Below are 57671 nucleotides of genomic sequence, written 5' to 3'. Positions count from 1 at the left end.
GATGGCCACGGCGGGTATCCATTTCGGACTGATCTATGCCACGGTGACGGGCAAGCGCAGCAATATTTTTCGTTCGGAAGTGACGCGCTGGTACCTCGGCATGCTGTTCGCGGGCGGGCTGCTGATCGCCGTCAGCCTCCGTGTCGCGGATATCTACCCCGCTTTCACGTCGGCTTTCCGCCACGGGCTTTTCCAGTTCGTGTCGGTGGTGACGACGACCGGGTTTGCGACGGCCGATTCCAACCAGTGGACTTCGTTCGCGGTCATCCTGCTGATTTTCGGTTCGATCGTGTGTGCCTGCGCCGGGTCTACCGCGGGCGGTATCAAGACCAACCGGCTGGTGCTGGCCATGAAGATGATGCGCGCCCGCCTGCGGCAGCAGCAGCATCCCAATGCGATCATCCGCCTCCGTCTCGACGGCGTTATTCAGGAAACGGAGGCGCTTCATTCGGTCATGATATTCATCGTGGCGTACCTGATGCTGATACTTGCCGGCACGGTCTTCGGGACGATGTTCGGCGTCGACCTGATGACGAGTTTCTCGGGGGCCGTGGCGTCGATCGGCAACGTCGGCCCGGGCTTCGGCGAGGTCGGCTCAATGGACAATTTTTCGGCGCTGCCCGGGGTGTTCAAGCTCTCCAATTCGCTGCTGATGCTGTTGGGACGTCTGGAAATATTCGGATTCATACAACTCTTTTTCATTAAATGGTGGAGGTAACCGAGATGGTATTTCGTAAGGTTTATATAGTGTTATGTGCGGCGCTGCTGGCGGCGGGAGACCTCTGTGCGCAGCAGGTTCGCGTGGAACCCCGTATCGCGGGGCTCGAGGGCAACCGGGAGTACATGTCGCTTCTGGAACAGGATGCGCAGTTGCAGATCCGCGAGGACTCGATCGTCAATGCCGTGGAACGCGCCCGGCAACAGTTGCGCGAAGACCCCGCGAACAGGCAGCGCTATTCGCAGGAGATCCTGCAGCTCGAAAGCCGGATATTCGAGGTGCGCAATGCTAAGGGGCGCCTGATCGACAAGATCAACACCATCGAGCAGGAGTGGGTGCTCGCCAACCTGAACGGGGCGGCGCAGCAGCCAGCGGAGCCTGTCGCGGAAAGTCCCGCAGGGGCGATCCCCGACTCGCTCAAGGTGCGCAACCTGGTTTTCAACCCCTATTTCCGCGAGCAGCTGCCCGAGGCCGATTATGCGGCCCTGCGCAGGGCGCAGGGGATGGAGCTGGACGCCGTGGACTATGTGAACCGCTATTTCGCCAACTACGGGACGATCCGCGAACTGGCCGAGGCCTATGCCGCGGCGCAGACCGAGGCCGAGGCGGGCGAGATTTACGACCGCTACAATACGTTGCAGGGTTTCAACCGCGTGCTGGCCGATTCGCTCGCCGAGGCGTGGAATTATATCGCCGACAACAAGGGGTATGCCTATGGCTATCTGATGGACAAGCTGGGGCAGGATGCCATTCTGGCGCGTGAGGAAGAGCGGCTTTCCGGGGCTGCCCGGGAACTTTCCGCACTGCGCGGCGAGGTCGCTTCGGATGCTGTGGCCGATTATTTCCTGCGCAAGAAAGTCCTCGTGGGCTACGAAACGGCCGTAGCCGGCCTGCTGGGGCTTACTTCCGCCCGCGACTCGCTGCGCGGCGTGGCTGCGCAATTGGATGGCATCGACTTCCGCCTGCCCCGTATCGACGTGGCGCAGCGCTATTTCCTCGACTACGACAGCATCGCGTTCTCCGCGACGCCAAAATACAGCTACCAGCACCCGATCCCCGAGTGCAGGGTCTACGAGCACGGGACGATCTACCGTATCCTGCTGGGCACGTTCAATACCAAGCGTGCCGTCTCCACGTTCCGGGGGGCGTATCCGCTCTCCTATCTGGTCGGCGAGGATAAGAAATGGTGCTACTATGCCGGGGGCTTCGCAACCCGGGAGGAGGCCGAGGTCGCGCAAAAACTGTTGAAATCCAAAGGCTTCGTCCGCCCCGAAATCGTGGTGTGGACGGACGGCGCCTACCGCAACCTTTCGCGTGACCCCGAGGCGCAGCAGATTGCCTACCGGGTCGAAATCACCGGTACGGAGGCATTGCCCGACGTTGTCAAGACCGTTATCACCGAGGCGGCCGAGGGGTGCGAACTCTCGCGCGTGGGACAGCAGTTGTTCGTGGTGGGGATGTTCGACGACAAGGCCGTGGCCGACCGCGTGGCCGCCGCAATAATACAGGCAGACCCGTCTTTGGAAATAAAAGTCGCCGAAATTGCGGAATAATTGAATTTATTGCCTATCTTTAGTGCAATATTCAACAACTCCTTATGACGATGTTCTATATTGTACTCCTGATCGTATTGGGACTGCTTTTCCTGGTGGCGGAATTGGTGCTGCTGCCCGGCGTGTCGATCGGCGCCATCCTGGCGCTGGTTTGCTACGGCAGTTCCATCTACCTCGCTTTCCGCGATTACGGCACCGTAGCCGGGGTCGTAGTCATCCTGGCTATCCTCCTGCTTTCGCTCGTCGCCACGATTATTTCCCTGCGCGCCAAGACCTGGCAGCGCTTTTCGCTCAAACAGAGGGTCGACTCGTCGAGTATGCCCTCGACCCCCGACCAGGAATTGCAGGTGGGCGACCGCGGCATGACCCTTTCGCGCCTTTCTCCGATGGGTACGGTCGAGGTCGGCGGCAAGGTCTACGAGGCCAAGTCGCTGACGGCCTATGTCGACCCGCGCCGGGAGGTCGAAGTCGTGGGCTTCGAGAATTTCAGCGTCATCGTAAAGACCGTGAAGGATCGGCACGCTTAGCCGGATAATCGGACGGGGATGGGATATCTCAGATTCTTTGCATTGCTGGCCGTCGTGGGGATGGCTTGCGATTCCCGGGCACAGGGAATGAAGGAGGTCTGGCTGGACGAGCTGGATCTCTCGTTCTGCATTCAGGACTGGGGCTTGCCGCAGGCCGACCGCTCGGTGCTGGATACTCCCCTCACGGTGGGCGGCGTCGTTTACGGCCGCGGCGTGGGAACCCATTCGATCAGCCGTATGCTGTTCGGGCTCGGCGGCGATGCCGTCTCCATGACCGGGGCGGTGGGCGCGGACGATAAAAACCTGTTCGCCGGGAAACACCGGTTCAAAATCCTCGGTGACCGGAAGGTGCTGTGGGACAGCGGCGTGATGCGCAAGGGCGATGCTGCCCGTGCGTTCGACGTCGACCTGTCCGGCCTGGACAAAGTCCTGCTGCTGGTCGAGGAGGCCGGCGACGGGATCATGTACGACCATGCCGACTGGCTGGAGGTGAAGATCACCACGCGCGGGGAGGTGGAGCCCCTGCCCGTCTGGGCCAGGCCGATCTCCAAGGGTAAATATATCCTGACCCCCGCGAGCCCCGAAACGCCGCAGATCAACAATCCGCTCGTATACGGCGCCCGCCCGGGCAATCCCTTCCTGATGCCTGTCATGGTCAGCGGCAAACGCCCGATGGCGTACGGGGCGCAGGGGCTTCCCGAAGGGCTGGAGCTCGATCCCCGTACGGGCCTGATAACGGGCCGTGTGCCCGCCGAAGGGGATTTCAGGGTGCTGCTGACAGCGGAGAATGCCCTCGGGAAAGCCGAACGGGAGGTGTTGCTGAAAATAGGGCCGCAAATCGCCCTGACTCCGCCCATGGGCTGGAACAGCTGGAATTGCTGGGGGTTCTCGGTCGACGACGCGAAGGTGCGCGATGCCGCCCGCGCCATGCACGAAAAACTCCTGGCCTACGGATGGACGTATGTCAATATCGACGACGGATGGCCGGCGGATACGCGTTCGGCCGACGGCAGGCTCCTCCCGAACGAAAAATTCCCGGATTTCAAAGGCCTCAGCGACTACGTCCACTCCCTGGGACTCAAATTCGGCATCTACTCCTCGCCCGGGCCCACGACCTGCGGAAATTATCCGGGGAGCTACCGGCATGAACTCACCGACGCCCGGACTTGGGCCGAATGGGGCGTGGATTACCTCAAACACGACTATTGCGGCTACCTGCAAATCGAAAGGGACTCTGAGGAAAAGACGATCCAGGAACCCTACGTGGTCATGCGCAAGGCGCTGGATCAGGTCGACCGGGATATCGTCTACTGCGTGGGCTACGGGGCTCCCAACGTGTGGAACTGGGGCGCCGAAGCCGGCGGCAACCTGTGGCGTACGACCCGCGACATCACCGATGAATGGAACGTGGTGACGGCGATCGGCTGTTTCCAGGACGTTTGTGCGCAGGCCACGGCCCCGGGCAGGTACAACGACCCCGATATGCTGGTGGTCGGCCGGCTGGGACACGGCTGGGGTGCCGATGCCCACGAATCCGAGCTGACCCCCGACGAACAATATGCCCATATTTCGCTGTGGGCCATCCTCTCCGCCCCGCTGCTGATCGGTTGCGACATGCGGGCGATAGACGACTTCACGCTCGGGCTGCTGACCAATTCCGAAGTGATTGCCGTGAACCAGGATCCGCTGGTCGCCCCCGCCGTCAAACGGGTCGTCCCCAACGGGCAGGTGTGGTACAAAAAACTCTGCGACGGTTCGTATGCGCTGGGATTTTTCCAGTTGGATCCCTATTTCGTGCTGTGGGATCAGGACGAGGCGGAAGCCATCCAGGAGCAGAACTACGAATTCGAATTCGACCTGCGGGAACTCGGGATCGGCGGAAAAGCCGAAGTCCGGGACTTGTGGCGGCAACGGGACTTGGGTACATGCACGGGCACGCTCCGGGCGCTGGTACCCTACCACGGGGTTTCGCTGGTCAGGATAACGCCCGTGGAATGAGCTCGGGCCGAAAGGTGTAATTCAAAGATAATTTTCTAACTTAATAGCATTCGATTATGGATTTTCAAGCAGGATTGATCGTATTGATCGTATTCGTGAGCCTTTTTGCGATCTGGCTCATCTTCTATTTCATCCCGGTGGGACTGTGGTTCTCGGCATTGGTGTCGGGCGTAAGGATCAGCCTGCTGCAACTCATTCTGATGCGCTGGCGCAAGGTGCCGCCCTCGACGATCGTTTCGTCGATGATCGAGAGCACGAAGGCCGGGCTGGAACTCAACCCCAACGAACTCGAGGCGCATTACCTTGCGGGCGGCAACGTCACCAGCGTGGTGCATGCCCTGGTATCGGCACAGAAAGCCAATATCATGCTCGATTTCAAGATGGCTACGGCCATCGACCTGGCGGGCCGCGACGTGTTCGAGGCCGTGCAGATGTCGGTGAACCCCAAGGTCATCAACACGCCTCCCGTGGCTGCCGTGGCCAAGGACGGCATCCAGCTGATCGCCAAGGCGCGCGTCACGGTGCGTGCCAATATCAAGCAGCTGGTCGGCGGTGCCGGTGAGGAGACCGTGCTGGCGCGTGTCGGCGAAGGCATCGTCTCGTCGATCGGTTCGGCCGCATCGCACAAGATCGTGCTCGAGAATCCCGATTCCATTTCGCGCGTCGTGCTCGAAAAGGGCCTCGATGCCGGTACGGCGTTCGAAATCCTCTCGATCGACATCGCGGACATCGACGTGGGCAAGAATATCGGCGCCCAGTTGCAGATGGATCAGGCGCAGGCCGACAAGAATATCGCCCAGGCCAAGGCCGAGGAGCGCCGCGCCATGGCCGTCGCACTCGAGCAGGAGAACAAGGCCAAGGCACAGGACGCCCGCGCAAAGGTGATCCTGGCCGAAGCCGAGGTGCCGCTGGCTATGGCCGAAGCGTTCCGCAACGGCAACCTGGGGATCATGGACTACTATAAGATGAAGAACATCATGGCCGACACGTCGATGCGCGAGACGATCGCCCGGCCGGAGAAAAAATAACCAGTTCGGGGGATTTTCCGGGGGTACGGTCGAAACCGTACCCCTTTTTTCGTATATTAGATGCCGAATAGAGTTATATCATTGCAACATCCCGGAACCGGAAGCCCGTTCCCCGGGGTGTGGATTGAAAAGCAGATTGCCATGAAGAGATTTTTCCTATTGCTGTTTCTCGGTGCGTGCCCGGCCGTGTCGGCGCAGGTGCGCTTCTCGGACTATTTCCTCGAAGAGACGATGCGCTTCGACTATTACCACAGCGGCGACAGCCGCTCGGAAGAGTATTTCTTCGACGCCCTGAAGGCCGAACCCTACTGGGCGGGCTCGCACGTGTCGCTCCTCGATACGACGGGCTACGGGAACCAGTTTTTCCGCATCGTCGACCGCGCTTCTGAACGGGAGATTTATTCGCGCGGCTTCTGTACGCTCTTCAACGAGTGGCAGAGCACGGCCGAGGCCGACAGCGTGCGCCGTTCCTATCCCGAATCGGTCGTATTCCCCTATCCCAGGCGCCCGTGCCGCATCGAGATCTTCGGCCGCAATGCCCGGGGGCGCTTCGAAAAGCGGTTCAGCCAGAATATCGACCCCGCATCCTGCTTCGTCGCGCAGTTCTCACCCCGCTACGAGGCTTTCGAGGTGGCATATAACGGCAACCCCGCACATCGTGTCGACATCGTGCTGCTGCCCGAGGGGTATGGCGCCGGGGAGCGGGCGAAATTCGAATCGGCCTGCCGTGAATTCGCACGCGAATTTTTCAGCTATTCGCCTTTCAGGGAGTACGCTTCGCGGTTCAATATCCGCGCCGTGTGGGCGCCGTCCGCCGATTCGGGCGTGACGATTCCCGGCGAGCGCGTGTGGCGCAACACGGCCTGCGGGGCCTCTTTCTATACGTTCGGCTCGGAGCGTTACCAGATGGTCGACGACTTCCAGCGCCTGCGCGACATCGCGGCGCATGTCCCTTACGACTATATCTATGTGTTGTCCAACACCCAGAAATACGGGGGCGGCGGTATCTTCAACTTCTATGGCATCAGCGCCGCACACCACCCTACGCGCACCGGGAAGATTTACGTCCACGAATTCGGGCACCTGCTGCTGGGGCTGGGCGACGAGTATGTCGGCACGACCTCCTACGACGACATGTATGCCCGGGATGTCGAGCCGTGGGAGGCGAACCTGACGACGCTCGTCGGCTTCAAGGACAAGTTCTGGAAAGCGATGGTGCCGGCCGGGACGCCCGTTCCGACGCCCGACACCCCCGAGTACGAGGGGGTCGTAGGGGTTTTCGAGGGCGGCGGCTATGCTGCGAAGGGGGTCTACCGCCCGTGGCGGAACTGCCTGATGAACAACCTGCACCGGACGGACGAATTTTGTCCCGTATGTACGAAAGCCATCTGCGATTACATCGAGTTTTTGTGTAGGTGAGCTTTGCAATATGTTGTAATACAAGAGGGACGCATATGCGTCCCTCTTTCCGTGTGCAGCAGGCCCGTTACCCCGGCCGGCACAGCCCTGCCGTCGTTCCGGTTGCGCGGTGCCGTGCCTGCCTGTCGCAGTGTGGTGCGGCGAGCTGCTCAGTATACCTCTTCGGGCAGGGTTTCGCCGACGGGTTCGCCTGCCAGGCCGTCCTTCCACTTGATCGAGGCGTGGGTGCCGTCGCAATAGGGTTTGTTGGCCGACTGCCCGCAGCGGCACGCCACGACGCGGTTCCGGATTTCGTAGGTGTGCCCGCCCTCGCGCCGCATGGGGATCCCGCCCCGTATCCACAGCCCTCCGCTGGCACCGATCGTGATGTCCTCGATCAGCCCCAGACTCGGTTCGAAACGGAACTCGAAGGGTTTCATCGTCTCCTTGTCCCACGCCGTCAGACGGCCGCTGGGGCACATCGAAGCTTCGCGGATGGCCAGCTTGCGGGCTTCGGGGTCGTCGGATGCCTCGGTCAGCGTCCACGCATCGCCGTGCGGGTGGCAAAAACGTGCGAAGACGCAGTATTTCTCGTTGTCCGTCATCTGGAGCGTGCCCCCGTCGATCACCTCGGCATCGTCGAGCAGGGCGTCCGGACGTGCCGTGAGGCGGGGATCCCAGTCTGCCTTCTCGTGCGAACCGTCGCAGTAGGGCTTGCGGTGCGATGCGCCGCAGCGGCAGATCGCCGTGGGTTCCGCCTCGGTCGAAAAAAGCCTGCCCTGCTGGAAATACCAGCTTTCGTTGGACTCGTTGGGCATGATGAACTGTTCGGCCAGCGGCGGCCTCCCGTAGACCAGGTAGGGGCCCTCCTCGGTCACCGTGATGCTGAAACGCCCTCTGGCGGGTGAACTTCCCGTTTCAATTTTCAATTTGGACATACTATTTGCATTTATAATTCGTTAAGGAGTAGGCGGCAATAATTATTCCCAAATGAATAATTTAGGATGTCCTTGTAGGATTTATCCCGCTTTTTGGTATCTTTGCAAAGATTTTTTAAATTGAAATTCGGTAAATTTGAGTAATATGAAAGGATTCGTAAGGCTGATGGCTGTGGTCGTGACTGCGGCGGCTTTTGCCGTGGCATGCAGCAAGGATAAGGATTCGGGCAAGATCACGCTCGATTCCCCGGCGGTGTTCTTTGCGCAGGCCGGAGGGTCGGCTACGGTCGGTTTCACGGCACAGAACATCAAGACGCTGTCCGCGACGAGCAAACCCACCGGTTGGGACGAGGCGGTCGTCGACCTTGCAGGCGCGACGATCTCCGTCAAGGCCCCTTCGGCCGAGGACATCGAGAGCGGGGATGCCGTCAAGACCGGCTCGTTCTCCTTTACGGGTTACACCCCGGGCGGTACGCTCGTTTCGGCGACGCTCTTCGCCGGTATCGTGACGACGAAGGACATCAGCGCCGAGGTGGCCAACAGTTATATCGTCTCGGAGCCCGAAACCAATTACCTGATCGACGCTACGCGCAAGAGCGACGGCTCTCTGCTGGCTACTTCCTATGTGGACGTCGTATGGCAGACCGCATCGGGATTCGTGCAGTATGCGGACTTCGAGGACGGCAAGGCGTCGTTCTACATCGGTGCCGACAGCGACGACGCCACCAAGATCAAGCAGGGCAACGCCGTGATCGGCGCCTACAATGCCGACGACGAACTTATCTGGAGCTGGCATATCTGGGCGACGGATTACGACCCCGATGCGGAGGGCGGTACGGTCGTTTTCAACGACTATACGCTGATGAACCGCAACCTCGGAGCCCAGGCCAACGACAATTCGACGACGGACAAGATACTCGCTTCCTACGGGTTATATTACCAGTGGGGACGCAAAGACCCGTTCATCGGGCCGAATACCTATCAGGGTTCGGAGGGCTCGGGTGCCCCGATGTACAGCGGAAGCGGCAGCCGCGTCTACCTGAAAATGACCGAGTCGAGCGCCGAGACCGGTACGATGGAATATGCCATCCGGAACCCGCTCGTCTTTATTACGGGTGTGGCAGACACGGACAACGACTGGCTCTGGAGCGGCCGTTCCGATGGATTGTGGTCGGCGGACGACAATGTGGCCGACAAGAGCGTCAACGACCCCTGCCCCTACGGCTGGCGCGTAGCTCCCTCGGGCGCGTTCGCTGACCTGAGGATCGTCGGTACCCCGGCCGTGGGCGACGAGGCGAAATACGGCTGGACGCTGACCGACGGAAGCGCCGAATCGTTCTTCCTTGGCGCCGGACGCCGCCGCTACGACAACGGCAAGATCCTGAATATCTACAATCCGCTGCCCAAGGTGCGTTCCGACGCCATGGAGGCACAACCCTGGGAGGGCCTTTACTGGACGACCGCCGTGTCCGGCACGCAGGCTGCGGCGCTCCATTTCTGGTTCGAGAAACTCGACACCTCGGCCGGCATTGATGATTCGGCGCCCTATGCCCGTGCCAACGGCCTTCAGGTGCGTTGTGTGAAGCAGCAGGGCAAGTAAATACCATCCGATACGACAAGGCGGGCCGGCATGTGCCGGCCCGCCTTGTTTTGGTATAACACTTGCTGTGTGGGCGTGTAAATCCACTGGCAATGAAAATCAAGACAGGAAAAGGTACGGTTACGCTGGCGGTGCTGCTGGCGATATGGTCGGTGTCGGCAATCGCCTCGCTGCCGGGGCTGGCGATCTCGCCGATCCTCGGCGACCTGAATAAAATCTTCCCGAAGGCCACCGACCTCGAAATACAGATGCTCACGTCGCTGCCCTCGCTGCTGATCATCCCCTTCGTCCTGCTTGCCGGCAAGCTCTCCGTCGGCAGGGACAAGCTCAAGATCCTTGCCGTCGGGCTGTCGATCTTCTTCCTGAGCGGCGTGGCATGCCTCTTCGCCCGGAGCATGATGTGGCTCATCGTTATCAGCTGCATCCTCGGCATCGGCGCCGGCATGGTGATCCCCTTCTCCACGGGGCTCGTGGTCGACTACTTTACGGGCGATTACCGTGTCCGGCAGCTGGGGTACAGCTCGTCGATCAACAACCTGACGCTCGTGCTGGCGACCGTCGTGACGGGCTACCTGGCCAATGTGGACTGGCATCTGCCCTTTCTGGTCTATACCCTGCCGGGTATTTCGCTCGCGCTGTCGTTCCTGCTCAAGCGGCAGCGCTCCCTCCCCGAACCGGAACAGAGCATCCAATTGCGCCACAAGATGATCGACCGCCGTAAGCTCGCCGGGCTGATGGCGTTCTATTTCTTCGTCACCTACGCCGTGCTGGTCGTGACGTTCTATGCCTCGTTCCTGATCGACGACTACAAGATCGACAGCTCGTTTTCCGGGGTGCTGATCTCGCTGTTTTTCCTTGCGATCATGCTGCCGGGGCTGTTCATCGCCAACATCATCCGCTCTTTGAAGCGGAACGTCAACCTCGTGGCGCTCGTGCTGGTCTGTGTGGGGCTGCTGTGTGTCGGGGTTTTCCACGGCAAGGCGATGCTGGCCTTCGGGGCGCTTTGCACCGGGCTGGGATACGGGATCATGCAGCCTGTCATTTACGACAAGGCGGCGACCATCGCCCCGCCGCGTTCCGCTACGCTGGCCCTCTCGTTCGTCATGTCGGTGAATTACCTGGCCGTGATGGTCTGCCCTTTTATCGTAGACCTCTTCCGTCACGTTTTCGGGACGCACAGCGACCGCTTCCCCTTCTTTTTCAATGCCGTGCTGGTGCTGGCCGTGGCTGTCGTCACACTCCTGCGCCGGGATAGCTTTACGCTCGGACTCGACGAATCCTATTACCGGAATTGATCGTAAAAACTGTTCGAAAGTGTTGTGAATGACGTAAAAAGGTTTAAATTTGTGCTGAAAAGTCACACCCTATTACGATTATCGCGAGATGAAAACAACACTTCTGACGGCTTTGGCCGCCGCTGCCCTTGCGGCAGGCTGCTCAAAGTCCGACACAGGTACGCCTTGTGTGAAAATCGCACCGACGATCCAGACCCGTGTTACGGGATTGCATTTCGATACCGGCGACCGCATCGGGCTGAGCATTGCCAAAGGTTCGGAAACCTACGTGCAGAATGTCCTGATGACCTACGACGGTACGGCCTTTACGGCCCCGGATTTGCTGTGGTATAACGATTCGAATGAAAAATCGACGCTCACGGCCTACCATCCTTACTCCGGGCAGGGAATGCCCGCGGAGTTTTCCGTTGCGTTGGATCAAACCTCGGGAGCCGCATCGTCCGACCTGCTGGTCGCGGTGAAGAAGGACGTTACACCAACCTCGGCGCCTGTCGGAATGCTCTTTTATCATGTGATGTCGCAGCTGACGATCGTCATTACCAATAATTCCGACGCCTCGGTTACGGGGGTTACGGTCGGCGGGCTCGTCCCGACGGCCGTCGTCGATTACACGGTGCCCTCCGCCGCGGCCAAGGGCGGGGTGGCCGCATCCGACGTCGAGGCGTTCGAAGTGACGGCCGGTGCCGCCTACCGCGTCATCCTCGTGCCGCAGCAGGCTGCCCTGACGGTCACGGTGGCTACCGACGACGGGAAGAGCCGCAGCAAGACCCTCTCTTCGGCACAGCTCGAAAGCGGGAAACGCTACGACATGTCGGTCGTCGTGACCAATATCGACATCGACGTGGAACTGAGCGGCGAAGTCGTCGACTGGGGCGACGGAGGTTCGCTCGATGGCGGCGGCGAGGGCGGTGATGAGGGCGGCGGCGAGGGCGGTGATCCCGGGACGCTTTCCTACGGGGGTGTGGACTACCCCACCGCGACGATCGGCGGACGGGTATGGATGACCCGGAACCTGCGTTATTTGCCCGACGGTGCCCAGATCGGAACCGGTATCTGGTATCCTTGCCGCGGTTCGGAAGGATCGAACGACGCCGAATATGTCGCGGAACGGGGACTGCTTTACAGCTTCACGACGGCTCTGGGTAGTACGGCCGCCGCATCCGGCACCCCGGTGCGGGGGATTTGTCCGCCGGGCTGGCATGTCCCCACGGGCGCCGAGATCGAACAGATGATCGCCAGCCCCGAATACGATGCGTCCCTGCTCCGTAGCGCCGGGATGTGGAATTCGGAGACGGGGCGTTACCTTCCTGAAACCAAAGGCTATTTGATGAGCTGTACCCCGCAAGACGGCGGTTCGGGCTACCAGGCATTGAGTTATTCGTCGGGCGGTATCGTAGCCGGGCTCGCTCCGTTTCCCGCCGGGAACGGTGTCTCGCTGCGCTGCGTGAAAGATTCATAGCCGGCGGCGGATGCCGCGGAAAAGGAACGATCCCCGGTCTCGGATGAGCCGGGGATCGTCTTTTTACTGTGGGTTTACCCTCCTGAGGCAGGCCGCCGTGCAACCTTCCCTCGAAGATGCGGTGGGAGCGGATCGCCGTGCCGCCCCTCCCCGCAGGAGCCCTGTGCCCGCGTCGTCTCAGTTGTCGCGGTTCAGGAAGAAGACCGGGATGTTGGCCAGGAACACGTCCTTTCCCCGGAGCCGGTCGCGTTTGGCGAGCAGCTCGCTCAGCAGGATGTCGCCGATGACGTAATTGCTCTCTTCGCTGATGTACTGTTCGTGGACTTTCGAGAAGTTCAGGATGCCGTGTACGTCGGTCTCCTTGTACCGCGCATAGATTTTCAGGGTTATGTCCGTCGTATAGTCGGGCTTCTGCATGTAGCTCTGTTTCTTGTACTCGTAGCGGTAGTTGTTCAGGCGGGCCATGATGTCGCTCAGGATCGACGAGGCCGTGGGCAGGCTCCCGGCCCCCTTGCCGAACATGAACTGCCGGTCGTAGCACTCGCCGCGGATCACTACGCCGTTGTACTCGTCGTCCACGCTGTAAATATATTTCGAGGGCGTCACGAACTCCGGCATGACGAACATCGTGAAGTGTTCGTCGCTCACCTTGACGACCTGCGCCACGAGTTTGATCTTCACGTTTTTTTCGCGGGCATACCGGATGTCCGAATCGTGGATGGTCGAGATGCCGTAGGTGAAAATCTTTTCCGGGGCGACGTAGGTGCCCAGCGCATGTACGGTGATGATCACCAGCTTGAAGAGCGAATCGTAGCCTTCGATGTCGAACGACGGGTCGCTTTCGGCGAAGCCGAGCGCCTGCGCCTGCGCCAGGGCGCTGTCGTAACTCTCGGCGTGGTCGAAGACGCGCGAGAGGATGTAGTTCGACGAGCCGTTCAGGATGCCCTTCACCTCTAACAGCAGGTCGTTGTCGTAATACTCCTCGAGGTTGCGGATGACGGGGATCGAACCGCACGACGAGGCATCGTACAGCAGCGCCACGTTGTGCGTCTTCTGGATCTCGATCAGTTCCGGAAGGTGGTGCGCCAGCATGGTCTTGTTGCCCGAGACGACCGGGATGCCGCGCAGCAGGGCCCGCTTGACGATGCTGTATGCGGCATCGGCCTGGTCGATCACCTCCACGATCAGGTTGATGTCCCGGTTGTCGAGTATCTCGTCGACCGACGTCGTGAAGAGGGATTTGTCGACCTCGATCTTGCGCGGTTTTTCCGGGTCGCGGACGCAGATCTTCACGATCTCGGCGTGGGCGTTCTTCGATTTCTGCACTACCTGGTAGATTCCCTGTCCGACGACGCCGAACCCGAACAGGCCGATTTTGATTTTGCTCATATGCTGCTTGTTTATTGATTGTTCATGAACGGACAGAGGAGGTCGTTCAACTGCCCGTGTTCGACCAGGAAGCCGTCGTGCCCGAACGGGGAGTCTATTTCGTGGTACGTGCTTCCGGCGATCATGCCGTGCAGTTCGCGCATCTCGGCCGGGGTGAAGACGATGTCGGTCGTGATGCCGACCACCGTCGTGCGGGCCCCGATGCGTGCGAGGGCGGCCGCGACCCCGCCGCGCCCGCGCCCCGTGTCGTGGGTGTCGAAGGCGTTGAGTATGGCATAGTACGAGTAGGCGTTGTAGCGCCGGCAGAGTTTTTCGCCCTGATATTGCTGGTAGGTCGATGCGCGGTGTACTGCGGGGAGTTCCTCCCTGTCCTGCTGCGTGAGGTTGTATCCCAGCGAACCCCGGTACGTGAGCAGCCCCAGGGCGCGGGCGGCCGCCAACCCGGCCATCCCGGCGGCGTCGCGCGGCTCGCCGAACGTCGTGTCGGCCTCGATGGCCATGCGCTGGGTCTGGTCGATGGCGATCGTCCAGGGCGAAGCCTTGGCCGCCGTGGCGATTAGGATCAGCTTGCCGATGCGCTCCGGCTCCATGACCGCCCACTCGATAGCCTGAAACCCCCCGACCGAACTGCCTACGAGCGTGTCGATGCGGCCGATGCCGAGTGCGCCGGCCAACAGCCGGTGTGCACGGACGATGTCGCGGATCGTGAACGGCGGGAAATCCTTGTAATAGGGGCTTCCCGTTTCCGGGTTCACGTGCAGCGGCCCCGTGGTGCCGTAGTGCGACCCGAGGATGTTGGCGCAGACCACGAAGTGGCGTGCCGGGTCGAGGAAACACCCCGCCTCCACCGTGTGCGGCCACCAGTCCGCCACGTCCGAATTGGCAGTCAGGGCATGGCATACCCACACGACGTTGTCGTACGCCGCATTGGGCTTGCCGTAGGTGTGGTAAGCGATCCTCAGCTCGGGCAGCGTATGCCCCGTTTCGAGCACGAACGGCCCGGGTGCTTTGTAAATGCTGGGTTCCATTATCCGATGTGTGCGAAAGCCTGTTCGAAGTCGTCGATGAGGTCGTCGGTATTCTCCAGCCCGACGGAGATGCGCAGCATGGTCGGCGTAACGCCTGCTGCGGCGAGGTCTGCGTCGCCGAGCTGTTTGTGCGTGGTCGATGCCGGGTGCGTAACGACCGTGACCGAGTCGCCGATCATGACCATGTGTGCCGCCAGGTTGAGCGATTCGACGAAACGTACGGTGCTGTCGAGCGTGCCTTTGAGTTCGATGGTGAAGACGGCCGACGAACCGAACCGGAAATACTTCTTCGCGTTTGCGTAGCTCGGGTGCGACTCGAAGCCCACGAAGCTGACACGCTCCACTTTGGGATGGTTGCGGCAGTATTCGGCCAGCCTGCGGGCCGACTCGACTTCGTGCCGCACGCGCAGCGAAAGCGTTTCCAGCCCGAGCGTCATCAGGTAGGAGTCGAACGGCGAGGGGCAGCAGCCCAGGTCGCGGACACCGTCCACGCGGCATTTCACGATGAAGGCAGCCGCGCCGAATGCCTCGTGGAAATTCAGTCCGTGATACCCTTCCGACGGGCCGTCGATCTGCGGGAACTTGCCGTTGGTCCAGTCGTAGTTGCCCCCGTCGACGATCACCCCGCCCATGGCCGTGCCGTGGCCGTTGATCCACTTGGTCGCCGAGTCGACGACGATGTTCGCACCCCACTCGAAGGGGTTGCACAGGTAGCCCGCGGCACCGAACGTATTGTCCACGATGAAGGGCACGTCGTAGCGTTTGGCCAGCTTGCCCAATGCTTCCATGTCCGATACGGTGCAGGAGGGGTTGCCCATGCTCTCGGCGTAAATCGCCTTCGTGCGTCCGTCGATCAGCGCCTCGAAGTCCTCGGGGCGTTCGCTTCGGGCGATGCGGCAGTCGATGCCGAGCCTGCGCAGCGAAATGCGGAACTGGGTGAAGGTGCCGCCGTAGAGGAACGGCGAGGCGACGATGTTGTCGCCCTCGGCCGCCAGCGAGAGCACGGCGATGAGTATGGCCGACATGCCCGACGAGACGGCCAGCGCCCCCACGGCCCCGTACAGGGCGGCGATGCGTTGCTCGTATACGGTCGTGGTCGGGTTTTGCAGCCGGGTGTAAATGTTGCCCCCTTCGCTCAGGTCGAAGAGTTTGGCGGCGTGTTCGCAGCTCTTGAAGCGGTATGCCGCCGTGGGATATATTGCCACACCGCGGGCACCCGTTGGGTCGTCGGGTTGCAGCCCTCCGTGGATCTGCAATGTCTCGAAACGTAATTTTTTCTCAGCCATGCTATCTGTTTTTTAGTCGTTACAAAAAAAATCCGACCTCTCTGAAGCCGGATTGTGTCGTTCGTATACACGGAAAATCTACACCCGGCGGAATCGGTTGCGCATGTACATCATATCCATGGTCATACTGCGGAGCGAGCCGCCGTATGTGTCGTGGTATGTCGTCGTGGCAATCATTTTCTGCTTTCGGATGTTTTCCTGTGTGCAAATATAGGAATTTTTCGGCTCATGCTTGCGGTCGGCCCGATTTTTTTGCAAAAAGATGGATAACTTTTCGTTCGCAGGCGTTACCGGCATGTCGAGCCGAGCCGCTTTTACCATATCATTCTTGCCGTGGTTACCAAATGTTTTGGTGGATCCTCTCCTCCGTACGAATCTCTTTCTGCCTGCTGAGATGGGCGTTTGGGGCTGCATGGCCAATGGCAAGAAAACAGGTGAATTCGTATCCTTCGGGAGCGTTGACCAGTCGTTTGACGTGTTCCGGTTCATTGCCGATGGGGATACGGAACGCACAGGCCAGCCCCTCCGCCGTTGCCGCCAGCAGGATGTTCTCGACTGCCGCCCATGCCGAAGCAAAATAATTGAGCGAACTTTGATCGGCGGGTTCGCATAGCGGACAATCCTTTTGCCGGAAGAACGGCAGGACGAGGCATCCGCTCTGCATGAGCATCTTTTGCTGCTTGGGCAGTGCGTCGGTAAACATGGCGTGCTCGTCCCTGTCCATCACACCGGCGGCAGCTTCCAATCCCGCCTGCTGAATATTTTCGGTGTTTTCGGCAACGGGCGAGATCATGCGGGAGATGTTCTCCTGCCCCCGCACGACTACAAACTCCAACTGGCGCAGGTGATCGTTTGTCGGGGCCTTGAACGCCGCCGCCAAGATCCTTCCCAATACTTCGTCCGGCACTTCCCTGTCGGAAAAGTCGCGGATGGTTCTCCTTTTCTCCAATACTTGATAGAAATCCATAACAATACGTTTTTAGGTTACACTTGTCGTTTACAGTTGCAAAGTTACGCCTCTTTATTGTTGTGTATTTGTGGTATTGTTTCATACATTTGTCGTAGATTTGCAGGAACGTTAATTTACATGCCATGATGGAAGATACCGCTATCCCTTATGAATTGCCCGAAGTGAAGGATCATTCGTTCTTCTTCATAGACCAATGTGTAAAAACAAATGTCGAAGCCAAGCTGCACCGGCACGATGCGTGGGAACTGTATTATGTCGTTCACGGGTGCGGCAGGCGGATGGCGGGCGATACGTTGCAGCCCTTTGCGGCTGGTGATGTGGCGTTGATACCGCCGTCCATGCTCCATCGCTGGGAGTATGCGTCGGATTCGGCGGACAAACGGGGATACGTCCGGTATCTGATGGTGGCCTTCAGCCACTCGTTGGTGGAGCGGTGTGTGGACGTGTTTCCTGAACTGCGCAACCGACTGGCTGGAATCACGTTTCCGACCGATGCACGGAAGTTCGGTTCCGAAAGCTCCCGCATCATTCGCAAAACATTGTCACGGATGAACGACCAGGATGAATTGGGCCGTTTGTGCGAAATGTTCCGCCTGCTGCCTGTCATTTTCACCTCGTCCGACCATACGTTTGCGGGGAAGCCGATGCGCATCGAGCGGGATGTGCGGCGTATGCAGCAAATCAGCGCTTATTTGATGGCACATTACGTCCATACCATCTCTCTGGATGAGATTGCGGCCGAGGTCGGCATGAACCGCTCTGCGTTCTGCTCTTATTTCAAGCGGTGCAAGGGAATGACTTTTTCCGAGTTCGTTACCCGGTATCGTTTGAATACGGCTTGCGAGCTGCTGGTACATTCGCAGAAGCAGGTGTCGGAAATATGCTATGCCGTAGGATTCAACGATGTCCCGCATTTCAACCGTATCTTCAGGAAGATGAAGCATATGTCACCAAGGGAGTATAGAAACAACCATTCATGTCATTGAGCCGGCATCCGCGATAATTGCCCGGTCTCGGAGTGCCCGCCCATTGCGGCAAGGTTTCCGCCGGTTTTCCCTGCCCGGTATTTAGGTTAAGTTCCTGTTCCGCAATTCTGTGCCCCTGTCCTGCACTTTTAATTAGCCCCAAGGCATTTCGCCACTCCCCTGAAAAGGCGGTTTTGCGGCCGGGATTTTGCATGCCATATTTGCGAAGCTGGCCTTTTTTGTCGAATAAAAGGGCGAAAAAGTTTTAAATTGGAAATTAATGTTTATATTTGTGTCGAAGAAAGTGCGCAACGCACGATGGGATGGATTAAAAATATCAATTTATGAAACGACTTTACGCTGTTGCAGCTATTGCAACGACGCTTTTGGCCTTTTCGTGCCAGAAACACATGGGCACCGGCAGCGGCGAACCGCAGGAGCCCTCGTCTGCAGTTCCCGCTGATTTCAAATGGGAAACGACCCGTGACCTGGATATTTCGGTCGGCATGCCGAGTGTTACGGGCAGTGCGCCCCAATATGCCGTTATCCGTGTTTATTCCTCTCCGATCCTCTCGGACGGCAATATCGTGGCGATGGGTGTGGTGACGCCATCCCGCCCCGTGTTCGAGACCGCGGTGACGATCCCGGCCGGGATCGGGAACATTTATGTCCAGACCACCCTGCCCGACGGTACGGTGGCCGTCTCCATGGAACCGGTCGCAGCGTCGGTGAACGTCGCCGGTGCGCAGATGAAGGCCGCAGCCGGGACGCCCTCACTCCGGATGGCCGGCATGACGCGCGCCGCGGCCGACAGTTCGATGCCCGACTACCCGCGGCTCGCAGCGAAGGCCGAGGGTGATTTCGCCGAGGGGGCCATCATCCGGAATACGCCTGCCGGCAAGATCGACCTGGGTGCGAGCTGGGCTCCTTTTGCCGCTGCGGAGTATTATATCCCGGCAGGAGCTGAGGTTACGGGCAATATCAGCCTGAACGGAACCTTTAGCCCCAACCCCTCGCCGATCCTCTACGTGGCGGGTAAACTGACGCTCGATGCCTCCGTTACGATTGGCCAGGCGACGCTCGCAGTGCTTCCGGGCGGCGAGGTATACATCCGTGAAGCAAGTGCGAACATGCAGCAGAACGCACCCAACCCCGCGATTTTCGTTTTCGAAGGCGGTAAGTTCACCACCGGGAAAACCAACTTTTCCTGCAAGGCCGTGGTCAACGAAGGTACGTTCGTTGTCAACGGACTGTTCGACGTCAACAACTCCTGTGAGTTCTATAATGGCGCCACGGGCGTGTTGCAGGCCGGCGAGGTCGAAGTCACCAACTATGCGAAACTCTACAACGACGGCCAGGCGGAGAGCGCGGACTTCCGGCTCAACAGCCATGCGGAGTTGTATAACTGCGAGAACGGTTCGGTCGTTATCGACGGGACTTTCTACGTGACCAACCAGTCGGTTACGTTCCAGAAGGGCGTGGCCACGATGGATAAGCTCGAAGCCCGCGGGGGTGGCACGCTCTATGTGAATTGCCATACCGTAGCCGAGGAAATTGCCGCTGAAGGTGCCCGATTCTATATTGCATCCGGTGCGGGGCTCGATGCCGGGACGGTCTATTTCAACAGCAATACGGAGTTGTACGCCGCTGCCGGAGCGATCTTCACCATGGACGAATATAATGCCCATAAGTCGGGCGGCAATGTGCGTATCGTGAGTCAGGCCGCATCCGACCAGCTCATGGCCGTGGTCATGATCCGCGAAAAGGGCGTAAGTTCGCGCTATTACGGGACGAAGTTCGACGGGCTGATGGAGGTCGTATACGACAATGCGGCCGATGCGAAATATGTCATCGACGAGAGCAGCCTCACCGGCGGCGCCGTGATGCGCGCCAAGCAAACGGTCGTGATCCCCGAGGCCATCTGCAACGGCGGCAGGCAGCCCGTTACTCCCGATCCGGAACCCGAACCCGAATATATCGAGGTCAAGGGTGCCCCTTATACCTACTGCTTTGAGGATGGCTGGCCGTGGATCGGCGACTACGACATGAACGATGTCGTGGTGGTCGTAAGCGTCGACCGCCGCAGCGACAAGGAGACCGGGAAGGTCGACCTGATCCGCATCAACTGGGAACTGAAGGCTGCAGGTGCCGCGCACCTGAATGCCTTTGCCGTCCAGCTGGATAAGGTACGTGCGTCGGAGGTCGCCGGCGTGGAAACCACGAATACGACCTTCGGCCGCGGTGCATTTGCGGGCCCCGGCCCCGAATCGGGCAGCGAGCTGGCCGTAATCCCGCTTTTCAACACTTCGCAGGAGATACTGGGCGAAGGGACTTACATCAATACGACCAAGGGCGTGGCCGTACCGACCGTGAAACACACGACGACCGTGACCTTCGCGCAGCCGGTCGATCCCGCGGCTGTCCGCGAATCGGCACTCAATGCGTTCATCGTCGTGAACCAGAAGAGTTCGGGTATGTTCACCCGCGAGAAGGAGATCCACATGCCGGGGCGCATGCCGACGCAATTCGCGGTCGTATCGGGCAACACCTTCCTGGAGTCGGATCCCTACCGTTATTTCGTCACCAAGGGCGACGGTGTGAAGAACAACTACATGATGTGGGCGCTGTGTATCCCGGGTGAGTTCCGCTATCCGCTCGAACGCAGCGATATCCGGGACGTCTATACTTATTTCAACGCATGGGCGGCATCGGGCGGCCGGGAGCATGTGGACTGGTATCAGGACGATGCCGACGAGGCCCTGCTCTATTAGTCAGCGTTAAATGATCTAAAAGAGGTTGTCTAACAACTCTTTGAAAATGAAAATCACCCCCGTCGGAACTGACTCTGACGGGGGTGAAATCGTTATAATTGGACTTGTTAGACCGCCTCCCCCTTTCCCGGGTACCTGGCAGTGCCTTCCCCCTCCTTCCTTCCCCGTATTCTGATTCTGCTCCCGACACCGCGGCCTTTGGGCTTTGCCTGCCGGCAGCCCTCCTGCGCGGAAATAAAATCCCCGCAGGAGGGAGCCCTGCGGGGATTTCCGTTGTGTTACAGAATAATTATCGGTGGCTGTCGATCCGCTCGACCCCTTCGCGGGTTGCCGCACCGCGCAGGATCGTCCTGCAAAAGAGGTAGGACTCCTCGCGCGTCGCGTTGTTTATCCGCATTTCGAAGATCGTTTCCAGAATCCGGTCTGCGAAACTCTCGGCATCGATTTCGGGCAACAGGAGCTTTTCTTCCCGGCTTCCGCGCAGGTGGGCGGCCAGTTCGTTGCGCCAGAATTCCCGGTGTTCGTCGAAATGTTCCGCGTAGGCCACCTTGTGGCGCAGGTCGGACAGAAAACTGCTTTCGACCGTATACAGGTGTTCGATGTATTCGTATACCAGCTTGAAGGCCCGTTGCAGCGAACTCCTGCTGCGGCGTTTCCTGTAAGCCGTGATGCGCTCCTGCTGTTGATGGCACATGAAATCGAGGCAGGCGCTCACCAGGTCTTCCTTGTCAGCGAACATTTCATAGAGGGTGCGTTTCGAGATCCCCAGCGTTTGCGCGATCTCATCCACCCGGACGGCACGGATGCCGTTCCGGGTGATGAGTTCCTGCGTGATGCGGATGATCTCCTCTTTGGTCGCTCCCCTTTTCATTATTTCGCCTCCGCTGCAATGTCGCGGCCGCCACCCAAAGCCTGGTAGAGGTTCACGATACCCTGGATCTCGTCAAAGCGGTCTGCTATCTGGTTCAACTGTGCCGAAAGCAGCGACTGCTGGGCGGTCAGCACTTCGAGGTAGGTCGTGCTGCCGTGTTTCATAAGCAGTTCGGTGCTCTCCACGGCGCGCTCCAATGCCTCGATCTGCTGTGTCCGCAGGTCGGTTTTCGCGCGGGCCGACTGGCACTGCGTGAGGGCGTTGTTGACCTCGGCACCCGCGTTGAGCAGAGCCTGCTGGAATGCCAGCTTGGTTTCTTCCTGCTGGGCCTTGGCGATTTTCACGCGGGCGCGGTTGGCGTTGGCATTGAAGATGGGTTGCAGGAGCGATGCTGCGGCCGACCAGAGGAATTTCCCGGGATCGACGATCCGGGCCCCGCTGTTGTTCGTCCATCCCAACGTCCCGCTCAGCGTGATCGACGGATAGAGGGCCGAGCGTGCCTCGCTGGTGGCATAATAGGATTGCATCAGCGAGTATTCGGCGCTGCGGATGTCGGGGCGGTTCGAAAGCATCTGCACCGGTATGCCGACAGTCAGGTCGTCGGGCAACTGCTGGCTTTCGAGGCGGCCGCGCTCGATGGGGTGCGGGCCTTCGGCCAGCATCGAACAAAGGCTGTTCTCGGCCTGGCGGATCTGGTATTCCAAGTCGTGCAGCGAAGCCTCGATGGCGAGGCAGTTGCCTTCGTACTGCGCTACGGCGGCTTCGTTGGCCATGCCGGCCTCTTTCAGCGCGCGCATCGTGCGGACACTCTCGCGCCATTTCCCGGCAGTTTGCTCGGTAACCTCATATTGCCCGTCGAGCATCAGCAACGTGTAATAGAGGTTTGCGATGCCCGAGATCAACTGCGTTTTCACGGCCTGTTCGTACTCCTTGCTCTGGAGGTAGAGCGCCTTGGACTTGCGTTTGGCGTTGGTCAGGCCGTTGAAGATGTCGATCTGCCAGCTTGCCGTGACCGGGATACTGTACGTTTTGCCCGGCGTGGCCCAGTCGAAGCTGCTCATGCTGCCCTGAGGTGCGAAGTTGAACGACGGCAGGTAAGCCAGGCGCGCCGATTTAAGCGTCGCCTCGGCTTCCTTCACCCTCCATTGCGCCGATTGCAGGTCGGTATTGTTCTCCAGCCCCTGGCGGATGAGCGTCCGCAGGTAGGGGTCGGTGAACATCTCTTCCCAGCCCAGGTTGCCGATCGTCGTCGTGTCGGCGGTCTCGGCCGTGCCGTACAGCCCGTCGGTTTTCACCTCGGGACGGGTGTAGGGCTTGTAGATGCCGCAGCCGGTCATGGCCGCTGCGGCCAGTATGATAATAAGCTTTTTCATCTTGTTATTCCTCCTCTTTCTCGTTTTTACACTCTTCCAGTTCCGCCTGTACGGCCCACTGCGGATCGGGGTCGAACTCTATGGGCTTGACTTTCTCCTGCAAGGTCTGGAAAGCGATGAACAGTGTCGGTACGAGGAACAGCAGGGCCAGTGTCCCGACGATCATACCGCCCACGACGCCCGAACCGAGGGTCATGTTACCGTTGGCGCCCACACCGTGCGAGAGCACCAGCGGGATCATACCGAATACGCAGGTGAGGACGGTCATCAGGATCGGGCGCAGACGGACTTTGGCTGCCGATACGGCGGCTTGCGTCAGGGTCATTCCCGCGCGGCGCCGGTCGGAGGCATACTCCGTGATCAGAATGGCGGTCTTCGAGAGCAGGCCGATCAGCATGATGATACCCGTTTGCAGGTAGATGTTGTTCTCCAGTCCCAACATCTTGGCGAAGAGGAACGAACCCAGCAGGCCGCACGGTACGGAGAGGATGACGGCGAACGGAAGCAGGAAGCTCTCGTACAGGGCACTCAGGATGAGGTAAATCAGCAGGATACAGATCCCGAAGATGATCGTCGTGTTGCTGCCGGTCTGTGCTTCCTCCCGGGTGATACCGTCGAAGTCGTAGCCGTAACCCTTCGGCAGTACCTGGGCGGCCGTCTCCTGGATGGCCTTGATGGCATCGCCCGACGAATATCCGTCGGCTGCCGTTCCGTTCACGGCGATCGAGCTGTACATATTGAAACGGTTCAGCACTTCGGAGCTGTATACCCTTTGCAGATCCACGAACTCGCCCAGGGGAGCCATTTCGCCGCCGTTGGTGCGGACGAAGACGTTGTTGAGCGACTCGGTGTTAAGACGGTATTTCGGGTCGGACTGGATCGTCACGTAGTACATTTTCGAGAAACGGTTGACATTCGAAACGTACTGCCCGCCGTAGTAACCCGAAAGCGTCGAGAGGATCGTGCTCGGCGATATGCCGGCCCGCTTGGCCTTCGCCGCGTCGATGCTTACGACATACTGCGGGAAGTTGATGTTGAAGGTCGAGTAGGCACGTTCGATCTCCGGGCGCTGGTTCAGCGCACCGATGAACTGCAGGTAGATGTTGTAGAAGTCCGTCAGGCTGCCGTCCGACTTGTCCTGCAGGTGCATGGAGAAGCCGGTCGAGGTTCCGTAACCCGAGATCATCGGCGGTGCCACGGCGAAAATCTGTGCGTCCTTGATGTCGGCCGTGCGTCCGTATATCTGGCCGATCACGGCGTTCACCGCATCTGCCTTGTCCGGGCGCTCTTCCCAGTCCTTGAGCTTGATGATACACATACCGTAGGAGGAGCCCTGGCCGGCGATCATGCCGTAACCTGCCACCTGCATGAAGTCCCTGATCTGGGGGATTGCCTGGATGCGATCCGCAACCTGCTCCATGACGACGTGCGTTTCGGCGAGCGAAGTACCCGGAGCCGTGGTAACGTTCACCATGATCGTACCCTGGTCTTCGTCGGGCACCAGACCCGTTTTGGTGCTGTTCATCAGCAGGATCAGTGCGGCGAATGCCAGGCCGAGCGTCGACCACATCAGCCACTTGTGCTTGATGAAGAGCAGCACGCCGTGCTTGTACTTGTTGATCAGGGTGCTGAATCCCGAGTTGAATGCCTTGCGGAAGCGGGCGGCGAAGTTGTCGCGCATCTCGCCGTTTTCGTCGAGGTAGGGTTTCAGGATGAGGGCGCACAGTGCGGGCGAGAGCGTCAGGGCGTTCAGCGCCGAGATACCCACGGCCACGGCCATCGTGATACCGAACTGCGTGTAGAATACACCCGACGTACCGCCCATCATCGACACGGGGATGAACACGGCCATGAAGACCAGCGTCGAGGTGATGATGGCCGAGGTGATACCCGACATGGCGTCGATGGTAGCCATATAGGAGGACTTATATCCCACGTCGAAACGCGCCTGGACAGCCTCCACCACGATAATGGCGTCGTCGACGACCGTACCGATCGCAAGGACGAGCGCGAAGAGCGTCAGCAGGTTGATCGAGAAGCCCGCTACCGAGAGGAAGGCGAACGTACCGACCAGCGATACGATGATCGAAACCGTGGGGATAAGTGTCGAACGGATATCCTGCAGGAAGACATAGACTACGAGCACCACCAGGAGGATGGCCTCGATCAGAGTCTTGATTACCTCGTTGATCGAAGCGTAGAGGAAGTCGTTCACACTCTGCAGGTGTGCGATGGCGACGCCTTTCGGGAGTTCGGCTTCGATCTCGGCCAGCAGGGCGTCGATTTCATTTACGACCTGCGTGGCGTTCGAACCGGCGGTCTGGAAGACCATCGTGCTGACGCCCGGATGGCCGTTGGTGTAGCCTTTGTAGGCGTAGGATTCGCTTCCCAGCTCGATGTCCGCGACATCCTTCAGGCGCAGGATCGTGCCGTCGTCCTGAGCCACGAGTACGATCTCCCCGAACTCTTCCGGGGTCATCAGACGTCCGCGGTATTTCATCGTATACTGGAATGTGTTCTCTGAGTTTTCACCCAGCGAACCGGTCGCCGATTCGATGTTCTGCTCGGCGAGCGCCGCCGTCACGTCCGAGGGAATGAGTTTGTACTGGGCCATCACATCGGGCTTGAGCCAGATACGCATCGAGTAGTCGGCACCGAGCGTGAAGGCCTCGCCGACACCCGCGATACGGAGGATGCGGGGTTCGATGTTGATCTTCGAGTAGTTCGACAGGAACGTTTCGTCGTAAGTGTCGTCGGGGCTGTAAAGCGAGAAAATCTTCACCATGGAGGTCTGTCGCTTCATGGTCGTCACACCGATCTGCGTGACTTCGGAAGGCAGCTGTCCCGTAGCGCGCGATACTTTGTTCTGCACGTTGACGGCAGCCATGTCGGGGTCGGTGCCCTGGCGGAAATAGACAGTTACGCTTGCGCTGCCCAGAGCGGCGCTGGAAGTCATGTAGGTCATGTCCTCCACACCGTTGATAGCCTGCTCGAGCGGTACGATGACCGATTTCTGGATCGTCTCGGCGCTGGCACCCGGATATGAGGCGCGCACCATCACCGTCGGGGGTGCGATGTCGGGATACTGCTCCACGGGCAGCGTCGCCAGACCGATCAGACCGCCGATTACGATTACGATGGATATGACCGACGCCAGTACGGGTCGTTCGATAAAATGTTTCAGTGTCATAGGTTATTCCTCCTTTTCGGTTTCGGTTTGGGCGGCAGCTGCCGGTGCGGCCTGAGGTGCGGCGCCCTGCGTCTTGGCTACGATGGGGGTACCCTCGCGCAGCAGGCCTACGCCTTCGGCTACGATGACGTCACCCGGAACGAGGCCCGATTTGACGATATACTCCCGGCCGTTGTTGATCTTTTCCACGTCGATCATGACCGAGGAGGCCTTGCCGTCTACAATCTTATATACGTACACTTTGTCCTGCAGCTCGAATGTCGCCACCTGCGGAACCACGATGCAGTCCGTGTAGCTGATGGGCAGGATCAGGTTGCCGGGTGCGCCGCTGTGGAGCAGGCCGTTCGTGTTGGGGAACACCGCGCGCAGCTGCGTGCTGCCCGTCGAAGGGTCGATGACGCCGCTCATCGATTCGATGCGCCCCGGCTGGTCGTAGAGCGAGCCGTCGTTGAGCTGTAACTGTACGTCGGGCATGTTCTTGAGCGTATTGGCGATCGAGCCGTATTTGCGCGTCAGGCTGAGCAACTCGTTGCCGCTCATCGAGAAATACACGTACATCTCCGAGTTGTCCGACACGGTCGTCAGCGGCTGCGGGATCGACGCGCTTACCAGTGAGCCTACACGGTACGGCAGCTGGCCTACCGTGCCGTTGGACGGGGCCTTCACGACCGTATAGGAGAGGTTGTTTGCGGCGTTTACCCGCTGTGCTTCGGCCTGTGCGAGCTGCGCCTTGGCCGTCAGCAGCGTATTTTCGGCCGTCGAGAGGTCGTACTGCGACACGACGTTCTTTGCGAAAAGCTCCTTCTTGCTGTCATACGTCAGCTGGGCCGTCGCCACGCTGGCTTTCGCCGCTGCGACATTGGCTTCTGCGGTCTGGAGCGCAGCCTTGTAAGGTACCTGGTCTATGATGAAAAGCGTTTGTCCTTTCGATACCGACTCTCCCTCGGCAACACGCAGTTCGGAGATGGTACCCGAAACCTGCGGGTAAATCTGAATGTCCTGGCGTCCGCGGATCGTCGCCGACTTGTTGGTCGGGATTTCGCGGTTGGTGGTGGCAATGGTCATCACGCCGTATTGCGCGGGGCCTTGCTCCGTGGGTGCCTGACCGCACGAAACGGCTGCCATGAAGCTTGCCATGATAGCAGCTTTCACAAATGTTTGCTTCATATTTTCTCCTGTTTTAAACTAAAAAAACTTTTTTCGTTGCAAAAGTACCCTAAAAAGGGTGTGATCGTGCCTTTATATTGCGAACAGTGTTGGTATTTTTCGGAACAAATTTTAGGAGAATATCGAAAAATGCGCTAAATTTGTTCGAAAAACGAATTCATATGTCCGCCATAAACCCTCTAATTACCACCGCCGAAGAACAATTCGTAGTCGGGGAATCCGATTTTTCCTATTTCAACAACTACGCGAACCGCTGCGAGGGAGGGGCTATCTTGTTTTGCCGCAAAGGCAGCGCCCATGTGACTGTAAACCAATACGGAGGACTCGTGAAGCGGAATACCCTGGTACTCGTTCTGCCCGGGTCGGTGCTGATGCTCACGGGGCGTACCGAGGACTTTCGGGTGACGTTCTGTGCCTTTTCACTCGATATTTTCTCCGAGGCGGCATTCCGCTTCCGGCTCGAACCCTCCTTTTTCCGCACCCTGCGCGAGAATCCGATCACCTATCCCCCGGCGCGTATCGTCGAGGGGGCGGGCATCTGGTTCCAGATGGCGGCCTATACCTACCGCGACCGGAACAATATTTTCCGCAACACGATCATCCGTAACCGCTTGCAGAACGTGCTGATGGAGATTTACGACAAGTTGCAGCGCTTTGCAGGCATGCAGCGCCAGATGCCCGAGTCGACCACGCGGCAGACGGAGCTGTTCCACCGGTTCGTGGCCCTCGTGCACGAGTTCAGTTCACAGGAGCGCGAAGTGTCGTTCTACGCCGACAAACTCTGCATTTCCACCCGTTACCTTTCGACCATCGTGCGTACGATCGCGCACAGCACCGCCAAGGAGTTCATCGACCGGTCGGTCTTGCTGGAGATCAAGATGCTCCTGCAATCGACGGACTTGTCGGTGCAGGAGATCGCCTACCGCCTGCATTTCCCCGACCAGTCCTACCTGGGGCGCTATTTCAAGAAGCATACGGGTGAATCTCCCACCGAGTACCGCAACACCAAGAAATAAGCCGCCCCGCCGGGCGGCTTTCGTTTTGTCGCGGGGCGCCGGGCGTGTTTGGAACCCGAATTGCAGTAAATAAACTCGAATCACTTAATATCGTAAAATTATGAAAACCATTGAAATTCTCGGGGAGAAGGCCGAATACTACCTTTCCCATGTGTGCCGGACGATCGACAAGAGCCAGCTTTACCTGCCCGCACCCGATACGGTCGACAAGGTCTGGATGGAGTCCGACCGCAACATCCGGACGCTCGGCAGCCTGCAATGGATCCTCGCCCACGGGCGCCTGGCCGGTACGGGCTATGTCTCGATCCTGCCCGTGGATCAGGGCATCGAACACTCCGCCGGGGCGTCGTTCGCCCCGAACCCGGCCTATTTTGACCCGGAGAATATCGTCAGGCTGGCCATCGAGGGCGGCTGCAATGCCGTGGCTTCGACCTTCGGCGTGCTGGGCGCCGTGGCACGCAGATATGCGCACAAGATACCGTTCATCGTCAAGCTCAACCACAACGAGCTGCTCACCTACCCCAACACCTATGACCAGGTGATGTTCGGCACCGTGCGCGACGCCTGGAACATGGGCGCCGCCGCCGTGGGGGCTACGATCTATTTCGGGTCGGAGGAGAGCCGCCGCCAGCTGGTGGAGATCGCCGGGGCGTTCGACTATGCGCACGAGCTGGGCATGGCGACGATCCTGTGGTGCTACCTGCGCAACGAGGGTTTCAGGAAGGACGGGGTGGATTACCATGCTTCGGCCGACCTGACGGGGCAGGCGAACCACCTGGGTGTGACGATCAAGGCCGATATCGTGAAACAGAAGCTGCCGGTGAACAACGGCGGGTTCCGTGCCATCGGCTTCGGCAAGACACGCGACGAGGTTTACACCAAGCTGACGACGGAGCATCCGATCGACCTTTGCCGCTACCAGGTGGCCAACGGTTACATGGGGCGCGTCGGGCTGATCAATTCCGGCGGCGAGTCGCACGGGGCATCCGATTTGCAGGAGGCCGTGATGACGGCCGTCGTCAACAAGCGGGCCGGCGGCATGGGGCTTATCAGCGGCCGCAAGGCGTTCCAGCGCCCGATGAAGGAGGGCGTGGCGCTGCTCAATGCCATCCAGGACGTATATCTCGACCCCGAGGTCACGATCGCATAATAACCGGCCGTGCAAAACCGTTTTCTGTACGATAAAAGAGGAAAAAAAGTGCATTTATGAAAATAACATTCTTCGGAACCCAACCCTACGACCGCGAGTCGTTCGACCGCGCCAATGCGTCCTGCGGGTTCGAGTTCAATTACCACCGCAGCCACCTGAACGGCAACAACGCCCTGCTGGCGCAGGGGGCCGACGCGGTCTGCATCTTCGTCAACGACACGGCCGACGCCGGCACGATACGCCAGCTGGCCGCGATGGGCGTGAAACTGATCGCACTGCGTTGCGCCGGCTTCAACAACGTAGACCTGAAGGCCGCGGCCGAATACGGCATCCCCGTCGTGCGCGTTCCGGCCTATTCGCCCCACGCCGTCGCGGAACATGCCGTGGCGCTGATGCTGGCGCTCAACCGCAAAGTCCACCGCGCCTACTGGCGCACGCGCGACGGGAATTTCTCGCTGCACGGCCTGATGGGGTTCGACATGTACGGCAAGACGGCGGGCATCATCGGCACCGGCAAGATCGCCCGTGAGCTGATCCGGATACTCAAGGGGTTCGGCATGAAGGTGCTGGCTTACGACATCTTCCCTGATGCGGAATACGCCGCGCAGGCGCAGGTCGAATACGTGACGCTCGACGAGCTTTACCGCCGTGCGGACATCATTTCGCTGCACTGCCCGCTGACCGACCAGACGCGCTATATGATCAACGGCGATGCCATCGGCAAGATGAAGCCCGGCGTGATCCTAATCAATACGGGGCGCGGCCAGCTGATTCATACCGAGGCGCTGATCGAGGGGCTGAAGGAGAAGAAGATCGGGGCAGCCGGGCTGGACGTTTACGAGGAGGAGGCCGCCTATTTCTACGAGGATACCTCCGACCGGATCATGGACGACGACATCCTGGCGCGCCTGCTGTCGTTCAACAACGTCATCATGACCTCGCACCAGGGTTTTTTTACACGTGAAGCGTTGGATAATATAGCGCATACTACATTGCAGAATATTAACGATTTCGACAAGCACCGCAAATTGGTGAACGAGGTGCGTGCCGAACCTGAAAAAGCGATAGGATGAAAAAAGTAGTTTTGCTCCGCCACGGCGAGAGCACATGGAACAGGGAAAACCGTTTTACGGGATGGACGGATGTCGATCTGAGCGAGAAAGGCGTTGCCGAAGCGGCCAGGGCCGGGGAGCTGCTCCGCAAGGAGGGTTTCCTGTTCGGGCATGCCTATACCTCCTACCTGAAACGCGCCGTCAAGACGCTCGACGTGGTGCTCGACAAACTGGATCAGGACTGGATCCCGGTCTCGAAGAGCTGGCGGCTCAATGAAAAGCATTACGGGATGTTGCAGGGGCTCAACAAACGGGAGACCGCCGAAAAGTACGGCGACGAACAGGTACACATCTGGCGCCGCAGTTACGACGTCGCCCCGGCGCCGTTGGGCGAGGAAGACCCGCGCAACCCGCGTTTCGATCCCCGTTACCGCGATGTCCCCGAGGCGGAACTGCCCCGCACCGAATCGCTCAGCGACACCGTCGCGCGTATTATGCCCTACTGGAAATGCGAGATCCTGCCGGCGCTGGCGCATCACGACGCTATCCTGGTCGTCGCCCACGGCAACAGCCTGCGCGGCATCATCAAGCACCTGAAAGGCATTTCGGACGAGGCGATTTCGGAGTTCAACCTCCCGACCGCCGTGCCTTATGTCTTCGAGTTCGACGAGGGCCTCAACTACGCGGGGGATCATTTCCTGGGCGACCCCGACGAGATAGCCCGGCTGATGGCCGCCGTCGCCAACCAGGGGAAAAAGTCCTGAGGCGTAGCGGGCCGGCCGCCTGATGCCGCACGGGTGGTACCGCTGTGGAAATTGCTGCCGGCTGGCTGGCATCCGGTGTAGTTCGGGACTGGCCGGGGCAGGGAACCGGTTGGCCGGATATGCCGCGAAGCGCCCCGGAATTTGAAATCCCCGTACACTGGTAAAGTGTGCGGGGATTTTCGTATGCTATGCGGAAGCCTGCGTTTTGTCCGGGTGGAAGCCTGCGTTTTGTCCGGGTGGAAGCCTGCGTTTTGTCCGGGCGAACTGTTTGTGCCGGCCTGTTTTTACCGTTTAGTCCGCCGTTCTCTCCGGTTTTCCCGTCCGCCTCTCCTTTTGCCGGCCGTGCCGCCGGGTCAGTTTTGTGTCCGGTATTCGTTGGGCGACTGCCCCACGCATTTCTTGAACAGGCGCGTGAAGTGTTGCGGATACCTGAACCCGAGCTCGTAGGCGATTTCGCTGATCGACTTGGTCGTGTCGAACATGCGTTCCTTGGCGATGTCGATGACTTTCAGCTGGATGTATTCCTGCGCCGATTTCCCGGTCTCCTTTTTCACCAGGTCGCCGAAATAGTTGGCCGAAAGGTGCAGCTGCTCGGCGCACCAGCGTACCGAAGGCACCCCGTCGCGCTGCGGGGCGTCGTCCCGGAAATAGTCGTTGAGCAGCCGTTCGAATCCCGACAGCGCATCTTTGTTGACGTCGCTGCGCGTGGTGAACTGCCGTTCGTAGAACCGGATGCTGTAATTGAGCAGCAGTTCGATGTTCGAGACGATCAGCGTCCGGCTGTGCTTGTCGATGGAGTGCTGCAACTCGCCCGCGATGTTCTGCATGCAGTCGATCACGATATGCCGCTCCTGTTCCGAGAGGTGCAGCGCCTCGTAGGATTCGTAGGAGAAGAAGGTGTAGCGGTCGATGCTGCGTCCGAGCGACGTGCCGCGGATCAGGTCGGGGTGGAACAGCAGCGCCCAGCCTTTGGGCTGGAAAACCTCGCCGTTATCCTCGACGCCGACCACCTGTCCCGGGGCCGTGAAAACGAGCGTCCCTTCCTGGTAGTCGTAGTAGTTGCGCCCGTAACGCAGGTCGCCGCATTTGACATCTTTCAGGAAGATGCAGTAGAACCCGTACAGGCGGCGCGAGTGACGCATGCGCGGGCATTTCGACATGTCGATGACGCTGACCAGCGGGTGCAGGGTTTCGATTCCCATCAGTTCGTTATACTGGTACACATGATCCAGTCTTGCGATCTCTTCCATAGTTGTTCCGGTTTGTTTGACACAAAGTTAGTGTTTTTTTCTTTGCTTGCCGCACCTGCTGCGGCAGATCGGTAATAATGGTATGACGAACTGTAATCCGGGTAATGACGGGCAGTGCGGAATCCCCTACTTTTGCAATATGAAAATTTGTTAAGGCGATAAAACTATGGAAACGAAGATTTTAAACAATGGTGTGGAGATGCCGGTGCTGGGGTTCGGCGTCTACCAGGTTGACGAGGCGATTTGCGAACGGTGCGTGTCGGAAGCCCTGGCGGCCGGTTACCGGTCGATCGACACGGCAGCCGCCTATATGAACGAACGCGCCGTGGGGCGGGCCGTCCGCCGGAGCGGCATCCCCCGCGGGGAACTTTTCATCACGACGAAGCTCTGGGTGCAGGACGCCGGGTACGAAAGCGCCAAGCGGGCATTCGCTGCGTCGCTGGAGCGGCTGCAACTCGACTACCTCGACCTGTACCTGATCCACCAGCCTTTCGGCGACGTCTACGGCGCGTGGCGGGCGATGGAGGAGCTTTACAGGGAGGGGAAAGTCCGTGCGATCGGCGTGAGCAACTTCCAGCCCGACAGACTGGTCGACCTGATCCTCCACAACGAGGTCGTGCCCGCCGTGAACCAGGTCGAGACGCATCCCTTCTGCCAGCAGGCGGAGGAGGCCGGCATCATGGCCCGATACGGCGTGCAGGCCGAGGCATGGGCGCCGTTTGCCGAGGGGCGCAACAACCTGTTCGGGAACGAGGTGCTGACAGACCTGGCTGCGAAACACCGCAAATCGGTCGCGCAGGTCGTCCTGCGCTGGCTGATCCAGCGCGGCATCGTGGTCATTCCCAAGTCGGTGCATAAGGAGCGTATGGCCGAGAATATCGACGTGTTCGATTTCACCCTCCCGCCGGAGGATATGGCACGGATCGCCGCGCTCGACATGAAGCAGAGCTGTTTCCTCTCGCACCGCGATCCGCAGACGGTCGAATGGCTCGGGACTATGAAGTACGACCTCGATAAATAGCCTGCGGATGAAAAAAGGAATTCTTGCGGCGTTTGTCGCGGCGCTGGCGCTGACGGCGGAAATTTACGCACAAACCAACGATACGGGAAGGATGGAAACGAAGGAGAGGATATACGGATCGGTTTTCCCCCGGGGGGAGAAGCTGCCGGAGATGTTTGCGAAGTATTTTACCGGGCAGGCCTATCTTGCGCGGCTGACGCATGACCAGGCCCTGAACTGCCCCGTTTCGAACGTCACGTTCGAGCCGGGGTGCCGGAACAACTGGCACAGCCACACGGGCGGGCAGCTGCTCGTCGCCGTGAGCGGCCGGGGGTATTACCAGGCGAAGGGCGAACCTGCGCGGGAATTGCTGCCGGGCGACGTGGTTGAGATCGGCCCCGGCGTGGTGCACTGGCACGGCGCGGCCCCCGACAGCTGGTTTTCGCACCTGGCCGTCGAGACCAACCCGCAGACGAACCGCAACACGTGGCTGGAGCCGGTCGACGACGCGCAGTATGCCGCGGCGACCGCCCCTGCGGCTGCCGTCGTTCCGCAGCTGGGCGCCGAGGCGCTCCGCAACCGTGCGGAACTTTTCTCGGGCGATGCCTCGGGACTGGGGGCGACGGATCCCGAATTAATCGAAATTTTTGATAACTTTGCATTCGGCGAAGTCGCCGGTTACGGCGACCTCGATACCCCTACGCGGATGATGTGCATCCTCGCATCGTGTATCGCTGCGCAGGGGCAGGCCGAGTTCCGGACGATGCTCGCAGGGGCGCTCAACGCCGGCGTGACGCCCGTCGAGGCGAAGGAAGTCCTCTACCAGGCGGTGCCGTACGTGGGGATGGCCAAGGTGCTCGATTTCGTACATATCGCCAACGATGTGCTGGTGACGCGCGGCGTGGCGCTTCCGCTCGAAGGACAGTCGACGACCTCGCCGGGGACGCGGTTCGAAAGGGGACTGGCCGTCCAGAAGGCCATTTTCGGCGCAGGACATATCGACGCCCTGCGCGAAGCGGCCCCCGAAGGCCAGAAACACATACAGGATTACCTGTCGATGAATTGTTTCGGTGATTTCGTCACCCGCGGCGGGTTGGATGCCCGGACGCGCGAGCTGCTGACATTTTCGATGCTGCTCACGCTGGGCGGCTGCGAACCGCAGCTCAAGGGGCATATCCGCGGCAACCTGAATGTCGGCAACGACAAACGGACGCTGCTCACCGTCATCACGCAGCTGCTGCCCTATGTGGGCTATCCGCGGTCGCTCAACGCGATTGCCTGCCTGAATGAAGTGGCGCCCGGGAATGAATGAAGATGAAGATTATGGCGAAAAAAGTATTGATACTCTCCTCCAGCCCGCGGCGCGGGGGAAATTCCGACCGGCTCTGCGACCGTTTCATGGCGGGGGCGCAGCAGGCCGGACACGAGGTCGAAAAGATTTTCCTGAAAGACCGCAGGATCGGCTATTGTACGGGTTGCGGTGCCTGCTACGGCGGTGCCGGGCCCTGCCCGCAGAAAGACGATGCGGCCGGGGTGATCGGCAAGATGGTCGAAGCGGACGTGATCGTGATGGCTACGCCGGTCTATTTCTATACGCTCAGCGCACAGATGAAGACCCTGATCGACCGCTGCTGCGCCCGCTACCTGGAGATGAAGGGCAAGGAGTTTTATTTCATCCTGACGGCCGCCGAAGAGAGCGTCCCGATGATGGAACGCACGGTGGAGTGTTTCCGCGGCCTGCTCGACTGCCTCGAAGATCCCCGCGAGAAAGGCGTGGTCTACGGGGTCGGGGCATGGCGTGCCGGCGACATCGAGGGGATGCCCGCGATGGATGAGGCCTATGCCATGGGGCGCGGCGTATAAACGGATTGAAAATTACGGATTATGAGATTATCGGTTTTAATAGCGGCCGTCGCGGTTTTATTCCCGGCCATGGACATGCAGGCCCAGACGGCCTCCGGCAAAAAGGTGCTCGTCGCCTATTTCTCACATAGCGGCAACACGCGCGAAATGGCGCGGCAGATTGCCGAGGCTACGAACGGGGATCTTTTCGAGATCGTCCCTCAGAGCGCCTACCCTGCGCAATACGATGCCGTTACGGCCCAGGCCAAGCGCGAGATCGGCCGGGGATACCGGCCCGCGCTGAAGGGGCGCCTGCCCGACATCGGCGCATACGACGTGGTTTTCGTCGGCTCGCCCTGCTGGTGGGGCACCGTCGCGCCGCCCGTGGCGACGTTCCTTGCCGCGTACGACTGGTCGGGAAAGACCGTTGCGCCGTTCATGACGCACGGGGGCAGCCGCATGGGCCGCAGCGAGGACGACATCGAAAAGCTCTGTCCCGGGGCTACCCTGCTGGGCGGGCTGCCGGTGCGCGGCAGTGCCGTGAAGGGCTCGCGGGATGCCGTCGGTAAATGGGTCGGTGGAATGAATTTGTCAAAATAAACGAAAACGGATGTTACGCAAAATCAGAATCACGGCTGCGGCCGTTTTCTTCACGGTGATCACGCTGTTGCTGCTCGATTTCACGGGGACGCTCCATGCGTGGTTCGGCTGGATGGCGAAGGTGCAGCTGTTGCCTGCTGTCCTGGCCGTCAATGCGGGCGTGGTCGCGGCACTCGTGTTGCTGACCCTGCTTTTCGGACGGGTCTACTGTTCGGTCATCTGCCCGCTGGGCGTCTTTCAGGATGTCGTGTCGCGGGCGGCCGCCCGGCGGCGGAAGAACCGCTTCCGCTACTCGCGGGCGCTGTCGTGGCTGCGCTACGGCATACTGGTGCTGTTCCTCGTGGCGCTGGCCGCCCATTTCAAGCCCGTGTCGAATCTGTTGGCGCCGTACAGCGCCTACGGGCGTATCGTGTCTAACCTTTTTGCGCCCCTTTACCTGTGGGGCAACAACCTGCTGGCCTATCTGGCCGAGCGAGCCGGCAGCTATGCGTTCTACACGGTCGATGTCTGGGTCAAGGGCGCCGCGACGCTGGCCGTGGCGGCCGTGACGTTCATCGTGCTGGCCGTGCTGGCATGGCGCAACGGCCGAACCTATTGCAATACGGTCTGTCCTGTCGGCACGATCCTGGGACTCGTGTCGCGCTTCGCGGTTTTCAAACCGCGTATCGACGCCTCGAAATGTAACGGTTGCGGCCTTTGTGCCCGCAACTGCAAGGCGTCGTGCATCGACGCGAAGGCGCACCGGATCGATTACAGCCGCTGCGTGGCCTGCATGGACTGTCTGGGGAAATGCCGCCAGGGAGCGATCTCCTTTTCGCGCAAACCCGCTGCCGGCCGCAAACCCGCTGCCGTGGAACCTGCGACCGTGAAGGCGGCCGTTGCGGCGGGGGAACCGGCCGATGCTTCGCGCCGCAAGTTCCTTTCGCTGGTCGGGGTCATGGCCTGTGCGACGGTCAGGGCGCAGGAGAAGAAGGTCGACGGCGGCCTGGCCGTGATCGAGCAGAAGAAAATCCCCCGGCGTACGACGCCCATTACCCCGCCCGGATCGCTCGCCGTGCGTAATATGGAGGCGCACTGCACCGGATGCCAACTGTGCGTGGCCGTGTGTCCCAACCAGGTGTTGAGGCCGTCGGGCAAGCTGATGTCGCTGATGGTACCCGAGATGTCCTACGAACGGGGTTACTGCCGCCCCGAATGTACGAAGTGTTCGGAGGTCTGTCCCACGGGGGCCATACGCCCGATCACGAAGGAGGACAAGTCGTCGGTGCAGATCGGCCACGCCGTATGGATCGCCGCCAACTGTGTCGTCAACACCGACGGCGTGGAGTGCGGCAACTGCGCCCGCCACTGCCCCGCCGGGGCTATCCAGATGGTGCATAAGGAGCCCGGGAAGCCCGACTCCCCGCGTATTCCGGTCGTGAACGAGGCCCGCTGCATCGGCTGCGGCGCCTGCGAGAACCTCTGTCCGAGCCGTCCGTTCAGCGCCATTTATGTCGAAGGGCACCAGAATCACCGTACCGTTTAATGCTTCAAACGTATGAAAGAGAAGAAAAAGATAGGCCGCCGGGAGTTCCTGAAAGTCGCAGGTACCGGTGCCGCCGTAACGACGGCGGCGTTGTATGGCTGCAAGCCCCGCACTGCGGGAAGCGCCTCTGAGGCAGACGGCGCACAGCAGGGGCAGATGACTTACCGTACCAACCCCAAGACGGGCGAACGGGTGTCGCTGCTGGGATACGGCTGTATGCGCTGGCCGACCGTCAGCAGCGGCAGCGCCCGTGACAGCGGCGACGAGATCGACCAGGAGATGGTCAACGCGCTGGTCGACCATGCCATTGCCCACGGGGTGAACTATTTCGACACTTCGCCCGCCTATTGCCGGGGGCATTCCGAACATGCCACGGGCGTGGCGCTGAGCCGCCATCCCCGCGACAAGTATTTCATAGCCACCAAACTGTCCAATTTCGCGCCCTCGACCTGGAGCCGCGAAGCCTCGATGGCCATGTACCGCAATTCGTTCCGCGAGCTGCAGGTCGATTATATCGACTACCTGCTGCTGCACGGCGTGGGCATGGGCAGCGGCATGGAGGAGTTCGAAGCCCGCTACATCGACAACGGGATGCTGGATTTCCTGCTTGCCGAGCGTGAGGCCGGCCGTATCCGCAACCTCGGGTTCTCCTACCACGGGGACATCGCGGTGTTCGACCACCTGCTTGCGCAGCACGACCGCTACAAGTGGGACTTCGTGCAGATACAGCTCAACTACGTGGACTGGAAACACGCCAAGGAGGTCAACACGCGCAATACCGATGCCGAGTACCTGTACGGCGAACTGGAGAAGCGCGGTATCCCGGCCGTCATCATGGAGCCGCTGCTGGGCGGGCGCCTTTCGAATGTCCACGACCACATCGCCGCCCATCTCAAACAGCGGCGCCCGTCGTCGAGCGTCGCTTCGTGGGCGTTCCGTTTCGCGGGGTCGTTCCCCGGGGTGCTGACCGTGCTGAGCGGCATGACCTACATGGAGCATTTGCAGGACAACCTGCGTACCTACTCGCCGCTCGACGAGCTGACCGATGCCGACAAGGAGTTTCTCGAGGAGACGGCGCAGCTGTTGCTCCGCTACCCCACGATCCCCTGCAACGACTGCAAGTATTGCATGCCGTGTCCCTACGGGCTGGACATCCCGGCCATCCTGCTGCACTACAACAAGTGCGTCAACGAAGGGAACGTCGCCACCTCGTCGCAGGACGAAAATTACCGCCGGGCGCGCCGGGCGTTCCTCGTGGGCTACGACCGCAGCGTCCCCAAACTCCGCCAGGCCAGCCATTGCATCGGCTGTAACCAGTGCGTGCCGCATTGCCCGCAGAATATCCGTATCCCGCAGGAACTGCACCGCATCGACCGGTTCGCCGAACATCTCAAACAGGATAACCTATAGGCCTTCCGGCCCCGCAGCCAGCACGGCCTGCGGGGCTCTTTTTTCGGCTGCCTCCGCCTGCGGGCGCCGTGTATCCGGGATTCCTGCGGAATGCCGCGCACTGTCTTCTGCCGGGGATCCCGCAGCGAAGCCCCCGGCGATGGTGGCTCTGCGCGCCGGCGTATGAACAGCAGGCATCTTTCCGGAGCCTGTGGCGCAGGTTTGTGCGGGCCGGAGCAAGAAGCGCGATGCCGGGCTTTCCAGTAAAGCCCGGCATCGCCTTGTCTTGGCGGGTGCGCCTACTGCGCGTCCGCCTTCGAATATTCCGAGAATTCGCACCCGAAGCGTTCCACCAGCATGTTGTCCATGGCGTCGGCCCGCAAAGCCAGGTCGACGATGTTCTTCCGGATCTCCTCCTCCGATTCGTCGGTGATGTCGGAGAGGTGTATGCGGTATGCGATGTAGATCTGGCGGCCTTCGATCCCCAGTTTATAGGGGCCGAAATCCTCGCTCAGCATGTAGTCCAGCACCGGTTCCACCTCCTTTTTGGGCAGCAGATTGATCGGCGAGGTGGAGAACAGGTAGTTGTTGTCGTAGACGAAGATGCGAATCTCCGAACTTCCCTTGTGGAATAACCACGAGTCGTAGCCGTCGCGTGCCAGCACAGGGTTGACCCCCATCTGTTCGATGGCCGATTCGACGAACCCGCCCAGAGGCGATTGTTCGCGTTCTTCGAAGACGCCTTCGGGCAGCTTGTCGCCGCACGACGGGCAATACTCCTCTTCCTGGGCGATCAGCTCCTCGCAGCTGCCGCACTGCACCTGGAATACCGTGCGGTCGAGGTCGCCGATCGTATCCAGCAGTGCGTGCAGCGTCTCGACCCGGATGCCGAAGCCCATGTTGTCGGCCTGCGTGAACTTGCTCACCGTCACGCCCACCACCCGGTTGTCTTCGTCGAGGATCGGGCCGCCCGAGTTGCCGGGGTTCACTGCGGCGTCGGTCTGGATGTAGTATTTGCCGTCCATCAGCTGCTTGGGCGACGACACCGAACCTTCGGTGATCGTGAAGGGCATGCCGTAGGGATACCCGGCGACGTAGACCTTGCGGCCGATCGTCAGCGTGTCGTCCTCGGCGAGCGAAATGTCCGGCAGCGAGGAGAAATCCCCTTCGGCCGCCAGCAGGGCGATGTCCATCGCCGGGTTTGCCAGCACGACCTTGGCCAGGTACGGGTTGCGCTCGTTGTCGTGGATGGCGACGGTGCGGAAGCCCTCGGTCACGTGGTAGTTCGTCACGAAAAGGTCATAGGCCTTGAGGTAGAAGCAACTGCCCGAGCCGCCCGAATGGGTCACTTTGAATACCGTCTTGTAAATATTGTTCTGTTCCATAGGATATACGGGTTTAGAGCGGTTATTTTTGTTGCCCGAGGGCCTGTTCCATCATTTTTTGCTGGAATTCCTGCGCCAGCCGCATGTATTCGGCCATGTCGCCTTTGGCCAGTGCCTCCTGCATCGCGGCCTGCATCTGCGCGACATGGCCCTGCATGGCGGCGGCCATCTGCTGCACCTGCTCCGCGGCGGCCGCACCGGCGATGCCCAGCTCCCCGGCGTCGAAATCCCCGTCGTCCGCCGAGAGGTCGTCCTCCATGATTTTTTCGAGTGCTTCGTACAGGATCTCCGAAGCCTCCTCCATCGTTTTCCCGGCCGACTTGCCGAGCGCCCCCGCCACGACGGCGTTCAGGTCGTCCTGCACGTCGTTGTAGTAATACATTTCGTAGAACTTGTAGAGGATGCGCACGGTGCTGCGCTCGAAATTTTCCGATTCGATGGCTTCGGTAGCCTCCTGGTACACCTCCTTGAAGTTTTCCTGCACGTTGTTGAGCGAGGAACGGCGCTTGGTCGAAACCAGCGTGTCGACCAGGTAGAGGTCGCGCGCCATCTCCTCGCGCGGCATTGCGAGCAGCCGTTCGAGGAACGCTTTGCCCTTGGCCACCAGTTCAGCCACGGGAAGCTCCTTGTCCATGTCGTCGACCGCCTTGTCGAGGTCGTTGAGCAACTGCCCCTGCGGGTGCGCGAAATAGGCGATCTTGTAGAGCGCGATGTCGATCACGTTCCACGAATAGCCGTACTTGCGTTCTGTCTCGTATTCCTTCACCGCGTCGAGCGTCTCGCGGCATGTCTGCTGGACGGCTTCGTGGATGCGCGCCACCTCCTCTTCCGGATAGGGCGTCACCTGCGGTTCGTAGCTGCGCCGGGCGCCGAACTTTGTGCAGAACTCGTCGTCGTAGCGGTCGCCGACGTGGCAGATGTTGCGCAGTATGAAGTACAGTTTGTGCGGATGGCTTTGCGACAGCGGGCAGGCGTATTCCATCATCAGTTTGTCGCCTTCCTTGCGGAAACGCGCCAGCATCAGCCGGTTGATGTTCAGGTCGGCGACCTGGCGCAGCATGGCCACACGGCCCTTTTCGGGGAGTACCAGGAAATCGGCGCTGATATACAGCCTGTCGTCCGCGATGCGGATGTTCACCAGGATGGAACCGTGCGGGATATGGAACTCCGTGCCGTCGGCATTGCCGTATTTGGTGCGGAACTCCGGGTTCAGGTGGTCGAGCAGCTGATAGAACGCCCCGAGGTAATTGCCCTCGTTGTATTGGTCTATGGCCTGCTCGTAGGCCTCCATGTTGACCTTGCTCTGGGTCGAGCCGAGGACAGGGGCGACGAATGGGTGGGTAGTTTTCATGTAGTTTTCATTATGGCAATGCCCTGTTGTCGGGGCATCGGTCATGTAAATTTAGGAAAAATCGGGAGAAAACCGCGCTCCCGGGCGAAAAACTTAATTTTCTTCGATCGAAAGCGTACCGTCTGGTTCCACGGTCACCTCGGCCTCGTAGTAGATATACGACGTTTTGCCCGCGCTGCTTTCGGTCTCCTTGCCGTCCTCGGTGAAGCGGACGACGAACGACGTATGCTGCTGCCCGAATGTCTTGTTGCGGTTGAATACCGAATTGCCTGCCGGGACATCCTCCTCGATCTGGTAGCGGCCTACCGACTTGAAGGTGTGCCCTTCGGGGAGCATGGCTTTGGCCTGTGCGATCTGCGCGGCGATTTGTGCGGCGTCGAGCTTCGTGAGGTCGATGCCGACGGTGGTTTCGTATTCGGGATCCTCGAACGTGCGCTGCACGTCGCGCAGGGCGGTCGGTTCGAGCCCGGTCATGTAGTAGGACTGCGAAAATGCCTGGTTGTCCCTGTTGACCAGTTTTACCGAGATGAGGAACAGGTTGTCCGACAGGGTTTCACCTTCCATGAACGAAAGCGAATAGACCTTGAACTTGTCGGTGTCGACACTCTTTTTGGCGATTTCGATGGCTTTGGCATAGCTTGCCTCGGCATCCGTGGGATAGCCTGTGAGCGTGGAACAGGAGCAGATCGTTGCTGCCGCGACGGTCGCAGCGAGCAGTTTGAAAGTGTGACGCATTGTCTTTCCGGTTATAAAGTTAATTAATAAAGTTTTACACGGTGAAAACCCGGAACAGGGGTGCATTGCGGGACGGCGGAGGGCATCCCCATGCGGATGCAGTGCCCTTCGAACCTCCGGATGCAGTATGCCCATACGCGGGTTGGCGCGACCCGTCTCCGGGATGGTTTATCGGAAGGATGGGCTTCCTTTTCGAAATCCCATGCATTGCAAAGCCTTGTCCTCTAATGAAGTATCCCCTATTTGCTGAAGATGGACTTGAATGTGTCGAAGGCATCGGAGTTTTCGAAGAATGCACCGCGGATGACGTAGTGGTCGGCCGGCAGCGAAATGGTGAACTCGTTCTCCTCCGCGTCGAATTTGGTGTACTCGACGTCCGGGAGCCTGAACGACTCGTTGGTTACGGCGCCTTTTTTCACCACGGGGATCGTGACCCGCTCGCCGTCGACGGTGATTTCACCGCCCTGGGCGATGAGCCTGCGCGCCTGCATGATCTCGCGTGCGGTGAATGCCAGCAGGGCGAGCCCGCCGACTACGAAGATGACCGTCGTGGCGGTGGCGCCCAGGATGGGCATGCGGCCGATGCGGATGCCGAAAGGATATACCAAGGGTACGATGACCATGCCGGCGCCGATGGCCAGCGATGAGAGCGACCCGCTGAAGGGGTTGGTCGGGGTGTAGTTGAATTTCTGCATATTATTGTAAATTTGGATGAATGTTGCCCGTTCGCGTTATCCGGCGGACTAAGCGCAGGACGCTCCTTTACGGCAGTCATGGCATGACGGTCGTATTCGGTGCAAAGTTAATTGCAGGGCACCTGTTCCAAATGGGTATATAGGGGTATATTGCGGGGGGGGATTATTTTTCAACCCGCTGGTTCTCTTTTCGTTTCATGTTCGAGAGGCGGGACAAGAGGGGGACATTTTACAATTTGGAGAGGACATCTTCCAGCGTCGCGCCCTTTGCCGAGGCCAGTTTTTCGGTGCGGATGCGCTTCAGTCGTTTTTTTACCGAGTCCTTCTCCAGGCAGACGACGCCGGCGATCTCGGCCTGTGACAGATGCATGCGTACCATGCAGCAATAGCGGATATCCTCCTCGTTCAGGGACGGGAACCGTTGGCGAAGCCGAACCGTGAAATTATCGAACACGGCGTCGGCGTGGGTGTAGATCGTCTTCCAGTCTTCATCCGACATCCGGCATTTCTTCGACTCCCCGGCCTGCTTCACCTGCGCGATGAAGCGGCTGTTGAGCTGGCGGAAGAAAGCCGTGCGCAGTTGTTCTTCCTTGCGGCGCATTTCGTCGAGCTCGTTCGCCTGCTTCATGAGGCGCTTTTGCTGGACGATCTCCCGCAGTTTTGTCCGGTGCCATATGCGCATCCCCAGCCATGCCCCGAGCAGCAGGATCGCGCCGCAGGCCAGTATCGTCCGGTATGCGAGGCGTTCGCGGAGTTGTTTCTGCCCCTCGAGGGCGGTGTTCCGGGCTTTGAGGTGCTCGTACTGCCACAATTCGCGGATGTGGAGCACATCGGCGCTGTGTATGTCGTCTTCGAGCGAATCCCTGAGGCTGCAATAATATTTCAGCGCTTCGAGGCTTTTCTTCGCCTGCCCCAGCCCTTCGTAGGCTTCCGAGGCGTGGAACGCCCACAGCGCCCGTGCGGTGAGGTCGGACGTGTCTGCGCACATCAGCCGCGAGCTGTCGATCATGCGCAGTGCCATGCCGTAGCGTCCCTGCTTGTTATATATTTCGGCCTTGGTCTTGATCCACGAAAAGCGGGCCCATTCGGGGGCGAATTCGTACCCCCGTTCCCAGTACTCCTCGGCGGCGGCATAGTCCCCGCGCCGGAGGGCGTTTTCGATCAGCATGGCCCATTTCTGGGAGGTGTTTTCGGTGATCCCCTTCTCCTCGGCCAGGCGGAGCGCCTTCAGGGCATAGTATTCCATGCTGTCGTATTTGCCGAGCCCCATGTATGCATGTGCGATGTCGCCGAGCGAGATGCAGCGCCAGCCGTCCTTGTCGAGGCTGTCGGCGTAGGCATAGGCGCGCATGGCGTGGCCGATCTTCTCCTCGAAGAGCCGTTGCTCGCCGCAGAAGACACCCAGCCACGTTTCCACTACGTAATGCCTTTGCCACTCCCCGCCGCGGGCAGCGCCTGACGGCTGTTCAGCAGCAGCGACATGGCGATTTCGGGTTGGTGGCGGAGGTTGGCGATCTTGGCTGCATAGTAATAGGCCTTGTGCACGCGGGCAAAATCCTTCGTGTGGGTGCTGTAATAGGCGAGTGCGACGTCGGAAAGCGTGTCGCCGATCATGTTTTCGCCAGCGAGCCACCGCGCCTGGGTCGAGATAAGTGCGTAGCGGGCATAGTTGCGGCGAGACAGGTTTTTCGCGGGGGCGGGGATTCCCTGCAGCAACCTCACGGCACTGTCGGGGTGTTCCATGACGATCGCCTCGGCGTGCGGGACGGCTTCGGGGATGGGCTGGCAGCCGGTGGCCGGCAGGCACAGGAGGAACAGGATGGCAAAACGGACGCAATACATGGATTAGAAGTTGTTTCGGGCGGGTGGTAAAGTACGTTGGCCCCTTTTGTCCGGTCTGCCGCCGTGCCGCTCCAAGGCGCAAATATAGTGCTTTTTGCGGTGGGACGTATTCGGTGCCTGCTTTTTTCTTGTCCGGGAGGGTTGTTGAAAAAAACGGGAAAAATAGTTGGAGATACGGATTATGTCCGTATATTTGCACTAACAAAATTGTTAAATCGAATTATTAATAAATAACAGAACCATGACAGAAACGACAAAAACCAAGGAGCAGGCGATTCTGGCGGCTGCCGAGCAGGAGTTCCTGGCCAAAGGTTTCGACGGCGCCCGCACCACGTCGATCGCGGCGGCGGCCGGGGTGACACACGCCATGCTGCATTACTATTTCCGCACGAAGGAAAATATCTTCGAGCGTATCCTCGATGAAAAGCTGCGCCTGATGGGCGAATCGGTGCTGGCGGCTTTCGGCGATCCCGCGCTGCCTTTCCTGGAGCGGATACAGGAGGGTCTTTCGCGCCACTTCGACTTTATCGCCGCCAACCCCGACCTGCCGCGTTTCATCGTCAATGAAGTCTCGTCGAAGCCCGAGCGTTACGACATGATGCGGCAGAAGATACAGCCGATCATCGGTATGCTGGTAGGCAACGTCCAGCGCGAAATGGACGGACTGGCCGCCCGGGGTGAAATCGAACGTGTGGACGTGCGGCACCTGATGCTGGATATCCTTTCGCTCAACATCTTCCCGTTCGTCGCCTACCCCATCATCCAGCCGCTTATCGAGGATGTCGTGGCGGACAGGGCCGATTTCGTCGCCCAGCGCAAACGCGAGAATATCGAGATCATCATGCGGCGCCTCAGAAAACACTGATCGACCATGAAACGAATCCTTATCCTGTGCTGCTGCTTCACGGCCGTTTTCCAGGCCCGTGCGCAGCTTACGCTCGACGAATGCCGCAGGTTGGCGCGCGAGCACTATCCCGAGATCAGGCAGTACGACCTGATCCGCCAGACCGCCGAATATACCTTGTCGAATGCCCGCCGCGCCTACCTGCCCCGGTTCGGATTGTCGGCGCAGGCCACGTGGCAGACGGCCGTCCCCGATTTCCCCGATGCGCTGACCGACATGCTTGCCCGGCAGGGCGTCGATTTCCCGGGGATGGACAAAGACCAGTATAAGTTGCAGCTGGAAATGGAACAGACGATCTGGGACGGCGGGCAGTCTTCGGCCGACAAACGGATCGCCGAGGCCGAAGCGGCCGAGCAGCGGCGTTCGGCCGATGTCGACTTCCATACGTTGCAGGGGCGTGTCGACGATCTCTATTTCGGCATCCTGCTGCTCGACGAACAGCTCCTCCAGACCGACTATACGCTCGGCCTGCTGCGCAGCAACCTCGACAAGGTACGTGCGTTGCAGCGTAACGGCGTCGCCATGCAGACCGACGCCGACGCCGTGGAGGCCGAGTTGCTCACGGTCAACCAGCAGCGGACGCAGGTCGCGGCGACGCGCGACAGTTACCGGCGTATGCTCGGGGTTTTCATCGGCCGCAGGCTGGACGGCGAGACCCTCGTGTGTCCCGACGTCGCGGAGCCCGCCTCCTTCGAGCCGGAGCGTCCCGAACTGGCGTTGTTCGACGCCCGGATCGACAAGCTCGCGGCACAGGAGGCGCAGGTCAGATCGGCGACCCGCCCCCGCTTCGGGCTTTTCGCGCAGGGATACTACGGGTATCCGGGGCTGAACTACATGCAGGGCATGATGAGCAGTGACTGGTCGTGGAACGCCATGGTCGGCGTGAAGATGTCGTGGAATTTCGGTGCTTACTACACGCGCGGCAATTCGGTCAGGAAGCTCCGTGTGGCTCAACAACAGGTCGAAGTGCAGCGTGCTATATTCTTGTTCAACACTCGCTTGCAGACTACGGAGGAGAGCGGTGAGATCGTCCGCCTCCGCAAGGCGCTGGCCGATGACGACCGCATCGTGCAGCTCCGCCGTTCGGTGCGCGAAGCCGCCGAGGCGAAGCTCCGCAATGGCGTGATCGACACCAACGACCTGCTGCGCAAGATCACCGACGAGGCGACGGCCGCCACGGCACGTTCGGCGCGCGAGATCGAACTGGCCAAAATCATCTGCGAATTGAAACATACGATAAACCGATAAACCATGAAACGAATTCTTATTTGCGCCGGCGTCCTGGTGCTGACGGCGGCATGCGGACATGAAGGCGATTTCGACGCCACGGGGACTTTCGAGGCCACTGAGGTGGTCGTCTCGGCCGAGGCGGCCGGGCGTATCCTGCGCTTCGACGCCGAGGAGGGCGACCTGCTCACGGCCGGGTGCCAGGTCGGGGCGATCGACTCCGTACAACTCTACCTGCGGAAATTGCAGCTCGAACGCAGTGCCGCGTCCGTCCGCTCGAACCGCCCCGACATTGCGAAGCAGGTGGCTTCGCTGCGCGAGCAGATCGCCAAGCAGCAGACCGAACGCCGCCGCGTGGAAAATCTGCTGAAGGACGGTGCCGCCACGACCAAGCAGCTCGACGACATCGACGCCCAGCTGAAGGTGCTCGGCAGCCAGTTGGATGCCACGCTTTCGACGCTGCGCAACAACGCCGCCTCGATCGACGAGAACTCTTCGTCCATCGAGGTGCAGATCGCGCAGGTCGAAGACCAGCTCGAAAAATGCCGGATCGTGTCGCCCATTTCGGGTACGGTGCTGGCCAAGTACGGCGAGGCCGGGGAACTGGCCTCCGTGGGGCGGCCGCTGATGAAGGTCGCCGACCTGGACAGGATCTACCTGCGGGCCTATTTTACGTCGGATCAGCTCTCCGAACTGGAGCTCGGACAGGCGGTGACCGTCACGGCCGATTTCGGCGGCGACCGGCAGGTCGACTATCCCGGCCGCATCACGTGGATTGCTTCGGAGAGCGAATTTACGCCCAAGACCATCCAAACGCGTTCCTCGCGCGCCAGCCTGGTCTATGCCGTGAAGATCGCCGTCGAGAACGACGGGCAACTGAAAATCGGCCTTTACGGCGAAGTCAAATTATGATTCCGGGTTGCCATGGCTGCTGAGAATGCCATAGAGGTCAGCGGGCTGACGAAGCGTTACGGGACGGTGACGGCGCTGGACGGCGTGTCGTTCCGGGTCGGGCGCGGGGAGTTGTTCGGGCTGATCGGCCCCGACGGCGCGGGCAAGACCACGTTGTTCCGGCTGCTTACGACGCTGCTCGTCCCCGACGCAGGATTCGCCGCGGTCGACGGGTTCGACACCGTACGCGACTACCGCCGCATCCGCGAACGCGTGGGTTACATGCCCGGACGCTTCTCGCTCTACCCCGACCTGTCGGTCGGGGAGAACCTCGCGTTTTTCGCCGCGTTGTTCGGGGTGGAAATCCGGGACAACTACGAGCTGATAGCCCCCATATACAGCCAGATCGAACCGTTCCGGACGCGCCGCGCCGGGAAACTTTCGGGCGGCATGAAACAGAAACTCGCCCTGTGCTGCGCACTCGTCCACCGTCCTTCGGTGCTCTTGTTGGACGAGCCGACGACGGGTGTCGACGCCGTGTCGCGCAGCGAGTTCTGGGATATGCTCTCCGAGTTGAAGCGCCGGGGTATTTCGATCCTCGTGTCGACGCCTTATATGGACGAGGCGCGCCGCTGCGACCGCATAGCCCTCTGCAACGAGGGGCGTGTGCTCGGCATCGACACGCCGCAGGGCATCGTGGGGACTTACGGCGATCCGCTGTACGCCCTGTCGGGCGACGACATGTACGGCCTGCTCGTCCGGGCGCGGCGGGCGCCGGGCGTCAGGGAGTGCTACCCTTTCGGCGAGGTTCACCACCTGGTCGCAACGCGGGAGTTCGACTCCGGTCGATTCGCCCGGGAGCTCGGGGCAGAGGGGTTCGGGCATGTGCAGATACAGCCGGCCGAGGCCGGGATCGAAGACGTATTCATAAAACTGATGCACCATGAATGACCCGATCATATCCGTTAGCGGACTGAGCAAGCGGTTCGGTGATTTCGTCGCCGTCGACCGCATTACGTTCGAAGTCGGGCGGGGCGAGATTTTCGGTTTCCTGGGCGCCAACGGCGCCGGCAAGACCACTGCCATGCGTATGCTCTGCGGGCTGAGCTACCCCACCTCGGGCAGCGGCACGGTCGCCGGGTACGATGTCATGCGCCAGGGCGAGCTGATCAAGCGCCGCATCGGCTACATGAGCCAGCGTTTCTCGCTGTACGACGACCTGACGGTGCTGGAGAACATGCGCCTCTACGGCGGGATTTACGGGCTGACGCGGATGCAGATACTGCGCCGGGCGGTCGAGGTGCTCGACCGGTTGGATTTCCGCTCGGAAACCGGTACGCTGGTCGGCTCGCTGCCCTTGGGCTGGAAGCAGAAGCTGGCCTTCTCGGTGGCGGCGCTGCACCGCCCCGAGGTGATTTTCCTGGATGAGCCGACGGGCGGGGTCGACCCCGTGACGAGGCGCCAGTTCTGGGAGCTGATCTACGAAGCCGCGGCCGGAGGGACTACGGTCTTCGTGACGACGCACTACATGGACGAGGCGGAGTACTGTTCGCGCGTGTCGATCATGGTCGACGGGCAGATCCGCGCCCTGGGCGCCCCCGCCTGCCTGAAAAGACAATTTGCCGCCGGGTCGATGGACGAGGTGTTCCGCATCCTGGCCCGCGGTGCAAAACGCAGCGAATAATGGGAGGGTTCTTGTCATTCGTCAAAAAGGAGATGCTCCACATCCTGCGCGACCGCCGCACGATGCTCATCGTACTGGGTATCCCCGTGATGCAGTTGCTGCTGTTCGGCTTCGCCATATCGGTGGAGATAAACAATATAGATTTTGCGGTCGTGGCTCCCCATCCGACGGCGGCGGTTCGGCAGCAGGTGGAACGTCTCGCGGCCAACCCTTACTTTACGTTCAGGGGGTATGTTACGCAGGCCGAAGCCGACGGCGTATTGCGTGCGGGGCGGGCGGATGCCGTCGTGGCCTTTGCCGGCGACTACGACCGGCTGACGGCCGATGCGGGGCGTGCGGCCCTGGGCGAAAAGGCCGTCCAGCTGGTTTTCGACGCTTCGAACCCCAACACGGCCTCGGCGGGGGCAGGTTACATGCAGAGCATCCTGCTCGCCGGGCAGCAGTCCGGGGCCGCGACGCCCGAGACGCGCCTGCTCTACAATCCGCAGATGAAGAGCGCCTATAACTTCGTTCCGGGGATCATGGGTCTCATCTTCATCCTGATCTGCGCCATGATGACCTCCGTGTCGATCGTCCGCGAGAAGGAGACCGGGACGATGGAGGTGCTGCTGGTGTCGCCCGTGCGGCCCATCCGGATCATCTTCGCCAAGATGATCCCCTATTTCCTGCTTTCGTGCTTCAACCTTGTGACGATCCTGTTGCTGGCCCGCTTCGTGCTCGGAATGCCGGTGGCCGGTTCGGTCGCCGGGCTGGTGGGCATGTCGCTCCTCTACCTGCTGCTGGCGCTGGCGCTCGGGCTGTTCATTTCGACGGTGGCGGATACCCAGGTCACGGCGATGCTCGTTTCGGGGATGCTGCTCATGCTGCCGGTCATCATGCTCTCGGGCATGGTCTTCCCCATCGAGAATATGCCCGGTGTCCTGCAATGGGTGTCGTGCGTCATCCCGGCACGGTGGTATATCGACGCCGTGCGCAAGCTGATGATCGAGGGACTGCCGTTTAGGGCCGTGCTGCGGGAATTCTTCATCCTGGCGGGCATGACGGCCGTGCTGATCGGCGTGGCGCTCAAAAAGTTCAACGATAAACTCGAATGACGATGCGTACGTTACTCGTTCTACTCGATAAGGAGTTCCGGCAGTTCTTTCGCAACCCGTTCCTGCCGAAGATGGCCGTCATGTTCCCGCTGATGGTGATGCTGGTCATCCCGTGGGTCACGACGCAGGATGTGCGCCATGTGGGCGTGGCGGTGGTCGACCACGACCGCACGGCGGCCTCGCGGCGGATATTGCAGAAGATCGGCGCTTCGGATTACTATACGCTGTACGACGTGGCGGACAGTTACGCCTCGGCGCTCGGGGCGCTCGAAGAGGGCTGCATCGACGTGATCGTCGAGATTCCCGACGGTTTCGAGCGTTCGGTCGCCACGGGGACGCCCCGGAAGGTCAGCATCTCGGCCAACGGCGTCAACGCACTCAAGGGGAGCCTCGGGTCGCAGTATATGGTGCAGACTGTGATGCAGACCCTCGCCGAACTGCGTGCGGAGAAAGGACTGGCGGCAGGGCCCGACCCGATCGCGGTGCAGAACCGCTACAACCCCACGCTCGAATACCGTTTCTACATGATTCCCGCGCTGATGATCATGCTGCTGATCATGATCTGCGGGTTCCTGCCTGCGCTGAACCTCGTGGGCGAAAAGGAGAAGGGCACCATCGAACAGATCAACGTCACCCCGGTCGGCCGCTTTACCTTTACGCTGGCGAAACTGGTGCCTTACTGGGTGATCGGCCTCGTGCTGCTCGCGTTCGCCATGCTGCTGGCATGGGTCGTCTACAGGCTGGTGCCCGTGGGTTCGTTCGGCGCCATCTGTCTGGCGGCCGCGCTCTTCATCCTTACGATGTCGGGCATCGGCGTGGTGATCGCCAACAATTCCGACACCATGCAACAGGCGATGTTCGTGATGTTCTTCTTCGTGATGCTCTTCGTGCTGATGAGCGGCCTGGTGACCCCCGTCGAGTCGATGCCCGGCTGGGCGCAGTGGATCACCCGCTTCCTTCCGCCCCGCTATTTCGTGGGGATCATGCGTGCCGTCTACCTCAAGGGTACGACGTTCGCCGAATTGTGGGGCGATTATGCCGTGCTGGCCGTTTCTGCGTCCGTGTTCGGCCTGCTGGCGGCCCTGACCTACCGCAAGCGGATGTAACGGCACGCCGTGTCCCGGGAATAACGGCCCGCCCGGCAGGACGGCCATCCTGCCTCCGGAGCGACGGTGATACGACCTGGGAATCGAACCTAATACTTTCCGATTATGAATAAAGAAGCTATCTTGAATGCCGCCTGCGAACTCTTCCTCCGCGAAGGGATGCAGAAACTCACTATGCGCGCCATCGCCAGGGAAATCGGCATCCCCAAACAGGAGTTGTGCAGTCTCTTCGCGGGGAAGTGGGAGCTGGTCGGCCAGAGCGTGGCCGCCCGGCTGCAAAAGGAGGACGCATACTTCGACTCGGTCTGTGCGGCCGCCCGGAACCCGATGGACGCCCTGCTGCGCATGTCCGCCGCCATGTACGACGCCTTCGATGCGATGGGCTGGGAATTCGCCGAGGACGTTTCCTATTATCCGTCGGCGATCGACGCGCTCCATGCCGAACGGCGTGCGCTCCGCAAACGCCAGCGTGCCGTTTTCATGCGGGGCGTCGATGAGGGGTACCTGCTCGGCGAGGCGTATTACGGGTTGCTGGAAAAACTCTTCTGGCAGAATTTCTCCGTCGGCAACCGCGACCGCGAAGCTGCGATGCGCATGCTCTTTACCGTCGTGCGCGGTTCCGCCACCGCGAAAGGCTGGCAGGAGGCCGAACTGGTGCGGCAGGAGATGGGACTGGGCTACTGACGGCGTGCCGGGCAGCGGGTTGCCCCGGCATGCCCCTGCCCGGAATCCTGCCCGGAATCCCCGCCCCGGAATGAAGCGAAGAAGCTGGCTTACAACCCCGTTTTTATACGATTCCACCCCCGTCGGAGCAATCTCCGGCCGGGGGTGGATTTTGTTTCGGGGGACTTGTCGGACAGCCTCCTCGTCCTGTCTGCCGGGCGTTGAGCCGGCTGCCGCCTCTTAGCGCCCCGTGACGCGCATGTATTTCGCGAGCGAGGTGTGGTAGGCGGCATAGGCCGAGGTGAGGTTGTTGCGGCTCTGGGTGTAGAGCGTCTCGGCGTCGAGCAGGTCTGTGAGGGTAGCTGTCCCTGCGTCGTAGAAATTGCGGTTCTGCCGCAGGTTTTCGGTGGCCGATGCCACCGAACGCTGCATGAGCAGGATCTGTGCGTGGGCCTCCTGCACTTCGCTCCATGTCCGTTCGATCTCCACGGCGAGCATTTCGCGGGCTTCCAGCCGGTCGTTCTCGGCCTGCATCTCGTCGATGCGGGCCTTTTTCAGGGCATGAGCCCCGCCCCACCAGTCGGAAATGGGGATGGATACCTGTGCGAAGACCATTCCGTCGTCCACGTCCTTGTCGGTCACGTTATAATAGAGGTACCCGGCGCCCACGGCCACGGTCGGCAGCCGTTTGCCGCGTTCCATGCGTTTGCGGTATTTCTGCGCCTCGACGTTCTTTTCCGAGAGCAGGTATTCCGCGCGGCGGTCGAGCGCCTCGTCCACCGGCACGTAATAGGCTGCCGGGGCCTCCGGTTCGCCGAAGGCTGCGGCCGCGATGTCGAACGTATGCCAGTCGGCGCCGATATGCTGTGCGAGCAGCATCTTCGACACCTTCAGCCCGTTTTCGACCTTCAGCCGCTCGGAGGCTACCTCCTGCCTGCGCAGTTCCACGCGCAGCAGGTCGTTCGTGGTCACGAGCCCTGCCTCGACCGAGAGTGCGACCTGGCGGTGTATCTCCGCCAGTTGCCGCTCCACGGCTTCGATGGTCGAAAGGTTGTCCCTGAGCGATACCACCTGCCAGAAATAGGTGTCGGTACGTTCGCGCACCTCGGCTGCGGTCTTTTGCAGTTGCAGCTGCGCGACCTCTTCGCCCAGCCGGGCGAGTTTGTTGCCGCTGACGATCTTCAGCCCTGCGAACAGGGGCTGCACGGCCGTGACGGAACCCTGGATGCCGCGTTTTACCAGCGACAGGGGCAGCGACCCCATCTGCGGGATCGTGAAATCGGCCTGCACCAGCCCGTGCTGGGCCTGGAATACGCCGCCCGAGGCCGAGACCTGCGGGAAATAGGTGGTGAATGCCTCGCGGCGCGTCTGCAAGGCGGCGTCGAGGCCGAGGCGGCTGTTTTTGAGCGTGCGGTTATGCTCCTCGGCCGCGGCGCGGCACTCGTCGAGCGTGAGCGTCTGGGACAGGCCCGGGGCGGCGGCCATGCACAGCAGGAGGAATAGGACGGTCTTTTTCATCATTTGTAAATTTTGGAATAGAGGACGGGCAGGATCGTGACTACGAGGATCAGCGAGCCGATGCCGCCGGCGAAGATCGTTACGCCGACCGGCGCCCAGAACGTACTGCCGCCGAACATCATCGGCACGACGCCTACGGCCGTGGTCGCGGTTGTGAGGAAGATCGGCACCATGCGCCGCTTGCCGGCGTCGTAGGCCGCCAGGCGTGCCGACCAGTGGCAGACCTTGCGTTTGTCCTCGGCGTGCTGGTACATCAGGATGACGTTGCGCACGATCATGCCCAGCAGCGTGATGAATCCCAGCACCGACGTGAGGCCGATGGTGAAGTCGGCGATCCGCAGCCCGACGACGGCGCCGAACAGGCACAGCGACATCGAGGCCATGACCACCAGCGTGATGCCGAACTTGCGGAAGTTGACGAGGATGAAGAAGAAAATGATCACCAGCGAGATCGACAGCCCCGATGCGATGGGCGGGATGGTCTCCCAGTCGAATTCATGGGCGCCGCCCAGTTCCGTGGTGACGCCTGCCGGGAGCACCAGCTCCCGGTCGATGATGTCGCTGATGCGTGAAGTCATCCGCATGGCGTTGGCGCCGCGTTTGAGGTCGGCCGTGACGGTTATGCAGCGCATGCCGTTGCGGTGTACGATCTTGCTCTGGCTCCAGATGGGCTCCACGTCGGCGATCTGGCGCAGGGGCACGCTGACCGAAGGCACCGGCGACGAGATGTAGGTGTCCCCGATGTCGGAGAGCGAGCGCTGGCCCTGCCGTGTGTCGTTCTTGAGTACGACGGGCAGCCGGTAATCGCCCTCCCAGACCGATCCGACCGGGACGTCGCCCGAAGCCAGTGCCAGGTTGACCGCGGCCAGCGTCCGCGTGACGCCCAGCTGCGGTGCCGTGACGGGATCCAGCCGCACGTCGATGACCGAACGGGGGTCTTCGTAGTCGGAGTGTACCCATTGCAGCTCGGGCATCCGGCGCATCCGGGCCATCAGGCCGTCGGTCGCGGTGCGCAGCGAGTCGATGTCGCTGCCGTAGAACCGGAACTCCAGCGAGGGGACGTTCTGGTAGTCGAGCTGCTTGAATTTGACATAGGCCTCGGGGAAACGGTCGGCCCATGCGTCGGCATACTGGTCGAGGATATCTTCGGTGTCGTCGACCGAGGTGGTGTTGACGATGAACTGTGCGTAGTTCTTGCCTGCCATCTGCGGGGCGTAGCTCATCTGGAAGCGCGGCGAGGAGCACCCGACGAACGAGGTGACCGATTTCACGCGCGCATCGTCGTGCAGCACCCGGTAGACCGAGTCGGCTACGGCGGCGGTGCGCTCCAGCGGCACGTCGGGGCGCAGGTAGATCTCCACGGCGAACTGGTCGCGGTCGGCGAAGGGAACCATGCGCAGCTTGAGCTGCGTGGCGATCAGCAGCGATACGATGACCGAAGCGACGCCCATCGAGATCGTCAGCCAGCCGTGGCGGAACGTCCACGCCAGTACGCGGCGGTAGAGGTCGTGTACGCGGTCTGTGACCGACTTGCCCGCTTTTTTCGGCTGTACGGTGGGGATGATGAGGATTTCGAGGAACGGGATCACCAGCACGGCCAGCAGCAGCGAGACCATCAGGTTGATCGTGATCGTCCACGGGAAATAGGTCAGGAAGTCGCCCATCATGCCCGTCATGGTGAAGAGGATCGGATAGAAGATCATGCAGATGCAGACCGTGGCCAGCAGCAGCGACGGGAAGAACTCCCGGGCGCTCTCGACCGCCGCGAACCAGCGCGAGTGGCCGCGCCCGAGGTAGTCGAGGTAGCCGTCGATCACCACGATCGAATTGTCGACGATCATACCCAGCACCACGACCAGCGCCGCGAGGGTCACCGTGTTGAGCGGGATGCCGCACAGGTACATGATTCCCACCGAGATGAAGGTCGACAGCGGGATGGTGATGGCCGCCACGATGGCCGACCGCAGCGGGAAGAGGAGCATCATCACCAGGATGATGATGGCCATGGCGACGAACAGGTCGCGCAGGAACGAGTGCACCGAGTCGCCCACGACCTTGGCCTGGTCGGCGATGCGCTGCACCTGGACGTCCGCGGGGAGCTCGGCCGCAATGAATTCGTGCAGCACTTCGTCCACGTCACGGCCGTATTGCACGATGTTGAAGCCCGCCTTCATCTCCATCGACAGCATGACGCAGCGATGGCCGTTGTTGCGGATGTAGCTGTCCGGGTCGTCGTATTCGCGTACGACGCGCGCCACGTCCTTCACGCGCAGCACATTCCCCTGGGGGTCGCTCCAGATGATCTGCTCGGCGACCTCCCGCTCGCCGGCCAGCGACGGCGCGATGTGGATGGGCGTTTCGGTCTCGGCGTTGCTGACCGACCCGCCCATCGGGGTCAGTCCCTGCGAGGCGAGCGCGGCCGAGAGGACTTTTTCGCCGATGCCGTAGGCCGCCAGCCGTTCATGGTCGGCGTAGATCGAGATTTGCTCCTGCTGCACGCCGTACGGGCGCAGGTTCGAGACCGACTCGATGCGGCGCAGGCGGTCGCTCAGGTCGTCCATGTAGCCTTTCAGTTCGCGGTACGACCGCGTGTCGGATTCAAGCGTGATGAGCAGCGCCGAGGTGTCGCCGAAGTCGTCGTTGGTGACCACGGCCGCAACGCCCGGCGGCAACTGCGACTTGAATGCCACCAGGCCGTGCTTGATCTTTGACCACACTTCGTCCTTGTCGTTCACGTGGTCTTCGAGTTCGACCATCACGTAGCACATGCCGTTCTGCGACGTGGAGGTGGTCTTCGACCGTTTGACCTCCTTGTAAGTCATCAGGAACTGTTCGAGCGGCTTGGCGAGCTGCTGCTCGACCTCTTCGCTCGTGGCGCCGGGATAGACGCCCACCACCACGCCCTGGCGGATCGTGTATTCCGGGAACTCCTGCTTGGGAATATGCACCAGCCCGTAAATACCGAAGGCGAACAGGCAGCCCACGATGAGGAAGGCGATGCGGAAATTGCGCATCGACCACGATATTATATTGCTTTTCATTCCGCTATGACTTTACTTCCCTGGCCGATTTTCTGCATCCCGTCGGTCACGATGCGGTCGCCCGCTTGTATTCCTGCGGTGATCGTGACGGCGTTGTTCACCAGGCGTCCCGTGGCGACAGCCGTGCGGACGACCGAATCCCCGCTCACTTTCCATACGAAGCGGCTTCCGTCGCCGGCCTGCTGCACGGCGCGTACCGGCAGCGCGATCTCTTCGGCCGCCCCTGCCGGCGATGCCTCCACGCGGCATACCATGCCCGGAAGCAGCTCGCCGTCGGCGTTGGACAGCGTGGCGCGTACGTCATAGGTGTGTGTGGCGGGGTTTGCCACGGCACCCTTTTCGATCTTCCCGGCCGGGAAAGCACGGTCGCCGAGTGCCGCGACGGTTATCCGCAGCCGGCTGTCCGTGTCCAGGCGTGCGATC

At 60.6% G+C, this 57671-nt stretch carries 48 protein-coding genes (2 of these 48 only partly in view); 29 read left to right on the top strand and 19 right to left on the bottom strand.

What is annotated here, in order from left to right:
- The 6 genes from NQ559_RS15695 to NQ559_RS15670 all read left to right on the top strand — a co-directional run.
- Window positions 1–718: the 3' end of a TrkH family potassium uptake protein gene (locus tag NQ559_RS15695; protein WP_026318364.1), read on the top strand. It extends 728 nt beyond the left edge of the window; the window shows 718 of its 1446 coding nt (coding positions 729–1446); its start codon lies off the left edge, out of view; it ends in the stop codon at window positions 716–718.
- Entirely contained in the window at window positions 706–2271 is a 1566-nt protein-coding gene (locus tag NQ559_RS15690) for an SPOR domain-containing protein (protein ID WP_018695853.1), read from the top strand. The genes NQ559_RS15695 and NQ559_RS15690 overlap by 13 nt, the downstream gene beginning before the upstream one ends.
- Window positions 2272–2315: 44 nt before the next feature.
- Window positions 2316–2798: an NfeD family protein gene (locus NQ559_RS15685; RefSeq protein ID WP_018695854.1), complete on the top strand. Its 483-nt coding sequence runs from the start codon at window positions 2316–2318 to the stop codon at window positions 2796–2798.
- An 18-nt stretch (window positions 2799–2816) separates the two neighbouring features.
- Entirely contained in the window at window positions 2817–4796 is a 1980-nt protein-coding gene (locus tag NQ559_RS15680) for an NPCBM/NEW2 domain-containing protein (protein WP_018695855.1), read from the top strand.
- 56 nt (window positions 4797–4852) lie between these two features.
- Complete coding sequence (gene floA, locus NQ559_RS15675) at window positions 4853–5824, top strand: flotillin-like protein FloA (RefSeq protein WP_018695856.1); 972 nt, start codon at window positions 4853–4855, stop codon at window positions 5822–5824.
- A 141-nt stretch (window positions 5825–5965) separates the two neighbouring features.
- Window positions 5966–7243: a M64 family metallopeptidase gene (locus NQ559_RS15670; RefSeq protein ID WP_026318365.1), complete on the top strand. Its 1278-nt coding sequence runs from the start codon at window positions 5966–5968 to the stop codon at window positions 7241–7243.
- Window positions 7244–7392: 149 nt separating this feature from the next.
- Here NQ559_RS15670 and NQ559_RS15665 read toward each other — a convergent pair whose 3' ends face one another.
- Window positions 7393–8160, bottom strand: a complete 768-nt coding sequence (locus tag NQ559_RS15665) for a CDGSH iron-sulfur domain-containing protein (RefSeq protein WP_018695858.1) — start codon at window positions 8158–8160, stop codon at window positions 7393–7395.
- 145 nt (window positions 8161–8305) lie between these two features.
- On the opposite strand from NQ559_RS15665, the gene NQ559_RS15660 reads away from it, so the two are divergent.
- From NQ559_RS15660 to NQ559_RS15650, 3 genes are all read left to right on the top strand, one after another.
- On the top strand, window positions 8306–9760 hold the full coding sequence (locus NQ559_RS15660) for a hypothetical protein (RefSeq protein ID WP_018695859.1): 1455 nt from the start codon (window positions 8306–8308) through the stop codon (window positions 9758–9760).
- A 92-nt stretch (window positions 9761–9852) separates the two neighbouring features.
- A complete protein-coding gene (locus tag NQ559_RS15655) occupies window positions 9853–11055 on the top strand; it encodes an MFS transporter (RefSeq protein WP_018695860.1) in 1203 nt (400 codons plus the stop codon).
- A gap of 88 nt (window positions 11056–11143) precedes the next feature.
- Window positions 11144–12514, top strand: coding sequence for a fimbrillin family protein (locus NQ559_RS15650; RefSeq protein ID WP_026318366.1), 1371 nt, complete (start codon window positions 11144–11146; stop codon window positions 12512–12514).
- A gap of 177 nt (window positions 12515–12691) precedes the next feature.
- Here NQ559_RS15650 and NQ559_RS15645 read toward each other — a convergent pair whose 3' ends face one another.
- The 4 genes from NQ559_RS15645 to NQ559_RS15630 all read right to left on the bottom strand — a co-directional run bounded on the left by NQ559_RS15645 (window position 12692) and on the right by NQ559_RS15630 (window position 17184).
- Window positions 12692–13903 (bottom strand): homoserine dehydrogenase, encoded by a 1212-nt coding sequence (locus NQ559_RS15645; RefSeq protein WP_018695862.1) that lies wholly within the window; start codon window positions 13901–13903, stop codon window positions 12692–12694.
- An 11-nt stretch (window positions 13904–13914) separates the two neighbouring features.
- A complete protein-coding gene (locus tag NQ559_RS15640; RefSeq protein WP_018695863.1) occupies window positions 13915–14931 on the bottom strand; it encodes a homoserine O-acetyltransferase family protein in 1017 nt (338 codons plus the stop codon).
- Window positions 14931–16217: an O-acetylhomoserine aminocarboxypropyltransferase/cysteine synthase family protein gene (locus tag NQ559_RS15635; protein ID WP_018695864.1), complete on the bottom strand. Its 1287-nt coding sequence runs from the start codon at window positions 16215–16217 to the stop codon at window positions 14931–14933. The genes NQ559_RS15640 and NQ559_RS15635 overlap by 1 nt, the downstream gene beginning before the upstream one ends.
- A 337-nt stretch (window positions 16218–16554) precedes the next feature.
- Window positions 16555–17184: a nitroreductase family protein gene (locus NQ559_RS15630; protein WP_018695866.1), complete on the bottom strand. Its 630-nt coding sequence runs from the start codon at window positions 17182–17184 to the stop codon at window positions 16555–16557.
- A 128-nt stretch (window positions 17185–17312) separates the two neighbouring features.
- On the opposite strand from NQ559_RS15630, the gene NQ559_RS15625 reads away from it, so the two are divergent.
- Both NQ559_RS15625 and NQ559_RS15620 read left to right on the top strand, forming a co-directional pair.
- On the top strand, window positions 17313–18173 hold the full coding sequence (locus NQ559_RS15625; RefSeq protein WP_026318368.1) for an AraC family transcriptional regulator: 861 nt from the start codon (window positions 17313–17315) through the stop codon (window positions 18171–18173).
- Window positions 18174–18496: 323 nt separating this feature from the next.
- On the top strand, window positions 18497–20923 hold the full coding sequence (locus tag NQ559_RS15620) for an LruC domain-containing protein (protein ID WP_244062067.1): 2427 nt from the start codon (window positions 18497–18499) through the stop codon (window positions 20921–20923).
- 289 nt (window positions 20924–21212) lie between these two features.
- On the opposite strand, the gene NQ559_RS15615 is transcribed toward NQ559_RS15620, so the two are convergent.
- The 4 genes from NQ559_RS15615 to NQ559_RS15600 are packed head-to-tail and all read right to left on the bottom strand — an operon-like array spanning window position 21213 to window position 27524.
- A complete protein-coding gene (locus NQ559_RS15615) occupies window positions 21213–21794 on the bottom strand; it encodes a TetR/AcrR family transcriptional regulator (RefSeq protein WP_018695869.1) in 582 nt (193 codons plus the stop codon).
- A complete protein-coding gene (locus NQ559_RS15610; RefSeq protein ID WP_018695870.1) occupies window positions 21794–23167 on the bottom strand; it encodes an efflux transporter outer membrane subunit in 1374 nt (457 codons plus the stop codon). The genes NQ559_RS15615 and NQ559_RS15610 overlap by 1 nt, the downstream gene beginning before the upstream one ends.
- A 4-nt stretch (window positions 23168–23171) precedes the next feature.
- Window positions 23172–26357, bottom strand: a complete 3186-nt coding sequence (locus NQ559_RS15605; protein ID WP_018695871.1) for an efflux RND transporter permease subunit — start codon at window positions 26355–26357, stop codon at window positions 23172–23174.
- 3 nt (window positions 26358–26360) lie between these two features.
- Entirely contained in the window at window positions 26361–27524 is a 1164-nt protein-coding gene (locus NQ559_RS15600) for an efflux RND transporter periplasmic adaptor subunit (RefSeq protein ID WP_018695872.1), read from the bottom strand.
- Between the two features lie 161 nt (window positions 27525–27685).
- On the opposite strand from NQ559_RS15600, the gene NQ559_RS15595 reads away from it, so the two are divergent.
- The 4 genes from NQ559_RS15595 to gpmA all read left to right on the top strand — a co-directional run bounded on the left by NQ559_RS15595 (window position 27686) and on the right by gpmA (window position 31506).
- Window positions 27686–28540 carry an AraC family transcriptional regulator gene (locus NQ559_RS15595; protein ID WP_018695873.1) on the top strand — a complete coding sequence of 285 codons (855 nt, stop codon included), beginning with the start codon at window positions 27686–27688 and terminating at the stop codon, window positions 28538–28540.
- A 100-nt stretch (window positions 28541–28640) separates the two neighbouring features.
- Window positions 28641–29690, top strand: coding sequence for a class I fructose-bisphosphate aldolase (locus NQ559_RS15590; RefSeq protein WP_018695874.1), 1050 nt, complete (start codon window positions 28641–28643; stop codon window positions 29688–29690).
- A gap of 56 nt (window positions 29691–29746) precedes the next feature.
- The gene (locus NQ559_RS15585; protein WP_018695875.1) at window positions 29747–30763 is read left to right on the top strand and encodes a 2-hydroxyacid dehydrogenase; all 1017 of its coding nucleotides are present in this window, start codon (window positions 29747–29749) and stop codon (window positions 30761–30763) included.
- On the top strand, window positions 30760–31506 hold the full coding sequence (gene gpmA / locus NQ559_RS15580) for a 2,3-diphosphoglycerate-dependent phosphoglycerate mutase (protein ID WP_018695876.1): 747 nt from the start codon (window positions 30760–30762) through the stop codon (window positions 31504–31506). The genes NQ559_RS15585 and gpmA overlap by 4 nt, the downstream gene beginning before the upstream one ends.
- Window positions 31507–31859: 353 nt before the next feature.
- On the opposite strand, the gene NQ559_RS15575 is transcribed toward gpmA, so the two are convergent.
- Window positions 31860–32756: a helix-turn-helix domain-containing protein gene (locus NQ559_RS15575; protein ID WP_018695877.1), complete on the bottom strand. Its 897-nt coding sequence runs from the start codon at window positions 32754–32756 to the stop codon at window positions 31860–31862.
- A 166-nt stretch (window positions 32757–32922) separates the two neighbouring features.
- Here NQ559_RS15575 and NQ559_RS15570 point away from each other — a divergent pair, with 166 nt between their 5' ends.
- From NQ559_RS15570 to NQ559_RS15545, 6 genes are all read left to right on the top strand, one after another.
- Window positions 32923–33777: an aldo/keto reductase gene (locus tag NQ559_RS15570; protein WP_018695878.1), complete on the top strand. Its 855-nt coding sequence runs from the start codon at window positions 32923–32925 to the stop codon at window positions 33775–33777.
- A 91-nt stretch (window positions 33778–33868) separates the two neighbouring features.
- Window positions 33869–35068 (top strand): cupin domain-containing carboxymuconolactone decarboxylase family protein, encoded by a 1200-nt coding sequence (locus tag NQ559_RS15565; RefSeq protein WP_026318370.1) that lies wholly within the window; start codon window positions 33869–33871, stop codon window positions 35066–35068.
- Window positions 35069–35079: 11 nt separating this feature from the next.
- The gene (locus NQ559_RS15560; protein ID WP_026318371.1) at window positions 35080–35619 is read left to right on the top strand and encodes a flavodoxin family protein; all 540 of its coding nucleotides are present in this window, start codon (window positions 35080–35082) and stop codon (window positions 35617–35619) included.
- 21 nt (window positions 35620–35640) lie between these two features.
- Window positions 35641–36198, top strand: a complete 558-nt coding sequence (locus NQ559_RS15555) for a flavodoxin (RefSeq protein ID WP_018695881.1) — start codon at window positions 35641–35643, stop codon at window positions 36196–36198.
- A 10-nt stretch (window positions 36199–36208) separates the two neighbouring features.
- Window positions 36209–37723: a 4Fe-4S binding protein gene (locus NQ559_RS15550; RefSeq protein ID WP_018695882.1), complete on the top strand. Its 1515-nt coding sequence runs from the start codon at window positions 36209–36211 to the stop codon at window positions 37721–37723.
- Between the two features lie 12 nt (window positions 37724–37735).
- Complete coding sequence (locus NQ559_RS15545) at window positions 37736–39133, top strand: aldo/keto reductase (protein ID WP_018695883.1); 1398 nt, start codon at window positions 37736–37738, stop codon at window positions 39131–39133.
- A 278-nt stretch (window positions 39134–39411) separates the two neighbouring features.
- On the opposite strand, the gene NQ559_RS15540 is transcribed toward NQ559_RS15545, so the two are convergent.
- The 6 genes from NQ559_RS15540 to NQ559_RS15515 form a co-directional block, all read right to left on the bottom strand.
- Complete coding sequence (locus tag NQ559_RS15540) at window positions 39412–40497, bottom strand: serine protease (RefSeq protein WP_018695884.1); 1086 nt, start codon at window positions 40495–40497, stop codon at window positions 39412–39414.
- A 22-nt stretch (window positions 40498–40519) separates the two neighbouring features.
- Window positions 40520–41848, bottom strand: a complete 1329-nt coding sequence (locus NQ559_RS15535; protein WP_018695885.1) for a T3SS (YopN, CesT) and YbjN peptide-binding chaperone 1 — start codon at window positions 41846–41848, stop codon at window positions 40520–40522.
- 93 nt (window positions 41849–41941) lie between these two features.
- Window positions 41942–42583, bottom strand: a complete 642-nt coding sequence (locus tag NQ559_RS15530) for a hypothetical protein (RefSeq protein WP_018695886.1) — start codon at window positions 42581–42583, stop codon at window positions 41942–41944.
- A gap of 239 nt (window positions 42584–42822) precedes the next feature.
- The gene (locus NQ559_RS15525) at window positions 42823–43278 is read right to left on the bottom strand and encodes an Hsp15 family protein (RefSeq protein WP_018695887.1); all 456 of its coding nucleotides are present in this window, start codon (window positions 43276–43278) and stop codon (window positions 42823–42825) included.
- 229 nt (window positions 43279–43507) lie between these two features.
- A complete protein-coding gene (locus tag NQ559_RS15520; protein WP_018695888.1) occupies window positions 43508–44695 on the bottom strand; it encodes a tetratricopeptide repeat protein in 1188 nt (395 codons plus the stop codon).
- The gene (locus NQ559_RS15515) at window positions 44695–45120 is read right to left on the bottom strand and encodes a hypothetical protein (RefSeq protein WP_018695889.1); all 426 of its coding nucleotides are present in this window, start codon (window positions 45118–45120) and stop codon (window positions 44695–44697) included. The genes NQ559_RS15520 and NQ559_RS15515 overlap by 1 nt, the downstream gene beginning before the upstream one ends.
- 241 nt (window positions 45121–45361) lie before the next feature.
- Here NQ559_RS15515 and NQ559_RS15510 point away from each other — a divergent pair, with 241 nt between their 5' ends.
- The 8 genes from NQ559_RS15510 to NQ559_RS15475 all read left to right on the top strand — a co-directional run bounded on the left by NQ559_RS15510 (window position 45362) and on the right by NQ559_RS15475 (window position 52710).
- Window positions 45362–45985, top strand: a complete 624-nt coding sequence (locus NQ559_RS15510; RefSeq protein WP_018695890.1) for a TetR/AcrR family transcriptional regulator — start codon at window positions 45362–45364, stop codon at window positions 45983–45985.
- A 6-nt stretch (window positions 45986–45991) separates the two neighbouring features.
- The gene (locus NQ559_RS15505) at window positions 45992–47272 is read left to right on the top strand and encodes a TolC family protein (protein ID WP_018695891.1); all 1281 of its coding nucleotides are present in this window, start codon (window positions 45992–45994) and stop codon (window positions 47270–47272) included.
- A gap of 3 nt (window positions 47273–47275) precedes the next feature.
- Window positions 47276–48163: an HlyD family secretion protein gene (locus NQ559_RS15500; RefSeq protein ID WP_018695892.1), complete on the top strand. Its 888-nt coding sequence runs from the start codon at window positions 47276–47278 to the stop codon at window positions 48161–48163.
- Between the two features lie 12 nt (window positions 48164–48175).
- Window positions 48176–49093 carry an ABC transporter ATP-binding protein gene (locus tag NQ559_RS15495; RefSeq protein ID WP_018695893.1) on the top strand — a complete coding sequence of 306 codons (918 nt, stop codon included), beginning with the start codon at window positions 48176–48178 and terminating at the stop codon, window positions 49091–49093.
- On the top strand, window positions 49086–49826 hold the full coding sequence (locus NQ559_RS15490; RefSeq protein ID WP_018695894.1) for an ABC transporter ATP-binding protein: 741 nt from the start codon (window positions 49086–49088) through the stop codon (window positions 49824–49826). The genes NQ559_RS15495 and NQ559_RS15490 overlap by 8 nt, the downstream gene beginning before the upstream one ends.
- Window positions 49826–50920 (top strand): ABC transporter permease, encoded by a 1095-nt coding sequence (locus NQ559_RS15485; RefSeq protein WP_018695895.1) that lies wholly within the window; start codon window positions 49826–49828, stop codon window positions 50918–50920. Before NQ559_RS15490 ends, NQ559_RS15485 begins: the two co-directional genes overlap by 1 nt.
- Window positions 50921–50922: 2 nt before the next feature.
- Window positions 50923–52026, top strand: coding sequence for an ABC transporter permease (locus NQ559_RS15480; protein ID WP_026318372.1), 1104 nt, complete (start codon window positions 50923–50925; stop codon window positions 52024–52026).
- 105 nt (window positions 52027–52131) lie between these two features.
- Window positions 52132–52710: a TetR/AcrR family transcriptional regulator gene (locus tag NQ559_RS15475; RefSeq protein ID WP_026318373.1), complete on the top strand. Its 579-nt coding sequence runs from the start codon at window positions 52132–52134 to the stop codon at window positions 52708–52710.
- A 219-nt stretch (window positions 52711–52929) separates the two neighbouring features.
- Here NQ559_RS15475 and NQ559_RS15470 read toward each other — a convergent pair whose 3' ends face one another.
- The 3 genes in view from NQ559_RS15470 to NQ559_RS15460 are tightly spaced (each overlapping or abutting the next) and all read right to left on the bottom strand, a layout consistent with a single transcriptional unit that may run on beyond the window.
- A complete protein-coding gene (locus tag NQ559_RS15470; RefSeq protein ID WP_018695898.1) occupies window positions 52930–54207 on the bottom strand; it encodes a TolC family protein in 1278 nt (425 codons plus the stop codon).
- The gene (locus NQ559_RS15465; protein WP_018695899.1) at window positions 54207–57248 is read right to left on the bottom strand and encodes an efflux RND transporter permease subunit; all 3042 of its coding nucleotides are present in this window, start codon (window positions 57246–57248) and stop codon (window positions 54207–54209) included. Before NQ559_RS15465 ends, NQ559_RS15470 begins: the two co-directional genes overlap by 1 nt.
- On the bottom strand, window positions 57245–57671 hold the 3' end of the coding sequence (locus NQ559_RS15460; RefSeq protein ID WP_026318374.1) for an efflux RND transporter periplasmic adaptor subunit. Its footprint extends 587 nt past the window's final position; the window shows 427 of its 1014 coding nt (coding positions 588–1014); its start codon lies beyond the right edge, outside the window — the gene reads right to left on this strand; the stop codon is at window positions 57245–57247. Before NQ559_RS15460 ends, NQ559_RS15465 begins: the two co-directional genes overlap by 4 nt.

This window comes from Alistipes onderdonkii, assembly GCF_025145285.1.
In the GTDB taxonomy this organism is placed as follows: Bacteria; Bacteroidota; Bacteroidia; order Bacteroidales; family Rikenellaceae; genus Alistipes; species Alistipes onderdonkii.
The sequence above is the reverse complement of the archived record's forward strand: the minus strand, read 5'-3'. Positions and strand labels throughout refer to the sequence as shown.

What these genes read in the sequence shown, in the direction of transcription:
- NQ559_RS15690 (WP_018695853.1), top strand. Translation starts at nt 706, where the DNA reads ATGGTGGAGGTAACCGAGATGGTATTTCGTAAGGTTTATATAGTGTTA.
- NQ559_RS15685 (WP_018695854.1), top strand. Translation starts at nt 2,316, where the DNA reads ATGACGATGTTCTATATTGTACTCCTGATCGTATTGGGACTGCTTTTC.
- NQ559_RS15680 (WP_018695855.1), top strand. Translation starts at nt 2,817, where the DNA reads ATGGGATATCTCAGATTCTTTGCATTGCTGGCCGTCGTGGGGATGGCT.
- floA (WP_018695856.1), top strand. Translation starts at nt 4,853, where the DNA reads ATGGATTTTCAAGCAGGATTGATCGTATTGATCGTATTCGTGAGCCTT.
- NQ559_RS15670 (WP_026318365.1), top strand. Translation starts at nt 5,966, where the DNA reads ATGAAGAGATTTTTCCTATTGCTGTTTCTCGGTGCGTGCCCGGCCGTG.
- NQ559_RS15665 (WP_018695858.1), bottom strand. Translation starts at nt 8,160, where the DNA reads ATGTCCAAATTGAAAATTGAAACGGGAAGTTCACCCGCCAGAGGGCGT.
- NQ559_RS15660 (WP_018695859.1), top strand. Translation starts at nt 8,306, where the DNA reads ATGAAAGGATTCGTAAGGCTGATGGCTGTGGTCGTGACTGCGGCGGCT.
- NQ559_RS15655 (WP_018695860.1), top strand. Translation starts at nt 9,853, where the DNA reads ATGAAAATCAAGACAGGAAAAGGTACGGTTACGCTGGCGGTGCTGCTG.
- NQ559_RS15650 (WP_026318366.1), top strand. Translation starts at nt 11,144, where the DNA reads ATGAAAACAACACTTCTGACGGCTTTGGCCGCCGCTGCCCTTGCGGCA.
- NQ559_RS15645 (WP_018695862.1), bottom strand. Translation starts at nt 13,903, where the DNA reads ATGAGCAAAATCAAAATCGGCCTGTTCGGGTTCGGCGTCGTCGGACAG.
- NQ559_RS15640 (WP_018695863.1), bottom strand. Translation starts at nt 14,931, where the DNA reads ATGGAACCCAGCATTTACAAAGCACCCGGGCCGTTCGTGCTCGAAACG.
- NQ559_RS15635 (WP_018695864.1), bottom strand. Translation starts at nt 16,217, where the DNA reads ATGGCTGAGAAAAAATTACGTTTCGAGACATTGCAGATCCACGGAGGG.
- NQ559_RS15630 (WP_018695866.1), bottom strand. Translation starts at nt 17,184, where the DNA reads ATGGATTTCTATCAAGTATTGGAGAAAAGGAGAACCATCCGCGACTTT.
- NQ559_RS15625 (WP_026318368.1), top strand. Translation starts at nt 17,313, where the DNA reads ATGGAAGATACCGCTATCCCTTATGAATTGCCCGAAGTGAAGGATCAT.
- NQ559_RS15620 (WP_244062067.1), top strand. Translation starts at nt 18,497, where the DNA reads ATGAAACGACTTTACGCTGTTGCAGCTATTGCAACGACGCTTTTGGCC.
- NQ559_RS15615 (WP_018695869.1), bottom strand. Translation starts at nt 21,794, where the DNA reads ATGAAAAGGGGAGCGACCAAAGAGGAGATCATCCGCATCACGCAGGAA.
- NQ559_RS15610 (WP_018695870.1), bottom strand. Translation starts at nt 23,167, where the DNA reads ATGAAAAAGCTTATTATCATACTGGCCGCAGCGGCCATGACCGGCTGC.
- NQ559_RS15605 (WP_018695871.1), bottom strand. Translation starts at nt 26,357, where the DNA reads ATGACACTGAAACATTTTATCGAACGACCCGTACTGGCGTCGGTCATA.
- NQ559_RS15600 (WP_018695872.1), bottom strand. Translation starts at nt 27,524, where the DNA reads ATGAAGCAAACATTTGTGAAAGCTGCTATCATGGCAAGCTTCATGGCA.
- NQ559_RS15595 (WP_018695873.1), top strand. Translation starts at nt 27,686, where the DNA reads ATGTCCGCCATAAACCCTCTAATTACCACCGCCGAAGAACAATTCGTA.
- NQ559_RS15590 (WP_018695874.1), top strand. Translation starts at nt 28,641, where the DNA reads ATGAAAACCATTGAAATTCTCGGGGAGAAGGCCGAATACTACCTTTCC.
- NQ559_RS15585 (WP_018695875.1), top strand. Translation starts at nt 29,747, where the DNA reads ATGAAAATAACATTCTTCGGAACCCAACCCTACGACCGCGAGTCGTTC.
- gpmA (WP_018695876.1), top strand. Translation starts at nt 30,760, where the DNA reads ATGAAAAAAGTAGTTTTGCTCCGCCACGGCGAGAGCACATGGAACAGG.
- NQ559_RS15575 (WP_018695877.1), bottom strand. Translation starts at nt 32,756, where the DNA reads ATGGAAGAGATCGCAAGACTGGATCATGTGTACCAGTATAACGAACTG.
- NQ559_RS15570 (WP_018695878.1), top strand. Translation starts at nt 32,923, where the DNA reads ATGGAAACGAAGATTTTAAACAATGGTGTGGAGATGCCGGTGCTGGGG.
- NQ559_RS15565 (WP_026318370.1), top strand. Translation starts at nt 33,869, where the DNA reads ATGGAAACGAAGGAGAGGATATACGGATCGGTTTTCCCCCGGGGGGAG.
- NQ559_RS15560 (WP_026318371.1), top strand. Translation starts at nt 35,080, where the DNA reads ATGGCGAAAAAAGTATTGATACTCTCCTCCAGCCCGCGGCGCGGGGGA.
- NQ559_RS15555 (WP_018695881.1), top strand. Translation starts at nt 35,641, where the DNA reads ATGAGATTATCGGTTTTAATAGCGGCCGTCGCGGTTTTATTCCCGGCC.
- NQ559_RS15550 (WP_018695882.1), top strand. Translation starts at nt 36,209, where the DNA reads ATGTTACGCAAAATCAGAATCACGGCTGCGGCCGTTTTCTTCACGGTG.
- NQ559_RS15545 (WP_018695883.1), top strand. Translation starts at nt 37,736, where the DNA reads ATGAAAGAGAAGAAAAAGATAGGCCGCCGGGAGTTCCTGAAAGTCGCA.
- NQ559_RS15540 (WP_018695884.1), bottom strand. Translation starts at nt 40,497, where the DNA reads ATGGAACAGAACAATATTTACAAGACGGTATTCAAAGTGACCCATTCG.
- NQ559_RS15535 (WP_018695885.1), bottom strand. Translation starts at nt 41,848, where the DNA reads ATGAAAACTACCCACCCATTCGTCGCCCCTGTCCTCGGCTCGACCCAG.
- NQ559_RS15530 (WP_018695886.1), bottom strand. Translation starts at nt 42,583, where the DNA reads ATGCGTCACACTTTCAAACTGCTCGCTGCGACCGTCGCGGCAGCAACG.
- NQ559_RS15525 (WP_018695887.1), bottom strand. Translation starts at nt 43,278, where the DNA reads ATGCAGAAATTCAACTACACCCCGACCAACCCCTTCAGCGGGTCGCTC.
- NQ559_RS15515 (WP_018695889.1), bottom strand. Translation starts at nt 45,120, where the DNA reads ATGTATTGCGTCCGTTTTGCCATCCTGTTCCTCCTGTGCCTGCCGGCC.
- NQ559_RS15510 (WP_018695890.1), top strand. Translation starts at nt 45,362, where the DNA reads ATGACAGAAACGACAAAAACCAAGGAGCAGGCGATTCTGGCGGCTGCC.
- NQ559_RS15505 (WP_018695891.1), top strand. Translation starts at nt 45,992, where the DNA reads ATGAAACGAATCCTTATCCTGTGCTGCTGCTTCACGGCCGTTTTCCAG.
- NQ559_RS15500 (WP_018695892.1), top strand. Translation starts at nt 47,276, where the DNA reads ATGAAACGAATTCTTATTTGCGCCGGCGTCCTGGTGCTGACGGCGGCA.
- NQ559_RS15495 (WP_018695893.1), top strand. Translation starts at nt 48,176, where the DNA reads ATGGCTGCTGAGAATGCCATAGAGGTCAGCGGGCTGACGAAGCGTTAC.
- NQ559_RS15490 (WP_018695894.1), top strand. Translation starts at nt 49,086, where the DNA reads ATGAATGACCCGATCATATCCGTTAGCGGACTGAGCAAGCGGTTCGGT.
- NQ559_RS15485 (WP_018695895.1), top strand. Translation starts at nt 49,826, where the DNA reads ATGGGAGGGTTCTTGTCATTCGTCAAAAAGGAGATGCTCCACATCCTG.
- NQ559_RS15480 (WP_026318372.1), top strand. Translation starts at nt 50,923, where the DNA reads ATGCGTACGTTACTCGTTCTACTCGATAAGGAGTTCCGGCAGTTCTTT.
- NQ559_RS15475 (WP_026318373.1), top strand. Translation starts at nt 52,132, where the DNA reads ATGAATAAAGAAGCTATCTTGAATGCCGCCTGCGAACTCTTCCTCCGC.
- NQ559_RS15470 (WP_018695898.1), bottom strand. Translation starts at nt 54,207, where the DNA reads ATGAAAAAGACCGTCCTATTCCTCCTGCTGTGCATGGCCGCCGCCCCG.
- NQ559_RS15465 (WP_018695899.1), bottom strand. Translation starts at nt 57,248, where the DNA reads ATGAAAAGCAATATAATATCGTGGTCGATGCGCAATTTCCGCATCGCC.